Genomic DNA, 57671 nt, shown 5'->3' with positions numbered 1-57671 from the left:
GCGGCGGTCGTCGGGCAGCACTGCCCGAGCGTCAGGAAGTGCTGGCGACCCTGGAGCGCCAGCACCAGCTCGCCGTCGGCCGTGAAGGTCGGCGCCCAGGACAGCGATGCCGGCGAGCGGCTCATCTCACCCGGTGCGACGGCCTGTGACCGCCAGGCGTCCGCGGTGACCGGCCTGGTGGCGCCCGCGACGTAGCCGTAGCTGGACGCGATCAGGCCCTGCACGCCCGACCGCGCGTAGTGGTCGGCGTCGGAGCGGCGATGGACGGGGAACACCCAGACCGGCACGCCGGACCCGACCGCGGCCGCCACCAGCTCGTCGGGCAGGTAGCGGGCGCCCGCCGGTCCGTCGGCCGGGAGCACCAGGCAGTCCTGCGCGGGACGGAGAGCGGCCGCCACCCGCTGCACGGCCTCGACCGTGGTCTCCGACGCCGTGCCGAAGTAGCAGAAGACGGGGTACCCGGCGCGTTGCGCCTGTCCCCACCGCCGGCTGGCGACGTGCGACTTGACCAGCACCGAGTGCTGCAGACCGTACCGCTGCACCATGGCCATCATCGGCTCGTACGCCCGGTCGACCTTGGCCTCGACGGCGAGGACGGCGCGGCCGCCGAAGGCCTGCAGCACCTCCTCGAACCGCGGGATTCGCGGTGCGTTGCGGAGCCAGTAGTCACCGAGCTGGGGTTGCCAGATCCGCGCCGTGGCCAGCACCCTCGACGGCTGGTCGACCAGCCGCCCGGTCGCCGTCGTCGTCCGGTCGTACGTCTGGTCGTGCATGCAGATCAGCACCCCGTCGGAGGTGATCCCGACGCTGATCTCCAGACACGGTGCGCCCCAGTCGACCGCAGCCCGGTAGGCCTCCATGCTGTGCTCGGGCAGCACGTCCCCGGATCCCCGGTGGGCGACGACGTAGCGGGAGCCGCGGCGCCGCACCCACTCCCGGACGTCGGCGGGCGCCGGTGTCGCCCGGGTGCCGGCGTCGGACACGGCCCAAGCCGTCAGGCCGCCGGCTCCGGCCGCGGCCGCCGCGACACCGCCGCCGACCAGCAGGGCGCGGCGGGTGACGCCCCGTCGCCGACCGCTCTCGCCGCTGCCCTCCGCCACGCCGTCGACCGTAGGACGGCACCCATCGCCTTTCGGTGAGCTGGACCCGCGGCGGCTCGGCATCCCGTGCCGGACCGCGCCCGGGCCGGAGGCGGCCGTGGCAGCATCGGTCCCGTGGGCAACCCGACGCAGCCGCCCGGTGGTGTCGACGACGTGCTGCAGCGCATGGACCGCGAGCTGGCCGACCTGGAGGCGACCGGCGACCCGCTACGGCACTTCCTCGCCACCTACCGGCGCACCACCGTCGCCGTGTCCCGGGCTGTGGCGCAGGGCACCTTCGAGGACCCGGACTGGGTGGAACGCTGGGACGTCGTCTTCGCCGACCTCTACCTGTCCGCGCTCGCCGACCACCGGGCTCCCGGCCGTGCCGCACCCCGACCCTGGCGCATTGCCTTCGCCGCTCCGCAGGACACCCCGCCGCTGCGGCAGGTCCTGCTCGGCATCAACGCGCACGTCAACTACGACCTGCCGCGGGCGCTGCTGGCCCTCATCCCCGACGAGGACTTCGACAGCCCGGCGGTGCTCGAGCGTCGGCGCCGCGACCACGAGCGGATCGACGGCGTGCTGGCCGCCCGGGTCGGCGCCGAGGACGCCTCCCTGACCGCGACCAGCGGCGGCAAGAGCGTGCTCGACCGGCTGCTCCAACCGCTGCAGCGGCGCGCGAGCCGGCGGTTCCTCCGGGAGGCGCGCGAGAAGGTGTGGCACAACACGCTCGCGCTGCGACGGGCGCGGCAGGCCGGCCCGGACGCCTACCGGGCTCGGTGCACCGAGCTCGAGGTGCTGTCGGCTGCGCGGGTGCACGACCTGCTGGCGCCCGGCCAGGTCCTGCTCCGGCTGGCGGTCGCCGGCTTCGGGGTGGTGCTGCCGCCGGACTGACTCGGCTCCGGGTGGGCGATCCCGGCGTCGACACGACGGCACACGGAGCGGTGAATGCGGTGGACGCGGTGAACTCCGCCGTTCGCGGAGCCGGGGGCCGAGCCCCGGGCCCACGCGACGGTCAGCTGCAATGGCTCCACCTGCTGACGGCGGACCCCGAGTCGCCGGACCTCCAGATCAGCCCCTGGAAGCGCACGCAGTGCCGGTTGGTGCCCGTCCGGTAGGCACCGCCGGCGTAGCTGTTGTAGACGCCGTGGTCGGCCGAGCGGACGTCGCCGGACGACCAGCGCTTGTTGCCGTCCCGGTCGACCTCCAGCGACGCGATCATCTCCGCCCGGCCCACCGAGCTGCGCGTGATCACGCAGTTCTCGCCGCCGTTGCGGGAGGAGTACCACAGCTCGACCTGGCCGAGCCGGCGCCCGGTCTCGCCGATGATCGCCTTGTGGTCGATCATGCGGCCCGCACAGCCGGAATCCCTGACCTTGCCGACCTTGTCGATGGTGCCGGCGGCGGCGGCCGGAGCGGCCGCGATCATCGTGGCCGCCGCGACGCCTGCGGCGACGACCGACCCGATCCAACGACGTCCCATGGCTGCGCTCCTCCGACCTCGGTGACCGAGTCCACACCGTAACCGCCGGGCGGCCCGGTCCTCGGCCTCGGGCGGCACGGCACCCGGCCGGGTGCCCGGTCCTCGCGCGGACCGGCCGAACCCGGTGCGATTCGACGCAGCGACGAGGTCGGCCGGCGTCAGCGGGCCGCGTCGATGTCCCGGCCCTTCCACCGGAGCACCCCGTAACGGCGCAGCACCACCGACCGCGCCAGCAGGTAGGACAGCAGCCCCACGGACACCGGGTGTGCCCCGGCGTCCGGCAGCACCCTGGCGCCCGTCCGGCGACCGGTCGCCACCCGCCCGGCCACGCCGAACAGGTACCCCGCCAGGCCGGTCCGGGAGCCGAACAGCGCTGCAACCGGCGGCACCACCCACACCAGCAGCAGTCCGAACAGCATGGCCGCCGCGGCCGGCAGCGAGCCGACCGCCGACCACAGCGACTTGCCGTAGCCGTCCCGCACCGACGGCCAGTCCCGGTACATCCGGCAGGCGGCCAGATCCGTGCCGTCCACGATGCCGCCGCGCCCTCCCGCCGACTTCACCGCCCGCACCAGCGCGACGTCGTCCAGGACCGCGGACCGCACGGCCGCGAAGCCGCCGCAGCGGTCCAGGGCGGCGCGCCGGACCACGACGAACTGGCCGCAGGCCGCCGTGAGGGACGGCCGGGCCGACCGCTCCGCGGCGCGCAACGGCAGCGTGGTCAGCCAGGACCACTGCAGCAGGGGCTGCACCAGGCGTTCCGGGACGCTGCCGGCGAGCTGCCGGGGGAACGGGCACACGATGTCCAGGTCCGCGTCGAGCAGCATCCGCACGGCGGCGGCCACCCCGCCCGGAGCCATCCGGACGTCGGCGTCGACGAACACCAGCACCTCGCTGCCGGGGTCGGCGGCCTCCACGAGCTGGGCGCAGGCCCACGGCTTGCCCAGCCAGCCCGGGGGCAGCGGGCGGCCGGCCAGCACCCGGGCACCACCGCGCGTCGCGACATCGGCCGTGCCGTCGTCGGACTCGTCGTCGAGCACCAGCACCTCGTGTCCGGTGCCCAGGGCGGCCAGGCAGTCGCCGATGCCGGCGGCCTCGTTCCGGGCGGGCACCAGCACGGACAGCCGGGGCAGCGGCCCGGGCCCGGCCGACGGACGGCGCAGCAGCCGTCCGTTGACGACGGCGTGCACTGCCCCCGCGGCCGACAGCGCGGAACCCGCCAGCACGGCGCCCCGGAGGACGCCCCCGACGGCGCGACGGACGGCACCGCCCATGGCGACCCGTCCCGGCCGGCTGCCGGTCGGGACGGACGCCGAGCGCCGCTCGGACGACACCGTTGCAACCTCCGAGGGACGGGCCGCGGCGCGCGGCGGGCTGGGGCGGCCGGCCGGGCCGCCGGGACGGAGCGGTGTCAGCCCGCCGGCTGGGCCGCGCGGGCCGGCCGGGTCCGGGACGCGGCCCGGCCGGCGTGCCGGGCGAAACGCGTACGGGCGGCGAGCGGCACCGTCCACAGGTCCTGGCCGGCCAGCTCCCAGCCGGCCAGCAGCCGGTTGGCCGCCTGGAACCCGGTCGTCGCCGCCCGTTCCATCAGCGCCACCGGGTACTCGCAGCGCACCCCGTCACCGGCGAGGACGACCCGCGGATCGGGGGTGCCGACATCCGGCCGGGACAGCCACGGTTCGGTCCCGACCAGTGGACAGTCGGCCTGTACCAGGTACTCCTCGGCGACGGTGCGCGCCTGCGCCAGCTCCGGGCAGACCTCGGCCAGCACCCGCCGCATGGCGGCCCGCACGTCGTCGTGGTCGGCCTCGGCGGGCAGCGCGTAGGCGTGCAGCTCGATCACCGACCCGCCGGTACGCGCCGCCCAGGCCGCCGCCCCGTCCTCGAAACGGTCCACCACGCTGACGTTGTCGACGTAGTCGTAGCCGGCGGTGGCCAGGAACGGCGGGCGGTCGGCGCGCGCCGGCCGGTCGAGCCACAGCCGCCACACCGCGAACGGCGGCGCGGTGCGCAGGGCCCGCAGCTGCTCGCGCCACCCGTCGCCGGCTCGGATCGCCCCCGCCGTCCCGACCAGCCGCTGGGTCGCGACAAGATCGGCGGCCACCACGACGGCGTCGGCCCGCACCGGGCCCGTCGACGTGAGGACCTCGACCGCCGCGTCGGTCGACCGCAGACCGGTGACCACGGTGCCGGTCCGGACCTGCGCGCCCCGGCCGGCCAGGTACCGCCCGAGCGGCGCCCACAGCGCGGTGTCGTAGTCGTCGTCCGGGACGTCGAACAGCAGCCCCTCCGCGGACCCGAGGAAGTAGGTGTGGAACATGCCGATCAGCTCGCCCGCCGAGAAGTCACCCGGGTCGGCGAAGAAGCTGCGGGCGAACACCTCCAGCGCCAGGTGACGCGCCGCGTCGGGGAAGCGCAGGCGGTCCAGGAACTGTGCGGCGCTCTCGCCGTCGTGGTCGGTGAAGGTGCGGGGGAACTCCACGTCGAGCAGCTCGCCGGCCGCCGCCGTGTCGATGCGGGCCAGGTCGCGCAACGTGAAGGTCCGGCTGGAGAGCACGAACGCGGCCAGGTTCAGCGGCGGGGTGCGGGGGATGCGGGCGAACGAGTCCCGGTAGCCGGACCGGGACAGCAGCGGGTAGTCGTCGAGCGGGCGCAGCCGCGCCAGCGCGGGGTCGGTCCGGCGCAGCAGCCCGCGCAGGTTGTAGTACTGGCGGAAGAACGCGTGGAACCCGCGGCTCATGGTGGCCGGACCGTCGGCGTGGTCCACCGGCCAGGCGCGCACCCGGCCGCCGAGCTGGTCGTGGGACTCCAGCAGGGTGACCGCGACGCCCCGCTCGGCCAGCGCCGTGGCGGCGGCCAGTCCGGCGACCCCGCCGCCGACGACCGCGACGTGGTGCCGCCCGTCGTCGCGCAGCCGGCCCGGGGCGGCCGGATGCCGCACCGCCGACGTGTCCCGACCGGGCGTCCACCGGCGGCGACCGCCGGTCACCACTGCGGCCGCCGATGCTCGGCGACCGGCCCGGTCGCGGCGCCGGTCACCGCTCCCGCGACGTGAGCGCCGGTCACCGGGGTGCCGGTCCCCGTCCCGCCGGCGCCGGTCACCGTCCCCGCGACGCCGGCCGGTGGGCCACCGGAGCCGGCGGCGGAGCCGGCCCGCCGCCGGACCCACCGGAGCACGACGGGCACCGCGACGGTCCCCATGGCGACGGCTCCCCACGCCGCCGCGGCGGGCTGCGCCAGGAAGAACAGCAGCGCCGTTGTCCAGGACACCCAGGACCACAGGTACAGCCCGACGCCGAACGCGTCCCGGGCGTCACCCGGCGGCGTCCGGACGGACGGCCCGGTCGCCCGCTGCACGAGCGCCGACAGCACCAGCGTCGCGAGCAGCCAGCCCAGGTAGTTGCTCAGCGGCACCGTCGGCACGCCCGGCAGGTGGGGCGAAGGGTCGTGCCAGGACCAACCGCCCAGGGACACCAGCTGTGGGTCCAGGAACAGGTCGCCGGCCGTCGTCGCCCACGCCCCGAGCAGCACCCGGCCGACCGGGCTGCGGGTCAGCGCCCGGGCCGCGCAGGCCGCCGGCCAGCAGAGCATCGTCCACGCCAGCCCGACGACGAGCGGGACGCCGAGCCACCGCGGACCGAGGGTGTCCGAGTAGGCGTACCCGCCGAACGGCAGTCCGGTGTGCACGCCCAGCACCTCGACGAGGAAGCCGGGCACGGCGGTCACCGCGAGCACCAGCACCGCCCGCCGCCGGCCGCGCGTCACCGCCACGTGCAGCAGGCACAGCAGCGCGAAGCCCACCACGATGGCCACCGTCAGCACCCGCGACCAGCTGCCGTGCGCCAGCGGCCAGGCGATCTGCAGCCCGACGACCACCGCGGTGACGGCGCCGAGGACGAGCACCGGCGTCCGGCGCAACGCCGGCAGCACCGTCGCGACCCGGGGGCCGCCGACGGGTGCGGCCCGTCGCGGCCGGACCGCGGGCGGGAAGGACTCCATGCCTGGGGCTCGTCTCCTCGGTCGGGGAGCGACGACGGGCGCCTCGCTCTCCCTGCGAACGTACCGGCGCGCCCGGCCGGGCCACCCGCATGATGGAGCCCTCCGGACACTCGGAGCGCCGCCATCGGGAGGAGTCCGCATGCCCGTCGACCCGGGCCGACCCGGCACGCCGCCGACGGCCACCCGGCGCGCGGGCCGCCCGTGCCACCGGCCCGGCCGCCGGTGACGCGGCTCCGCCGCCTGGCCGCCGCGCTCGGCGGCATCGTCCGGGAGCTCCGGCGGCTGGCCCGGCGCTCGGACATGATGGTCGTCGCGGCCGCTCTGACCTGCTACTCCGCCTTCGGCCTGGTGCCCCTGCTGGCGATCGGCGTGCAGCTGACCGCCGCGGTGCTGGGCCCGGACCGGATGACGCAGACCGCGGACGGGCTCGCCCGGTTCCTCCCGGGCCCGCTCGGGCTCGACGCGGACGTCGCGGCCTTCGCCCGGCAGGCGGTGGCCGCGCCGTGGTGGACGGTGCTGGTCGCGCTGCTGCCGATCTCCCTGTACGCCGAGGGGATCGTCCGCAGCCTCGAGCGGTTCTCCCGGGCCCGCGAGCGCTGGCCGCGGGCGCTGCGCGGCCGGGCGCTGACGCCGCTGCTGACGGTGGCCGTCGTCCTGATCGTGCTGGTCCTGGCCGGTCCGGTGCGGCCGCTGCTGGACGGCTTCGGCACCGGTACCGGCGCCCGCCTGCTCGGCACGTTCGTGGCCTTCAACCTGCTGTTCGTCGCGGTCTTCGGCATCCTGCTGCTGGTCTACCGGCTGTTCGCCAGCACGCGGCTGCGCGCCGGGCCGCTGGTGTGGGGCGCGTTCGTCGCCGCGTCCTGGATCTCCGGCCAGGCCATCGGCTACACCGTCGCGGTCCGGCTGATCGGCGGCTTCGCGCACGCCTTCGGCGGCTATGCGCCGGCCGCCACCGTCGCCGCGATCAGCTTCCTGGTCTACCTCGAGCACCTGGTCTTCCTGCTGGGCTACCTGCTCGCGCTGGTGCTGCATGAGCGCGGTCGCCGGGACCTGCCGGATCCGGCGGCCGGTCCCGGCAGTCACCCCGCCAGGTCGACGTCCACCACCAGTGGGCGGTGATCCGAGACGCCCAGCGCCGGGGTGGACGTCCCGGTGACGGTCCCCAGATCCTCCGTGCGGCCGCGGAGCAGCACATGGTCCAGCTGCAGGCGCGGCCGCGAGGACGGGAACGTCGGGGCCTGCGCCAGGCTGCGGTAGCCGCTCAGCCGGGACGCCGAGCCCTGCAGGTTCAGGTCGCCGAGCAGGAGCAGCGGGTCGGGCAGGTGCTCCAGCGAGCGGACCAGTCGCACCAGCTGCCACTGCTTCCAGCCCGGCACGAACGGCAGGTGGGTGGCCACCACGGTGGCGGACCGCCGCGGGCCGAGGTCGGCCCGGGCCACCACGGCGACCCGCGGCTCCTCGCGCACCACCACCAGGCCCGGTCCCGGCACCCACAACGGCAGCGCCACCGGTGCCGCCGGGATGCGCACCAGGTGGACGTCGTGCAGCGGTACCCGGCTGAGCAGCGCGCAGCCGTAGGCGGGCCCGTCGCGATGCTGCTCGCCCGCGGCCGTCCAGCGACGCCCCGGGGTCCCGTACAGCGTCGGCGCGAACACCTGCTCGACGGCTCCCATGGCCTCGGCGGCGCACCGCGTCAGGTCCGCCCCACCGGACCTCGGCTGGTCGCGGTCCACCTCCTGCAGCGCGAGGACGTCGGCGTCCAGCTCCCGGATCGCGGCGCGGTACGCCGACAGGTCGGTGGTCCCGTCGGCCGCCCGGGCCGACGCGACGTTGAAGGTGGCGAGGCGCACGACTGCGCAGTATCCCGGGGAGGGCACCGCCACCGCTCGGGACCGCGCACGCCCGAACCCGGACCCGTGGCCGGCGGCAGCGGCCGGGGGAGGCGCCCGGTCCGGCGGGCCGCGGGCACACTACCGGGGTGACCGCCGCCGATCTCCCATCCCGGCCCGCCGCCGGCGCCGCTGCGCCGGGTGACCTGCCCGGGCGCTGGTCGGCGGTGCACCACGGCATCGACCCGGGCCGGGTGCCGCTGCTCGGCCGGTGGCTGCGGGGCATGTGGGTCGGCGGCCGGCTGCTGTCCCGCGCCGGGGTGCCGCCGACGGCGGTGACCGGGGCCGGCGTCGGCCTGGCCGGCGCGGCCGTCGCGCTCGCCGCCCGGCACCCGGTCGCGGCGGGCGCGGCCGTGCTCGGTGCGGCGCTGTGCGACGGGCTGGACGGCGCCACCGCGATCGTCGGCGGCCGGGCGACACGCTCGGGAGCGGTCGCCGACGCGGTCGCCGACCGGCTGTCCGACGGTGCGTTCGCGCTGGTGCTGTGGCGGCGCGGCGCACCGGGCTGGTCGGCGGCGACGGCTGTCGGGGCGGCGTGGGGAGTGGACACGCTGCGCCGGATCCGCCGCGTACCGGCCCGCATCACGGTGGCCGAGCGCCCGACGTTCACCATCTGCGCCCTGCTGGCGTGCGGGTCGGCGCTGGTCAGCCCGAACCGGTGGCCGGCGCGGCTGTGCGCGGCGGTGTGGACCGGGGCCGGCGCCGTCGGCGTGCTGCAGCTGCTGCGGACGCCGCCCGGACCGGCGATCCGCGGCGAGCGAGCGGGCCGGCCGGCACGGTGACCGGCCTGGTCTCGGGCACGGCGGTCGACACCGCGCCAGGCCCCGTGTCGGCCCGTGTCAGGCACCGTGCCAGGCACCGTGTCGCGCACCGTGGCAGGCAGGTGGCGACCGTGGCCGCGCACCGCCCGGCGCCGACTCAGGCCGGCCCGATCTCCGCGGCCACCGCACGGGCGGACAGGGCGACCAGCGGCAGTCCGCCGCCCGGGTGGGTCGACCCGCCGACGAGGAACAACCCCCGGGTCCGCGCCCGGTTGTGGGCGCGCAGCACGGTGGCCAGCGGCCCGTGCTGGACCTGCCCGTAGATGGCGCCGCCGGGCGCCCCGGTCTCCCGCTCGAGGTCCGCGGGGGTGCGGACGGCCCGGGCGACGACGTGCGGCCGCAGGTCCAGCCCGCGGCCGGCGAGCAGGGCGAGGACCTGGTCGGCGTAGCGCTCGGCCAGGCCCGTGCGGGTCCAGTCCACCGTGCCGGGCCCGCCGTCCCGACCGTGGCGAGGTGCGTTCACCAGCAGGTACACGCCGCGGGTGCCGGGCGGCGCGAGCGCGGGGTCCCGGGGCGCGTCCAGGTAGACGACCGGATCCGGGACCGGCCGGCCGGGACCGCGGCGGCGCGGCCCGGTGCGCTCGCCGAAGACCGCGTCGAACTCGTCGCCGTAGGGGTGGCCGCCGAAGAAGACGGTGTGGTGACCGAGCCCCGGGAGCGGGTCGCGTACCGCCAGCAGCACCACGAAGCCGGCCAGCGAGTCCGCCGGCGGGACGCGCCGCCGGGTGCGGTGCAGCTCGCCGTAGAGCGCATGCGCGTCGACGTCCGACACGACGACGTCGGCCGGCAGTCTCGTGCCGTCGTCGCACTCGACGTGGGTCACCCGGCCGTTCCCGGCGATCCGGCGGACCCTGCTGCCCAACCGCAACGTCCCGCCCAGCTCGGTGAAGCGGTCGGCGAGGGCGTCGGCCAGGCGGTGCAGGCCGCCCCCGACGTGCCAGGCGCCGAAGCGGTGCTCCAGGTACGGCACCACCGCCAGCGCCGCGGGGGCGCGGCGCGGGTCGGAACCCTCGTAGGTGGCGTAGCGCTCGAGCATCCAGCGCTGCCGCCGGTCCGGCAGCAGCTGCGCCGCCAGGCCGTGCAGGGTGCGGTGCGGAGCCACTGCCCGCAGGTCCTGCAGCCGGGCCAGCCGGCGGCCCAGGGACAGCACCGAGCGGCCGGACAGCGCCCGGCCGAACACCGGCTCCTCGACGGCCGTCCAGATGTCGCGCCCGCGGTCGACGACCCGCTGCCAGGCGGCACCGGTGCCGGAGCCGAAAGACGCGTCGAATCGTCGCCGCTGCTCGACCTGGTCGCTGACGGTCTCCACCTCCGTGCCGTCGGCGAACCGGTAGTGCGCGATGATGTCCAGCCGGCGCAGGTCGACCGTCTCCGACAGGGGTCGGCCGGTTCCGGCGAAGACGTCCTCGAACACCTGCGGCAGGGTCAGCAGGGTCGGCCCGGTGTCGAAGCGGAACCGGCCGTCCGCGGTGTCCAGGACCTGCCCGCCGAGCTTGCCGCCGACCCGGTCGGCGGCCTCGCACAGCTCGACCCGGTGCCCCTGCGCCGCGAGCCGGACGGCGGCCACCAGTCCGCCGACGCCGGCACCGACGACGACGACCCGGGCCATGCCACGACAGTACGAGCCCTACCCGGCCGGGCACGCCGGGGTCCGTACGGGTGCGTCCGGGTCGGCGGCGCCCGGGCCGGGGCGGCCCGCCCGCCGGTCGCCCCGGTGCCCTGCACGCTGCAGCGGCCGGGACAGGTCCCGCCGCGGCGGCTCGGGTTACCGTCGCCGGGTGCGGCGACCTCGCGCCCTCGTCGGGATGCTGCTGGTCGCGGTCGCGCTGGTCGCCTGCCTCGCGCTGTCCGCGTGGGCGCGGATCCCGACGGCGAGCAGCCCGCTCGCCGAACCCGTGGCCGGTCCGCCCACGGTCGGGTCCTGCCTGGGCCTGCCGGCCGGCACCGTCGACACGGGTGCGGCGGCGTCGGTGTACGGGCCCTGCACGGGTCGACACCTGGGGGAGGTCGTCGCCGTCGTCGCCGCCGAGCCGGCCGGCGCCTCCGCGGCGGGGGCGCACGGCGTGTGCGCCGGCAGGTCGCCGTACCGGTATCTCGGACTCCGTGACGACGGCACGCTGGACGGCTCCTGGCTGCCCAGCCTCGCCGCGGCCTACCGCTCCGTGGTCCCGGACCGCCGGCAGTGGGCCGCGGGCCAGCGCTGGGTCGCCTGCCTGATGGTGCCGGCGCCGACCGCCCCCGGTGCGCCGCCGAGCTACCGGGGCGTCGCGCGGGACGCCTTCGGATCCGGTCGCCTGCCGGCGGTGTACGCCACGTGCACGGACCGGCCGGGGCGGGATCCGTTGCCCTGTACGGCACCTCACCGCACCGAGACGGTCGCCACCGGAGCGGGGCGGGTGGCCACCGCCGGTGCCACGGCCGGCCTGGTCGCGTCCTGCGGCCGGTTCCTGCGCCGGGTGACCGGGATGGCGGACCCGGCCGCGGGCGGGCAGCTCGCGGTGCGCGTCACCGTCGACGGCGGCACCGCCACCTGCGGCATCGTCTCGACCCGGCCGCTGGACTCGACGCTGGTCGGCCTCGGCGGCGGCCCGCTGCCGTGGGCGGGCTGACCGCCGGGGACCTCGAACCGGCCCGACGGGGACCGCGGGGGGCAGCTTGCCGGCCGGTCGGTCGGCGTCCGGCGGTTGGCGGTCGGTCGGCCGGACCGGGCATCCGGTCGGCCGGCCCTTCGGCGTCGCGACATCGCTGCGCACGGCCACCGGCTCGGCGGTCGCCGTCCCGACCGGCGCGCGCGGCGCGCCGGTCGCGGCATCGATCCCATGATCACCCGCCGGGGTGACGGCGGGACGGGACGATCACCCGGCGGGTGGCCCGGCGGCGGGGGACGCGCACGCAGCGCCACTGCGGTCCGGTCGGATCCGTGCCCGGAGCCGGCGATGCGACACCGGCGGGTGACCGCCGGAACACCGGCCGGCCGACCGGTTCTCGGGCCGCGGGGGAACGAGGTGCACCCGCCGCGCGGCGACTGATCCGGTCGGATACCGTTCGCGCGGCTAGCGATGTTTGTCCGGTCTGCGGGCGCGCCGGCTTCCCGGCGCGCCGAGCCCGGCGTGCCGTCCTTCTGCTGTTTCGGGTGAGGAGCCCTGATGCAGAACCTCCAACCGTCCTCCGTCCCGCCGCACCTGCGCGGCGGTTCGCGAGGGCAGCGGCGCGGCGCCGTCCGGCCGGTGGTGGCCGCGGTCGTGACCGCCCTCGTCGCCGCGGTGGCACTGGTCACCGGCGGCGGCACCGCGGCCGCGGCCGCGCCGCGCGGCGGCACACCCATCGGGTCGCTCGACAAGGTCGTGTACGACCTGGCGTCCAACCGCATCTCGGTGTCGGGTTGGGCCGGCGTCCCCGGCGTCGGCTCGGCGGCGCAGCGGGTGCACGTGTTCATCGGCTCGGTCGGGGTGGGCAGCGTCGGGACCGGTGTCCGCAGGCCGGATGTCGCCCGGCACTACCCGTCGATCGGTGCAGCGTCCGGCTTCCGCTGGTCGAACATCGCGCCGCCCGGACGCGGCCGCTACCGGCTGTGCGTCGTCGCCGTCCGCCAGGGCGGTGTCGGGGACAACCGGACCCTCGGCTGCGTGCTGGTCACCGTCGGCATCCCGGGTGCCCTCATCGGCCGCATCGATTCCGCGATCCAGTACCCGGACGGCAGGCTGAGTCTCAAGGGCTGGGTGCTGGACCCGTTCGACGCGGTGTCGCCGACGCCGTTCGTCGTCGTCCCGCCCGGCACCACGTTCCCCCGGGCGAACGAGAAGGCCTACCTGGGCCTGGCCGGCTCGCCGCGGCCGGACGTCGACCGGGCCTACCCGCGCAACGGCACCAACCACGGCTTCGCGATCGTGCTGTCCGCGAAGACGCTGGGCACCAAGGTCGGTGGCACGGTGTGCCTGGGCCGGCTGCAGGGTGCCAACGGCCGGGTGTTCACCGGGCCGGTCTGCCAGACCATCCGGCGCGGCGCCTGACGAGGGGTCGGCGAGCACCCGGCACGGTGGACGTGCCGGGTGCTCGGCGCCGGAGCGCCCGGTCCCGTCGGTGACGGAACCGGGCGCTCCGGTGTCCGGGGAACATCGTCGACGCCGCCCGGCGTTGCGCCCCGGTATGGGTATCTCGGTCTCCGGTCTGGGTCGCTTCGGCGTCTGGCGTAGCTTCGCGAAGGTCACGCCCGGCTTCGCCGCCGAGGTGGAGGAGCTCGGCTACGGCACGCTGTGGCTGGGCAGCACGCCGTCCGCGGTGGAGGAGGTCGAGCCGCTGCTCGCCGCGACCACCGACCTCGTCGTGGCCAGTGGCATCGTCAACGTCTGGGCCGGTCCGCCGGCCGACGTGGCGCGGTCCTTCGCCCGGCTCGAGGAGCGCCACCCGGGGCGGTTCCTGCTCGGCATCGGCATCGGTCACCCGGAGGCGACGGCGCAGTACCGCTCTCCCTACGAGGCGCTGGTGCGGTTCCTGGACGGCCTCGACGCCGGCGGAGTGCCCCGCGAGCGCCGGGTGCTGGCGGCCCTCGGTCCGCGGGTGCTGCGGCTGGCCCGGGACCGGACGCTCGGCGCGCACCCGTACCTGGTGCCGCCGGCGCACACCGCGCTGGCGCGGCGGGAGCTGGGCCAGGGCGTGCTGCTCGCCCCGGAGCAGAAGGTGGTGCTCGGGGACGACGCCGATGCCGCACGCGCCGTCGGCCGGCCGGTGGTCGACCAGCCGTACCTGCACCTGACGAACTACGTCTCCAACCTGCGCCGGCTGGGCTGGACCGATCGGGACATCGCCGACGGCGGATCCGACGCGCTGATCGACGATCTGGTCGCCCGCGGTTCGGTGGACGACATCGCGCGCCGGCTGCACCAGCACCTGGACGCCGGCGCCGACCACGTCGCCATCCAGGCGCTGGCCGCGGACGACGACGCGCTGCCGACCCTGCGGGCGCTGGCCCCGGTTCTCGGGTTGCGGACCGCGCCGACCGCCCGCTGATCGGGGGGCGCCCGCGACGGCGGCCGGGGCTCAGCCGGCCGGGCGCGGCTCAGCCGGCCGGGCGCGGCTCAGCCGGCCGGGTGCGGCGCCGCGCCGCGCCGCGGAGCCGGCCGCCTCCGTCGTCCCGGACGGTCCGGTGCCCGCCGTCCGGGACCGGCGGTCCTGCACCTCCCGCAGCAGCCCGGCGAGGGCGAGCTCGAACAACCGGTCGGCCTCGTGTTCCACACCTGCGTGCGCGACGGCCGCCAGGCCGGGGAACACCGCGGGATTCAGCTCCTGCTGCGCACTCTCGTGCGCCTTCTCGCCGCCGTCCAGTCCCGCGACGGGGGACCGGGCGCCGTCGGCCAGCACGTGGCCGACCACCATGCGGCCGGCGCAGTCGACCGCGTCCGCGGCGTCCTCGGCGGAGGAGCCGCCGTCGAGCAGGACCCGGACCGCCGCCTCCACCACCGCGAACGCCGCGGGCGTCGCCGGCGGCCTGGTCCCGACGAGTGCCGCCACGTCCGGGTGCCGGAGCAGGGCCGCCCGCAGTGCGCGGACGACAGCGGCGAAGTCCTCGGCCCAGTGGCCGGTCCTCGCCGGCAGCTCCACCCCGGCGAACGCCCGCTCGACGAGACCGTCGTAAAGACCTGACTTGTCACCGACGTGCCGGTACACGGCCATCGGGTCGACGTGCAGCTCCGCGCCCAGCCGCCGCATCGTCAGGCCGGCCAGTCCGTCGCGGTCGACGATCGCCAGTGCAGCGTCCAGCACCCGCTCCCGGGACAGCACCGCAGGGCGGCCGGGGCGGCGGCCGGCACCTGCCGGATCGCCGGTCCCCCTGTTGACACCCATGGAGGCGCACTCTACGGTCCTGGTTCATCTACGACGTAGAAAAACAGGGTCGGACGAGAGGTGGCGACGATGGAGTCCTCGACGGTGACGGGCGCCGCGGTGGAGATCGGTCCGGACCTGTACCTGGTGCGCGGACATCACCCCACGTCGATGTGGTCGGACAGCAACGTGCCCAACATCCTCGTCTGGCGGGCGGGCCGCGAGCTCTACCTGCTCGACTCCGGGCTCGGGCCCGCGCAGCGCGGCGCCATCCAGGACGTGTGCGCCACGCTGGCCGGCGGCTGCGACCGGGTGACGCTGCTCAACAGCCACGCGCACCTGGACCACATGGGCAACAACGACGTCCTCGCACAGATACCGATCGCCGAACGGCAGCACTACATCTCGTCCCTGTCCGGTCCGTACCTGGACACCCTCAACTTCTTCCGCAACGCCTACAACGAGGGAGCCGGCTACTTCGACTACCTGGCCGGACTGCGCTGGGACATGGCCGAGCTGCTGCCGCTGCTGGTCCGGTGCGGGCTGAGCCCGGACGCCGACCAGGACCGGCTGCGGGCGGCGGCCGTGGCCCTCGCGGACGCCGGCCTCACTCCGGTGATCAGCCACTTCATGGGGGACCTGCTGATCCGCATGATCAGCGAGACCTACCCCGCCGCGCACCCCGACGTCACCGGCGCGCAGACCTACGAGTCGCTGCCGCAGCAGACCTTCCGCTACGGCGCGGCCGAGTGGACGGGCTGGCGGGTGGGCGACGTCGAGGTGTTCCGGGCGCACGGCCACACGGCGGACGGCGTCCTGTTCTACCTGCCCGAGCGACAGTTCCTGTTCCTGGCGGACGAGACCACGACCATCCCGATCTGGCGCGACACCGATCCGGACGCGGCGGCGCGGAACCTGGCCGGCGTCCTGGCCATGGTGGACGCCGGAGCGGTGCAGGCGGTCGCGGCCGGCCACTTCCCGCTCGAGGTGGTGTCGGGTGCCGACGACATCCGCACGCTGGTGCGGGGCTACCTGGCCCAGAAGGCGGCGTTCGAGTCCGCGGTGGACGCGGCGCTGGTCGCGTTCCCGGACGGGGTGACGATCGACGAGCTCTACGACCACCTGGCCGCGACCGGCGGCGGGGCGGTGACGGCGATGATGGGCATGCAGTTCCCGCGGATGCCGACGTTCTTCAAGCTGACGCTGCTCAACCACTGCCGGCGGCACTGTGTCGAGATCGCCGACGCAGCCGGACGTCCCCGGTTCCGGGCGGCGAGGTGACCGTGCCGACGGTGGATGCCGCCGCGCTCGCCCGGGAGTTCCTGGCGGAGCTGGGTCGGCAGGACTGGGACCGGCTCGACCGGCTGTGCCGCCCGGACTACGTGCACCACGCTCCGCGGGTGGCGCGCGCCTCGCTCGCCGAGTACCGGCAGGTGGCCACCGCGATGTTCTCGGCGTTCCCCGACATGACCGTGCGGGTCGAACAGCTGGTGCCCGCGGGGGAGTGGGTCACCGCCCGGTACGTCGCGACCGGCACCCAGACCGGGCCCTTCCACGGCATCCCGCCCACCGGTCGGACCGTGTCGTTGTCCGTGCTGGCGCTGCTGCGACTGTCCGGCGACCTGTTCGCCGAGGGCTGGTTCGAGTTCGACAGCGGTGAGCTGGTCGAGCGGCTCACGCAGGCGGCGGCCGGCGCCGGCCCCGCCCGCAGCTGAGGGGTCACCCGACAGCGGCGCGGAACGGCCGGAAGAACTCGCGCAACTCCTGCGCGTACAGCTCGGGCTCCTCGTAGGCAGCGAAGTGACCACCGCGCGGCGGCTCGGTCACCCGCACGACGTGCGCCGTCCGTTCCAGCCGCGCCCGCGGCGGACGGACGATGTCCCCCGGGAACAGCGAGAAGCCGGACGGCACCTCGACGCGGCGGGCGAGCTGCTCGGGTGGGAGGGCGGCGTTGGCCCGGTACATGCGCATGGACGAGCCGATCGTGCCGGTGAGCCAATACATCGTGACGAGGGTGAGGATCTCGTCCCTGCGGTAGCTGCGCTCGAGGTCGCCGCCGCAATCGCTCCACGCGCGGAGCTTCTCCACGATCCAGGCCGCCAACCCGGCCGGCGAGTCGGTCAGACCGACGGCCGCCGTCTGCGGCTTGGTGCGGTGCACGGCCGCGTAGGCACCCTCCGCGGCGCCCCAGGCGGCGGCATCCCGCAGCCAGGCCTGCTCCTCGGCGGACAGCTCGGCCGGATCGGCCGTGGGCGCAGGCAGCCCGGCATCGGTGCGGTGGACGGCCACCACCCGGTCCGGGTGGTCGAGTGCCAGGTACCGGCTCACGTGGCTGCCGATGTCCCCGCCGGCCGCGCCGAACCGCCGGTAGCCCAGGACGGACAGCAGCTCGGCCCACAGCCCGGCGACCGCGCGGGAGTCCGGGGCGGCCCCGGTGGGCCGGTCCGAGTAGCCGAACCCCGGCATGTCCGGGACGACGACGTCGAAGGCGTCGGCGGGATCCGCGCCGTGCGCGCCCGGATCGGTCAGCAAGGGCAGCACCTTGACGTACCGCCAGAACGAGTCCGGCCAGCCGTGGCACAGCACCAGCGGCAGCGGCGCCGCGCCGCCCGGCGGCGGGACCGCCCTGGCGTGCACCAGGTGGATGTCCAGGGACCCGACTCGTGCCCGGAACCGGGGCAACCGGAGCAGCTCGGCCTCGCGCGCCGGCCAGTCGAACCCGTCGGCCCAGTAGTCGACCAGCTCGCGCAGGTACGCGACGTCGACACCGAGCGACCAGCCGGCGTCCTCCGGGGCATCCGGCCACCGCGTGGCGCGGAGCCGGGCGCGCAGATCGTCCAGCTCGGCGGCCGTGGCGCGATCCCGGAACGGGCGGACGGTGGCCGTGCCGGCCGGTGCCGGTTCCGGGGACGCCGCCTCCGCCGTGCTCACCGTGCCACCGGATCCGTACCGGCGGCACCCGCGTTCGTGGCGCCGGTGGCCGGTCGGTCGCCCAGAGGCTCGTAGCAGTCGAACGTCTCGTGCTCGACGACCTGGCCGTCGTGCACGGTGAGCAGTGCAGCGACGTGGGCCACCAGCTGCTGCCCGTTGCGGTACGGGCCGGCGTCGACGCCGACGGTACCGCGCCACGTCGCGCGCACGGCGGCGCGGTTCCCGGAGGTGAGCACCTCGTGGACGTCGAAGACCTGATCGCGGAGCAGCGCCTTGCCGGCCCGGAAGCCGTGGACCGTCCGCTCCAGGTCGCGGACGGCGCCGGCCGGTGTGACGGCGTTCGGATGCTCGGTCACCCGGAGGCGACCGTGCAGCAGCGGGCGCAGGTCCTCCTCCGTGGAGCGCAGGTCGGAGACCGTGGCGTAGTAGCGGCGGACGACCGTCTCGATGTCGGCGCCGGAGGTCGTGGTTGTCATGGCGCGGACCATACACAACAATGGTTGTGTGTTGGAAGAGCAACCGGAGATCGGTGTCGCGGCAGCGCTGTCCCTGCTCGGCGCCGTCGTCGACGAGGCGGTGCTGGACGCGCTGGACGGGACCGGCCTGCGCCGCGCCCACGGGTACCTGGTGCAGCGCCTGCTGCTCGGGCCGGCGACGGCCACCGACATGGCCGACGACCTCGGGGTGAGCCAGCAGTGGGTGTCCAAGGCCCTGAAGGAACTGGTGGCACTCGGCCACGTCGAGGTGCTGGCCGCCGGCGCCGACCGGCGGCGCCGTCCCGCCGCGCTGACCGCGTCGGGCCGGGAGGCTGTCCGGACCGCCCGGGCGACCCGGGCGAGCATCGACGCGCGCCTGCGCGCCGCGGTCGGTCCCGATCGCTTCGATGCCACCCGCGCCGTGCTGCTCGCCGCGCTCGACGCCCTCGGGGCCGGCGAGCGGGTCCGCCGGCGCTCGGTGCGCCCACCCGCGACCGGATGACGCAGCGATGCCGCGAGGACGGGTCAGTCGTGGGCTCGGTCGTCGTCCGGGCGCCCCGGGCGCAGTACCCGGGCGACGTCCTCGACCGGGAGCCAGGTGTAGTCCTGCCCGAAGGTCCGGTCGCCGCAGCTGACCAGGACGGCCCGGTCCGTCCAGCGGGCCGCCGTGCAGGGTCGCCACTCCTCCGAGCCGTCGAGCAGCACGAAGCGGGCGATGACCGGGACGGACCGGCCGGCCGGGCGCACCGATCCCTTGGGAGTGGGCACCGCGTTCATGTAGTCGTCCAGCACGCCGGACAGTGTATCGAACAAGTGTTCGAACGGCCGTCGCGAGATCGTGGTGTGTCGGGTCCGCGGTCGCCCTGCACGCCTGCGGTGCAGCGGGGGAGCGGTCGGCCGGACGCGGACCGTCCGGGCGCAGCGCGACGCGGTTCCGGGGCGGCGCCCGGCTGCTAGGTCGACGTGGCCGCCCGGTACGCGGCGGCAAGCCGCTCCCGGACGCCGGGCGACCGCGGCGCGGTGCCGGCGCCCAGGTGGGCGTGGCGGAGCTCGTCCATGAACTCGGCCCACAGTGCCGGGCCGCCCTGCTCGAGCAGCTCGGCGCGGACCCGCAGGGCCGGGCTGGTCGGCCGGTGGCGCAGCCCCCAGCTGCCGAGCTGCGCAAGCACGGGCACCAACTGGATGGCCGGCTCGGTGAGGTTGTACCGGGCCCGCCGGCCGCGCCCGGCTTCCTCGCGGGTGAGCAGTCCCGACCGGACGAGCCCCTGCAACCGGTCGGCCAGGATGTTCGACGCGATGCCCTCGAGCGACTGCGCGAGCAGCTCCCGGAAGTACCGGCGGTCACCGAACACGATGTCCCGCAGGACGATCAGGGTCCACCGGTCGCCGAAGGCCTCGACCGCGGCGTTGATCGGGCAGCCCGACCGCGGCTCCTCGGATGATCCTCGCATAGTGGTTGCAAAATACCACCGGTTACCGCTAGCGTCCCCGCCACCGGTCGGCTCCACGCGAGAGGTGATCCCATGCTCATCCAGGTCGCGGACGGCGTGCTGGTCCACCGGAGCGCCTTCTGCCAGAGCAATGCCGTCGTCCTGCACGGCGCGGACGGCGACCTGGTCGTCGACCCGGGGATCACCGCCGGCGAGCTGGCGTGCCTTGCGGACGACCTCGACCGCGCGGGTCGGACGGTGGTGGCCGGCTTCGCGACGCATCCGCACTGGGACCACCTGCTGTGGGACGCCCGGCTCGGCGAGGTGCCCCGCTACTGCACCGCCGGCTGTGCCGCCACGGTCCGCGACCGGCTGTCGGACCCTGGCGCCCCGGCGCGCGTGGCGACGATGCTGCCACCGGAGTTCGCCGACCAGATCCCGCTGGACCTGCTCGGCCGGGTGACCGGACTGCCGCGCGAAGCCTCGCGGATCCCCTGGAACGGTCCGGACGTGCGCATCCTCGAGCACCACGCGCACGCCCTAGGCCATGCGGCGCTGTGGATCCCGGATCGCGGTGTGCTGATCGCCGGCGACATGCTCTCCGACGTCCTGCTGCCCATCCTCGACCTCAACCGTCCGGCGGACCCCGTCGAGGAGTACCTCGCCGCGCTGGCACTGTTCGAGTCGCTGGCGGGGGACGTCGACGTCCTGGTGCCGGGCCACGGGTCCGTCGGGTCCGGAGGCTCGGTGCAGGCCCGCGTCGACCTCGACCGGGCCTACCTGCGGGCGCTCCCCGACGGCGGCGGGGACGACCCGCGGATCTCGTCGGCGTTCGGCGCCGGCTTCCTGCCCGCGCTGCACGAGGGCCAGGCGGAGCGACTGGCCGCGCGCCGGGTCCAGGAGGCGGCGCCCGCGCACTGATCGGCACCGGGACCCGGGGCAGCCGAGACCGTCACCGATCGCAGGAGGTGGACCAGTGGGCCGATTGATCTACTCGGCGCTCGCGTCGCTCGACGGCTACGTCGAGGACGCCGGCGGCGGGTTCGACTGGGCGGCGCCGGACGGCGAGGTGCACGGCTTCGTCAACGATCTGGAGCGGCCGATCGGCACCTACCTGTACGGCCGGCGGCTCTACGACACGATGAGGTTCTGGGAGACCGCGAACGCCGATCCGGCGGGCGCGGACCCGGAGCAGGACTATGCCCGCATCTGGCAGGCCGCGGACAAGGTGGTCTACTCCCGCTCGCTGGCCGCTCCGGCGACCCGGCGGACCCGCGTCGAGCGACGTTTCGACCCGGACGCCGTGCGGCGGCTGCTGCAGACCTCCGCCGGCGACGTCTCGATCGGGGGAGCCGAGCTGGCCGGCCAGGCGCTGGCCGCCGGACTGGTCGACGAGTGCCACGTGTTCCTGTCCCCGGTCGCGGTGGGCGGCGGGAAGCCGGTCTTCCCGCTCGGTGTCCGCGTCGACCTGGACCTGCTGGACCAGCGCCGTTTCCGCGGCGGCACCGTGTACCTGCGGTATGCGGTCCGGCGACCGGACGGCGCCGCGTCCAGCTGACCCGGTGGCCGCTCGAGGTCCGGCGGACGGACCACGACGCCCCGAGATCCACGGCGAGCCCGGCATCGCCGCGGTCGGTGGTGCGACACCCGCGGCGGCCCAGGAGCGGTCGCCGATCGGATCCTGTGCGGGACGCCGGTGGCCGGTCAGGCCGGGTCGGGTCCCGTGCCGGCGGGGTCCACCTCGTCCCCGCGACCCGGTCGGCGGTGGCGTCCGGTCCGGTGGGGGACCGGACACCTCCGGTCGGCGGCCAGGTCGGACACCGCGACCCGCCGGCGGCCGCAGGAGCGCACCGAGCGGTGCCGGTAGACCTTCATCCGGCACGGCAGGCACGCGGGATCGGCGGACACGCCCCGCAGGAGCCCCGGGCGCCACGGGTGATACGTCCCCTCGTCGCGCGCCCGGCCGCTCGCGGCGGCAGCCCGGGTCGCCGGCACCGGATCGGCACGGACCGGCACCGGCGACGGCAAGGGTCAGATCAGACCGAGGGAGCGGATCGCCGCCTGCTCGTCGGCCAGCTCGGCGACGGAGGCGTCGATCCGCCGGCGCGAGAAGTCGTCGATCTCCAGGCCCTGGACGACCTGGAAGCTGCCGCCGGAACTGGTCACCGGGAACCCGGCCACCAGCCCTTCCGGGATGCCGTAGGAGCCGTCGGACACGATGCCCGCGCTGACCCAGTCCCCGTCCCGGGTGCCGAGCACCCAGTCGTGCACGTGGTCGATGGCGGCGTTCGCCGCGGACGCGGCCGACGAGGCGCCGCGGGCGTCGATGATCGCCGCACCGCGCTTGGCCACGGTCGGGATGAAGGTGGACTCCAGCCACTCCTGGTCGACCCGGTCCCGCACCGGCGTGCCGGCCACCCGGGCGTTGCTGACGTCGGGGTACTGGGTGGCGGAGTGGTTGCCCCACACCGTCATCCGGGTGATGTCCGCGACGGGCGCGTCCAGCCGCCTGGCGACCTGCGTCAGCGCCCGGTTGTGGTCCAACCGCATCATCGCGGTCCAGCGGTCGGCCGGGACGTCGGGTGCGTGCGTGCGGGCGATCAGGGCGTTGGTGTTGGCGGGATTGCCGACCACCAGGATCCTGACGTCGTCCGCGGCGCCCGCGTTGATCGCCTCGCCCTGCGGCTTGAAGATGCCGCCGTTGGCCTCCAGCAGGTCGCCGCGCTCCATGCCGGCGGTCCGCGGGCGGGCCCCGACGAGCAGCGCCACCGACGTCCCGTCGAACGCCGACCGGGCGTCGTCGGTGATGTCGATCCCCGCCAGCAGCGGGAACGCGCAGTCGTCCAGTTCCATGGCGGTGCCCTCGGCGGCCTTGAGCGCCGGAGTGATCTCCAGCAGGCTCAGCCGGACCGGGGTGTCCGGCCCGAGCATCGCGCCCGACGCGATCCGGAACAGCAGCGCGTAACCGATCTGGCCGGCAGCGCCGGTCACCGTCACCTTCACCGGCGATGGGCCCATGGTGTGGCTCTCCTCCTCGAGCAGTGCCCGCGGCGGTCACCGCGGGGCACGGGTCAGCATGTCAGGACGGGCGGGCGCCGGCCCGACGGACCGGTGTCGCGACCGTCACGGGTCAGGACGTGCGGATGGCCGCCAGCCCGGCCGGCAGCTGGGACGCCGCGGCGCGGTCCAGCAGCACCAGCGTGCGGGACGTGCCCACGGCGCCGGCCGCGGGCACCGCGACCTCGCCGGCACCGGCCACGGTCAGCGCGACCGCGCCTGCCTTGCCCTCGCCCGTGGTCATCAGCCACACCTCGGCGGCCGTGCGGATGGTCGGCAGGGTGAGCGAGATCCGGGTCGGCGGCGGCTTCGGGCAGTTCCGCACCGCCACCACCGGCCGTTCGTCGTGGACGGCCGGCGACTCCGGGAACACGGACGCCACGTGACCCTCCGGTCCCATGCCGAGCATCACGACGTCGAACGCCCGGACACCGGCCAGCTGCACGGCGTACGCCTCGGCCGCGGCGTCGACGTCGTCCCCGAACTTGCCGTCCGACGCTGCCATGGCGTGCACCCGGGCAGGATCCAGCGGCAGGTGGTTCAGCAGCGCCTCCCTGGCCTGCTTTTCGTTCCGCTCGTCGTCGTCCGCGGGCACGAAACGCTCGTCTCCCCACCACAGCTCGACGCGGCGCCAGTCGACGGCGTCGCGGGCGGGGGAGTCGAGGAGCTGCGCCAGCACGCCGATGCCGGTCCCGCCGCCGGTCAGCACGACGGACGGCACCCGGCCGGACGCCTGGGCGTCGACCAGCTTGGTGACCAGCCGGGCGGCCGTCGCCGCGGCCAGCACCTCCGGCGTGGAATGGACGACGACCTCGCGCGTGCTCACCCGGTTGCTCCCTTCCGTCGCCGGCGGCGTGCCGGCGCCCTGTCCGTGGTCTTGCCGGTGGCGGCGGACTCGGCCACAGTGCCCGCAGCGCCCGCGGTTCCGGCCGCGTCGTCGCCGGAGGCGCCGGTGGTCGTGGTCGGTGCGTCGTCCGTCGCGTCGTCCCCGGGGCGGTTCTCGGCGGCCACCGCGTCGGCGACCTCGGTCGTTCCGGACGCCAGCACCGACGGCTGCCCGGGACGGCGCTCCCCTCCGGTGCCGTCGCCGGCCTCCGGTGCCTCGGCGTCCGGCGCGGCATCGGACGACGACGGTGCCGGCGAACCGGGGTGGTCCAGCGGGCGGCGCCGCCGGCCGTCCACCGGCGTACCGGCCGCGCTCGGCTCGTCCGGGGGCCCGGCAGGATCGGGACCGGTCGGCACCGGGACCGCGTCGGCGACGTCCGCGATGTCGCCGGAGGTGGCGGCCGCCCGGCCGCGGCCACCCCTGGCCGGAGACGTCCGGTCGGCGCTGCGGCGCCGGGCCTTGGGTGCTTCCTCGGCCGGTGCGGGTGCGGGTGCGCTGCGGCGCCGAGCCTTGGGTGCCTTCTCGGCCGGTGCCGTGGCGCTGCGGCGCCTGGCCTTGGGTGCCTCCTCGGCCGGTGCCGTGGTGCTACGGCGCTTGGTCTTGGGTGCTTCCTCGGCCGGTGCCGTGGCGCTGCGGCGTCGGGCCTTGGGCGCCTCCGCGGCCGGGGCGGGTTCGGCGGCGGTGCGGCGACCGCGCCGCGCCGCGGTGGGGGCGGCCTCGGCGTCGGTGGCCGACCCGGTGGCGGAGCGCCGGCCGGCCCCGCGCCCGGCGATGCCCGGCCGGGTGGACGCCCGGCCCGACGTCGCGCGGGCCGCGCGGGTGGGACCGCTGGCAGCGGCGCGCTCGGCACTGGCGACGAGCCCGAGCCCGGTGGCGAGCACGTCGGCGTAGACCTCGTCCGCGTCCAGCCGGCGCAGCTCCTCCGCGATGCAGTCGCGCAGGTTCCGGCGTGGCAGCGACAACTGCCGCCCGGGCTGGTTGGACACGGTGAGTGTCGCGGTGTCGCCCTCGGGCCGGACCAGGCTGATGCTGCCGGACCGCCGTTCCAGCAGCACCGAGCGGAGCCCGGTACCGGCCCGGTCGACCTTCTGCCGGCGCACCGGGCAACGCAGCCGCAGCGCGAGCCACCCGGCCAGCAGGTCGGCCGACACCGAGTCCGACGCGCCGGACACCGTGACGCCGGTGACCTTCTCGTGCGGCGGCTGGTCCAGCGCCGCTGCGAGCAGGCCGCGCCAGGTGGTCAGCCGGGTCCAGGACAGGTCGGTGTCGCCGGGCCGGTAGCCCGAGATGCGGTTCGCCAGCGCCGTCGTGGGCCGGCGCACCGCCGCGGCATCGGTGATCCGGCGCTGCGCCAGCGCGCCCACCGGGTCCTCGGCGGGCACCTCCGGTGCCGCACCCGGCCACCAGGCCACCACCGGCGCGTCCGGCAGCAGCAGGGGCACGACCACGGCGGCGCCGTGCTGGGCCAGCGGCCCGTACAGCCGCAGCACCACCACCTCGCTGGCACCGGCGTCACCGCCGACCCGGATCTGCGCGTCCATCCGCGCGGTGCCGCGACCGGACCCGCGGGCCAGCACGATGACCCGGCACGGGTGCTCGAAGGACGCCCCGTTGGCGGCCGCGATCGGGTCCTCGCCGGAGTCCTCGTCGGTGACGATGACCAGCGTGAGCACCCGGCCCTGGGTGTTGGCGCCGCCGCGCTCGCGCAGGTCCACCATGGCCTTGTTGATCGCCGACGAGTTCGTCGACGGCAGGTCGATGATCACTGGCGGCCCTCTCTCGGACGGGGTCCCTGCGCTGTCCGTGCCCGGTCCGACGGCGCCGCGGGCCGGACCGGCCCGGCGGTCACGGCCGCCGCCAGGTGCGGCCGTCGCGGGCCATCATGGCGTCGGCCGAGGCCGGGCCCCAGGTCCCGGACACGTACTGGTCGACCCCGCCGCGCTGGCGGGCCCAGTGCGCCTCCACCGGGTCGAGGATCCGCCACGACAGCTCGACCTCCTCGTCCTGCGGGAACAGCGACGGCTCGCCGAGCAGCACGTCCAGGATCAGCCGCTCGTAGGCCTCCGGCGAGGCCTCGGTGAACGACTGGCCGTACGAGAAGTCCATGTTGACGTCGCGGACCTCCATCGCCGGCCCCGGGACCTTCGAGCCGAAGCGGATGGTCACGCCCTCGTCCGGCTGCACCCGGATGACCAGGGCGTTGGACCCCAGCTCCTCGGTGTCGGTGTACGAGAACGGCAGGTGCGGTGCGCGCTTGAAGACCACGGCGATCTCGGTGACCCGCTTGCCCAGCCGCTTGCCGGTCCGCAGGTAGAACGGCACGCCGGCCCACCGCCGGGTGTCGACGAGCAGCTTGACGGCGGCGTAGGTCTCGGTCGTCGAGGACCGGGAGATGCCCTCCTCCTGCAGGTACCCGATGACCTTCTGACCGCCCTGCCAGCCGCCCGCGTACTGGCCGCGCGCGGTGCTGGCGGACAGGTCGGCCGGGAGCCGCACGGCCGACAGCACCTTGACCTTCTCGGTCCGCAACTGGGCCGGCGAGAACGAGACCGGCTCCTCCATGGCGGTCAGCGCCAGCAGCTGGAGCAGGTGGTTCTGGATGACGTCGCGCGCCGCGCCGATCCCGTCGTAGTACCCGGCGCGGCCGCCGATGCCGATGTCCTCGGCCATCGTGATCTGCACGTGGTCGACGTAGTTGGCGTTCCAGATCGGCTCGTACAGCTGGTTGGCGAAGCGCAGCGCCAAGAGGTTCTGCACCGTCTCCTTGCCCAGGTAGTGGTCGATGCGGAACACCGACTCGCTGGGGAAGACGTCGTTGACGATGCCGTTCAGCTCCTGCGCCGACGCCAGGTCGTGGCCGAAGGGCTTCTCGATGACGACCCGGCGCCACTCGTCGCCGTGCGGGTCGGCCAGGCCGGACCGGCGCAGCTGCTGCAGCACGACCGGGAAGGCGCCCGGCGGGATCGAGAAGTAGAAGGCGTGGTTGCCGCCGGTGCCGCGGACCCGATCGAGGTCGGCCAGCGTCGCGGCCAGCGTGTCGAACGCGTCGTCGTCGCCGAAACTGCCCTGCACGAACCGGAAGCCCTCGGCGAGGTGCCGCCAGACCTCCTCGGAGAACGGGGTCCTGGCGTACTCGCGGACCGCGTCGTGGACGACCTTGCTGAAGTCCTCGTTGGCCCAGTCCCGCCGGGCGAACCCGACCAGGGCGAAGCCCGGCGGCAGCAGGCCGCGGTTGGCCAGGTCGTAGATGGCCGGCATGAGCTTCTTGCGGGACAGGTCGCCGGTCACGCCGAAGATCACGATGCCGGACGGGCCGGCGATCCGGGGGAGGCGCTTGTCCCTCGGGTCACGCAGCGGGTTCACGTAGTCGGTCGGCATGGCGGAGGTCCTCCCGGCGGGGTGGGACGGGCCGGCGCCCGGGACTGGCCCGGGCGCCGGCTGTCGGCTCTACGTCGGCGCTGGGTCGGCGCTGTGTCGGGCCCCTGCTCAGCCCTTGCGGGCGGATTCCAGGGACGCGGCCACGGTGTCGAGCAGCTCGGCCCAGGACTTCTCGAACTTGTCGACGCCCTCGGTCTCCAGGACCTCGAAGACGTCGTCCATGTCGATGCCCAGCGCCTGCAGGGACGAGAAGACCGCCGAGGCGGCCCCGTAGGTGCCCTCGATCGTGTTGCCGCGGATGACGCCGTGGTCCGCCACCGCGTCGATGGTCTTCTCCGGCGCGGTGTTCACCGTGTTCGGGGCGACCAGCTCGACGACGTACCGGGTGTCGTCGTAGGCCTTGTCCTTCACACCGGTGGACGCCCACAGCGGGCGCTGCGCGTTGGCGCCGGCGGCGGCCAGCGCGCTCCACCGCTCGCCCGAGTACTGCTGCTCGAACAGCCGGTACGCCAGCCGCGCGTTGGCGATCGCGGCCTCGCCGCGGATCGCTGCGGCCTCCGGGCTGCCGATGGCATCCAGCCGCTTGTCGATCTCGGTGTCCACTCGGGACACGAAGAAGGACGCCACGGAGTGGATCTTCGACAGGTCGTGCCCGTTGGCCTGCGCCTGCTCCAGGCCGGCCAGATGGGCGTCGATGACCGCCGCGTACCGGTCCAGCGAGAAGATCAGCGTCACGTTGACGCTGATGCCCTCGGCCAGCACCGCGGTGATCGCCGGGAGGCCCTCGACGGTCGCCGGGATCTTGATCAGCACGTTGGGCCGGTCGACGATCTTGGCGAGCTCCTGCGCCTGCGCGATGGTGCCGTCGGTGTCGTGCGCCAGGCGGGGGTCGACCTCGATCGACACCCGGCCGTCGACCCCGTTCGTCTGCTGGTACAGCGGCAGGAACAGGTCGCAGGCGTCCCGCACGTCGTCCGTGGTCGCTGCCCGGACGACGTCGTCCACGTCGGCGCCGCGGGCCGCGAGCTCGGACACCTGCTGCTGGTACGAGGCACCGTCCGCCAGCGCCGCCTGGAAGATCGACGGGTTGGTGGTGACGCCGACCACGTGCTTGGTCCGGATGATCTCGGCCAGGTTGCCGCTGTGCAGCCGCTGGCGGGACAGGTCGTCCAGCCACAGCGAGACACCGGCGGCGGCCAGGTCGGCCAACGGGTCGGTGTCGGTGGAGGAGCCGTTCGTCGGGTCGGCGACGGACTCTTCGGGGGCTTCGTCGGTCATGGTGTGCCTTTCTTCGCGGTGTCGGTCACTTCTCCTGCAGGTCGATACCTGCATCCTCCAGCGACGTGGTGCCGTGCGACAGGGTGTCCGGCGCGTTGACCGCCGAGAGCGACTCCCGGGCAGCGGTGACGACCGCGTCGGTGGTGAGACCGAACTTGCTGTACAAGGTCTGGTAGTCCGCCGAGGCGCCGTAGTGCTCGATCGAGACGGGCCGGCCCTGGCTGCCGATCCACCGCCACCACGGCTGGGAGATCGCCGCCTCCACCGACACCCGGGCGGTCACCGACTTGGGCAGCACGCTCTCGATGTACCCCTGGTCCTGCGCCTCGAACCAGTCCAGGCACGGCACGGACACCACGCGCGTGCCGATGCCCTCCTGCTGCAGCACTTCGCGGGCCTCGACGGCCATCTGCACCTCGGACCCGGTGGCCAGGATGATCACCTGCAGGTCGCCGTCGGCCTCGCGCAGCACGTAGGCTCCCCGCTTGACGCCCTCGGCGGAGGTGCCCTCGAGGACCGGGACCGCCTGCCGGGTGAGCGCCAGACCGACCGGGCCGGTGTTCCAGACGCTCTGCTTCTCGAGCACGGCCTTCCAGACGTAGGCGGTCTCGTTGGCGTCCGCCGGGCGGGCCATCGCCAGGCCGGGGATGGCCCGCAGCGCGGCCATGTGCTCGATCGGCTGGTGCGTGGGTCCGTCCTCGCCGAGGCCGATCGAGTCGTGCGTCCACACGTACACGACGGGCGCGCCCATCACCGCACCGAGTCGCACCGCCCCGCGCATGTAGTCGGAGAAGGTCAGGAAGGTCCCCCCGTAGGGCCGGGTCGGGCCGTGCAGCGCGATGCCGTTGAGGATCGCGCCCATGGCGTGCTCGCGGATGCCGAAGTGCAGCGTCCGGCCGTAGGGGTTGGTGTTCCATTCCTCGGTCGCGGCGGCGACCGGGCCGAAGGAGTCGGCGCCCTTGATCGTGGTCAGGTTCGACTCCGCGAGGTCGGCCGACCCACCCCACAGCTCGGGGAGCACCGGACCGATGGCCGACAGCACAGCGCCGGAGGCCGCGCGGGTGGCGATGCCCTTGGGATCCGGGTCCCAATGGGGCAGCGAGCTCTCCCAGCCCTCGGGCAGGTCGCGGGCGGTGAGCCGGTCGAACAGCGCCTTGTGGTCGGGGTTCGCCTGCGCCCACGCGTCGAACCGCGGCTGCCACTCGGCCTTGGCCTGCTCGCCGCGGTCCAGTGCCTGCCGGGTGTGCTTGATCACCGTGTCGTCGACCTCGAAGTCCTTCTCCGGGTCGAACCCGAGGATCTTCTTGGTCGCGGCGACCTCGTCGGCGCCGAGCGCAGCCCCGTGGGACTTGCCGGTGTTCATCTTGGTCGGCGCCGGGAAGCCGATGATCGTGTGCAGCTGGATGAAGGACGGCCTGTCCGTCACCGCCTTGGCCTGCTCGATGGCCTCGAGGATGCCGGTGACGTTCTCGCCGCCCTCGACCTCCTGCACGTGCCAGCCGTAGGCCCGGTAGCGGGCCGCCACGTCCTCGGACAGGGCGACGTTCGTGTCGTCCTCGATCGAGATCTGGTTGTGGTCGTAGAACACGACGAGGTTGCCGAGCTGCTGCCGGCCGGCGATCGAGGACGCCTCGGAGGTGATGCCCTCCTCGATGTCGCCGTCGGAGGCGATGCAGTAGATGAAGTGGTCGAACGGACTCTCACCGGGCGCGGCGTCGGGATCGAACAGGCCGCGCTCGCGGCGGGCGGCCATGGCCATGCCCACCGCCGAGGACAGGCCCTGCCCCAGCGGCCCGGTGGTGATCTCGACGCCCTTGGTGTGGTGGACCTCGGGGTGCCCCGGCGTCAGCGATCCCCACTTGCGCAGCTGCATCAGGTCCTCCAGCTCCAGGCCGAACCCGGCCAGGTACAGCTGGATGTACAGCGTCAGGCTGGAGTGCCCGGCAGAGAGCACGAAGCGGTCGCGGCCCGTCCATTCCGGGTCGGCCGGGTCGTGCACCATGACGCGCTGGAACAGCGTGTAGGCCAGCGGCGCCAGGCTCATCGCCGTGCCGGGGTGGCCGTTCCCGGCCCGCTGGACGGCGTCGGCGGCCAGCACGCGGACGGTGTCGACGGCCCGCTTGTCCAGATCCGACCAGTCGTCCGGGACGTGGGCCTGCGTCAGCTCGGTGATCTCTTCGGTGGTGGTCACGGGTGGGACAGCCTTCCTGCGACGGGCGGCGGGGCCGCGGATGCGGACGGAACAGACGCGCTCGGGCGGTCCGATGAGCCTATTCCCCGTCCGAGCGGCCCTGCCCGGCACCCGCCCGGCGTCTTCGCGGGGTCCGCGGCGGCGACGGTTCGTGCGGGTCGGCCGCACCCGTCCTCGACGACCGTCGGCGCCACCCGCGCCGTGCAGGGACAGGCCCGCGGTGACCGGCGCCACGCGGGGTGGGTCCGAGCGGCCACCCGGGCCCGCCGCATAGGATCGCTGGGTCGGCCGGGTCCGGCGGAGGGCTCGCGGTGCCGGGCATGGGCGACAAGCAGGGAGGCGACGGTGACACCTGCGGTGCCGCCCGTGCCGCCCGTGCCGGCACACGGCGCTCGGACCGTGGCCGACGCGGACCCCGTCGGGGCGGAGGACCGGGCGGTCGCCCCGCGGCGCCCCGACCGGAACACCTCGCCGCTGCGGGCCACCGTGTCCGCGTACCTCGCCCTCACCAAGCCACGCATCATCGAGCTGCTCCTCATCACCACCGTGCCGGCGCTGTTCGCGGCACAGCGCGCGGTGCCGCCGCTGTGGACGGTGCTGGCGACGCTGGTCGGCGGTGCGCTGGCGGCCGGCAGCGCCAACGCCCTCAACTGCGTGGTGGACGCGGACATCGACGCCGTCATGCGCCGGACCCGGACCCGCCCGCTGGCGCGCCACGCGGTGCCGACCCGGAGCGCCCTCGTCTTCGGCGTGGTGCTCGGCCTGCTGTCGGCACTGTTCCTCTGGGCGACCACGACGTGGCAGGCGGCCGTGCTGGCCGTCGTGGCGATCCTGTTCTACGTCTTCGTCTACTCGCTGTGGCTCAAGCGCCGCACCCGGCAGAACATCGTCTGGGGCGGGCTGGCGGGGTGCATGCCGGTCGTCATCGGCTGGTCCGCGGTCACCGGCGACATCGGCTGGCCGGCCTGGGCGTTCTTCGGCGTCATCTTCTTCTGGACCCCGCCGCACACCTGGGCGCTGGCCATGCGTTACCGCGAGGACTACGCGGCGGCCGGCGTGCCGATGCTGCCCGTGGTGGCGACCGAGCGGGTCGTCGTGCGGCAGATCGTCCTCTACTCCTGGGCGATGGTGGCCTGCTCGCTGGTGCTCGTCCCGGCCTCGTCCTGGCTGTACGCGGCGGTCGCGGCGCCGGCCGGGCTGGCGTTCCTGGCCTGCGCGCACGTGCTGCACGTCCGGGTGCTCCGCGGGCGCCCGGCGCAGCCGATGACCCTGTTCCACCTGTCCAACCTCTACCTGACCGTGGTGTCGGTGGCCTGGGCGGTCGACGCCGCCATCGGGCTGCCGGTCATCGGGCTGCGCGGATGAGCGACGTCCCGGAGCCCGACCGGGCGTTCGGGGCGCCCGACCGGGACCCGCGGGCGCGGGCCAAGGTCGTCGCCAAGGCCGTCGCGGCCGTCCGCCGGCTGCTCGGTGACGCGGGCGCCGGCCGCGCGGTGCTGGAACCGGTGGGCCGCACCGGTGTGCGCCTGGTCGTCGTTGCCGCGGACGGGCGCTGGGGTGATGCCGTGCTGCCGGACGAGGCGACCGGCCGCGAGGTCTGCGCCGAACTGGGCATCGAGCCGGGGGAGTGGGACCGCGACCTGTCGTCGGCCCTGGTCACGACCCCGGCCGACCGCCGCAGGATGGCCGGCTCCCGCCGCTGAGCACCGCCGGGTCGTACGCAGGGTGACGACCGGCGGGCAGGGCCTGGTCAGCCGGGTGACAGGGCGGTAGCGTCGGCGCACCGATCCGGGCGGCGCAGCCCGAGTGCGCGGTCCCGGGCTCCTCCGTACATCCGGAGTCGCCGATGTCCCACCGCCGTCTCGCCGCGTCCTTCGCGGCGCTGGCGACCGCGCTCGCCGCCACCGCCGGACCAGCCACGCAGGTGGCCGCTTCGCCACCCCGGCCGGGGTCCGCCGCGACGCCGGTGACCGCCGCCACGGTGGCGACCGTGCCGCGGCTGGACCATGTCGTGGTGGTCGTCATGGAGAACCACTCGGCCTCGGCCGTGATCGGCAACCCGGATGCGCCGTACATCAACCACCTGGCGGCGACCGGTGCCTCCATGACGCAGTCGTACGCGCTCACGCACCCGAGCCAGCCCAACTACATCGCCCTGTTCTCCGGCGACACCCAGGGAATCGTGGACGACTCCTGCCCGCACACCTTCACCGCGCCGGACCTGGGCAGCGCGCTGATCGCCGCGGGAGGGACGTTCACCGGCTACTCGGAGGACCTGCCGTCCGTCGGCTACACGGGCTGCGCCAGCGGCAACTACGCACGCAAGCACAGCCCGTGGGTGAACTTCCCCGCGGTCCCGGCGTCCGCCAACCAGCCGATGACGGCCTTCCCGTCCGACCCGTCGCAGCTGCCGAGACTGGCGTTCGTCATCCCCAACCTGCAGAACGACATGCACGACGGCACCGTCGCGCAGGCCGATACCTGGGTCCGGGACAAGCTCGACGGCTACGTGCAGTGGGCCGCCACCCACGACAGCGTGCTGGTGCTGACCTTCGACGAGGACGACAACAAGGCCGGCAACCGGATCGCGACGGTCCTGCACGGCGCCGGCATCGTCCCGGGGGACTACGCCGAACGGATCGACCACTACTCGGTGCTGCGCACCATCGAGGACGCGGTCGGCGTCGCGCCGCTCGGTCGCAGCGCTGCGACCGCACCCATCCTCGACATCTGGGCACCGGACCCGCAGGCGCCGACCGCGGCGTTCACCGCCTCGTGCGCCGACCTCACCTGCGCGGTGGACGGCTCGGCGTCCGCCGCCGCGCCGGGCGCCACGGTCACCGGCTACCGCTGGGACTGGGGGGACGGCACGCCGGAAGGCCAAGGTGAGCAACCGAGCCACGACTACCGGCTCGGCGACTGGACGGTGACCCTGATCGTCACCGACGACCAGGGTCGGTCGGCGGCCACCACCCGTCGGGTCTCGCCGCGCCCACCCGGGCAGGCCTCGCTGTTCGTCTCGGACGACTTCTCCCGCACGGTGTCCGGAGGCCTGGGTACGGCGGCCCTCGGTGGCAGCTGGGCGACCGGCGCCGGGTCGGCGTACTCGGTGTCCGGCGGCACGGCGCGGATCACCACGGCGAAGGTCGGGCAGACGCTCACGGCCGGGCTGCCCGCGGTCACCCGCACGGACACCGACCTGCGGATGACGCTCGGCGAGGACCGGCTGGCTTCGGGCGGCGGTCTGTACCTCGCCGTGGTGGGACGCCACGTCGCCACCAACGTCGAGTACCAGGGCAAGCTGCGGATACGCGCGGACGGCTCCGTGGTGATCGGCATCCAGGCGCTCGCGGGAACCGCCACGGCGACCGCCGTCCGCGCCGACGCCGTGCTGCCCGGCATCACGGTGACGGCCGGCGCGCGCCTGGCCACCCGGATGCAGGTCGTGGGCACCGACCCCACGACACTGCGCTGGAAGGTCTGGCCGGCCACGGCGGCCGAGCCGGCCGCCTGGTCCCAGACCGCGACGGACGCGACCCCTGCCCTGCAGGCCGCCGGCAGCGTCGGCCTGTCGTCGTACCTGTCGTCGTCGGGCACGGTCGCACCCGTGGTGACCCTGGTGTCCGCGGTCTCGGCGCAGTCGACGACCGCCGCTCCGCCGCCCAACCAGCCGCCGGTGGCCGGCTTCACGGCTTCGTGCACCGGACTGGCGTGCGCGGTCGACGGGTCCGCCTCGACCGACCCGGACGGTTCCGTCTCCGGCTGGTCGTGGGACTGGGGAGACGGCACCGCCGCCGGCAGCGGCCGCACCGCGACCCACACCTACGCCGCCGCCGGCAGCTATCCGGTCAGGCTGACCGTCACCGACGGGACCGGTGCCACCGGAACGGCCACCCGCGCGGTCACCGTGGCCGCCCCGGACAGCCGGTTCGTGGTGGACACCTTCGCCCGCACGGTCAGCGGTGGCTGGGGAACCGCGGATCGCGGCGGCGCCTGGACGGTCACCGGCGGGGCCACGCGGTTCTCGGTCGGCGGTGGGGTGGGTTCGATGGTGCTGGCCTCGCCCGGTCTGACCGTCGGCGCGACCCTGGCCGGGGTCCGGTCCACGGACACCGACCTGCGGCTCGCCCTGGCCACGGACCGGCTGGCCAGCAACAACGGGACCTACCTGACGGTGGTCGGCCGCCGGGTGGCCGGCAACACCGAGTACCAGGCCACCGTCCGGATCGCCGGCAGCGGTGCTGTGGTCGCCGGGTTGGCCCTGCTGAACGGCTCGTCGACCGCCGTGGCGCTGCGGCCCGGCGCCACCGTGCCGGGGCTGACGGCCACCGCCGGGACCCCGCTGCGGGTGCGTCTGCAGGTGACCGGCACCTCGCCCACCACGGTACGGCTCAAGGTGTGGTCCTCCACCGCCGCCGAACCGACGGCGTGGACGGCGACCGCGACGGACTCCACCGCCGCTCTCCAGGCACCCGGATCCGTGGCGCTGACCGCCTACCTGTCCAGCGGCTCGACCAACGCCCCGGTGACGGTGCGGGTCGGCGACCTGTGGGCGGCGCCCGCCACCGGCTGAGGCGCCGCCGGCCCGGTCGGGCGTTGCGCCGCGGACCGGGTGGCTGCTGCGCCGCGAACCCGGTCGGCCTTCCCGCTCCCCGCACGAGACCGTGCGCACGGGTCAGCCCGCGCGCCCCCGGAGCCAGGCGATGTCCGCGGCGTGCTCCGCCGGGCCGCCCGGGGTCTCGACCAGGACCGGGGCTCCGGCCGAGCGGACGACGTCGGCGATCCCGTCCGGGTCCGCGTGCCCCTCGCCGAGGTTGGCGTGCCGGTCCGCTCCGGACCCGAAGGCGTCCCGGCTGTCGTTGGCGTGCACGAGGTCGACGCGCCCGGTCACGGCGCGGATCCGGTCGACCAGGCCGAGCAGTTCCTCGCCGGCGGCGTGCGCGTGGCAGGTGTCCAGGCAGAAGCCCACGGTGTCCCCGCCGTCGGCGGCCAGCACCGCCTCCCAGAGCCGGGCGAGCTGGTCGACCTGGCGGGCCATGGCCTTGGTGCCGCCGGCGGTGTTCTCGACGAGCAGCGGCACGGGCATGTCGAGCTGCTCGACGCACTTGCGCCAGTTGTCGTAGCCCTTGGCCGGGTCGTCACCGGCGAGGACGTGGCCGCCGTGCGCGATCACGCCGGCGGCGCCGATCTCGCCCGCCGCGGTCATGGTCTGCTGCAGCAGCTTGCGGCTGGGGATCCGGATGCGGTTGTTGCCCGTCGCGACGTTGATCACGTACGGGGCGTGCACGTACAGCCGGATCCCGGCTTCCTCGGCAGCAGCCCGCAACGCCTGCGGCCCGCCGGCGTAGACCACCTCCGGCCCCTTCCATCCCTGCGGGTCGCCGAGGAAGAACTGCACCAGGTCGGCATCGCGGGCGGCGGCCTCGGCGACGGGGTCGACCTGGTCGACGTGGGCTCCGATGGACAGCTCCGGCATGGCGACCAACCTACGGCCGGGCACCGACAGCGGGAGTCGCGGCCGCCGGGCCGCCTCGACAGCGCACAGGAAGGGTTGGCACAGTGGTCGGGACCGACCGGATCCCGGCCGGGAACGGGTCCGGTGCCCTCGGGTGCCGGACCGCCGTGCCCGGGCAGGTCGCCGTCCCGCCCGCCGCCGACCGCCAGGAGACCCTTGCTGTGACGACCACGGCCAGCCCGGCCGCCGTGCGACCGCCGGCGCGGGCCGGCCGTCGGGACTGGTCGCGGGCGTCCCGGCTGCTGGTCGCCGTGCCCGACGCGGTGGTGTGCGCGCTGCTGTGCGTCGCTGTGGTGGTCGCCCTCGCGCTGCTGCTGGGCGTCTTCCTGCCCGCGGTGGTGCTCCCGGCCGGCGTGGTCGCCGCGGTGTTGGGGGTGCGGCTGCGGCCCGCACTGCCGGCACCGGGCGCCGCGGACGGGAGGGTCGTGCTGGGCGCCGGGGTGGCCCTGCTCGTGGCGGTCGCCTGGTTCCTGGTGCAGGTCGGCCACACCGGCCAGGCCATCGGCGTCGGCCGGGACCCGAGCCAGTACACGCTGCTGGGCCTGTACCTGGTCGACCACCGGTCACCGGATGTCGGGTTGCCGCAGGCCGCCGTCGACCTGGCCCGGGCGGTGCCCGGTCTGCGGACCAACTTCATCACCGACGAGGTGACCGCCGCCAACCACATCCAGGGCACCAGCCTGCTGTCCGGGATGCTGGCGGTGCTGGGCTGGCTCTTCGGGACCGGCGGGGTCTGGGCCGCCAACGTCGTGCTGGGCGCTCTCGGTCTGCTGGCGGTGTACGCGATGGGTCGGCGCATCGTCGGCCCGCTGTGGGCGCTGCTGCCCGTGGTGGCGCTGGCGGTCGCCATGCCGCTCGCCGAGTTCTCCCGGACGCCGTACACGGAGACCCTGGCGCTGGTCTTCGCGGCCGGCGCGGTGCTCGGCATCTGGGTGGCGGCCGAGCGGGGCGCGCTGCGACCGGCGGCCCTGGGCGGCGCCTGCGCCGGCGCGGTGATGCTGTCCCGGATCGACGGCGGGATCGTCATGATCGGCGGGATCGTCGGACTGACGCTGCTCGCGGTGGTCACCCCGGACCCGGAGCTGCGCGCGCGGCGCCGCCGGGCGTTGGCGGTGTTCGTCCTGGCGGCCGCACCCGTCGGCCTGCTCGGTTGGCTGGACCTGCGGGTGCACAGTCCGAAGTACCTGTCGGACCTGTCCGACCTGCTGTACCCGGTGCTCGCCGCCACGGCCGCGCTGGCCGTCGTGGGGTGGCTGGCGTCCGGACCGGTCGCGGGACGCCTGCTGACCCGGGCTGTCCGCGACGTCCGGAGACGCCGCCGGGGTTGGGCGGTCGCCGCCGGTGTGCTGGCGTCCGCAGCCGCGTTGTTCCTGCTGTCCCGGCCCTGGTGGATGGTCAACCACAAGCAGGTCGACCCCGACTACTGGCCGGCCGTGGAGTGGCGGCAGCGAGCGGAGGGCCTGCCGGTCGACGGCACGCAGAGCTTCGACGAGATGACCGTCAGCTGGCTGGCGTGGTACTTCGGATGGCCGCTGCTGCTGGTCGGGCTCGCCGGCGCCGTCACCGCGACGGTGGACGGTGTCCGGCGTGACACCCGACTGCTCGCCGTCGCCGCGGTGCCGGCGGTGGCGGCGGCCTTCTACCTGAACGCCGTCTCGATCACCCCCGACCAGGTCTGGGCGTTCCGGCGGCTGCTGCCGGTCATCGTGCCCGGCCTGCTCCTCGGCGCCGCGTACGGCCTGCGCCGTGCCGCCGGCCTGCTGGCGCGGCGCCGGGCACCGGCGTGGTCCGGGATCGCGGTGCTGCTCGGGGCGGTCCTGGCGGTGCTGCCGGTCCTGACCTGGGGACCGATGTTCGGGGCCAGGGAGGGCCAGGGCACCTACGACCTGGCGCTGCGGATGTGCTCGCTGGCCGGCGACGGGCTGCTCGTGCAGGTCGGCAACTACCCGCCCACCGGGACCATGCTGCCGGCCGTGCAGGAACTATGTCCCGGGACGGCGGCGGTGCAGACGTTCTCGACGTCGCCGGTGACGCTGCAGCAGATCGCCGACCACTGGGACGGGGACGGGCCGGTCACCGTGGTCACGTTCCAGCCCGGGGTGCTGTTCCCGACCGGGGTCGGCGGGGCGGCGCCGTGGACTACGCTCACCGTGCCGCAGTGGGAGAGCGTCATCTCGCACCGCCCGCGGCGGGTCGACCAGGTGGTGCTGCAGGTCTGGGCCGGCCGGCTGGACAGCTCCGGCACCGTGCAGGCCCTGCCGGCCTTTCCCGCCCTGTCCTGACCCGGCGCGCGGGCCGGACGTCACGGTCCCGGCGACACCGTCATCGCGCGCGACATCGTCCCGACGGCGACGTCCCTGCCGCCGTGCGGGTCAGCGGGCCGCGGCCTCCGCGACGGGGCCGGTGACCGCGGGAGTCGCAGCACCGTCCCGGGTGCGGGTGGCGAACAGCACGGCGGCGGCGGTGGCGACCAGCACCACGGCGCCCAGGACGTGCGTGACGACGAGCACCTCGGGCACACCGGTGGCGAACTGGACCAGGCCGATCAGACCCTGCGCGAGCGTGACGCCGACCAGCACCCAGCTCCGGACGAGCAGCCGCCGGGGGGCACGCACGGCCAGGAAGGCCACCGTGGTGGCGACCAGCAGCCCGAAGTAGGCGAACATCAGGTCGGCGTGCACCTGGGCGACGTCGCGGACCGGCACGTCCAGCCGGGGCGTCCGGTCGTCGCCGGCGTGCGGTCCGGCGGCGGTGACCAGCGTGCCGGCCACGCACAGCAGCGCCAGCACGCCGACCGTCGCCATCGTCAGCAGCCGCAGCGGGCGGGGGACCACCGGCACCGCCGGGCCGTCCGGCTCGCCGAGCCGCACCACGACGGCGATGGCGAAGAAGAGCAGGACCAGCGAGACCAGCATGTGCGGGGCGACGGTCCACCAGGTCAGCTCGGTGCGGACGACGATGCCGCCCCACACGGCCTGGAAGAGCACGCCGACCGGGGCCGCGGCCGCCAGCCACACCACCGAGCGCCGGCGCGGCCGGGCCAGCACGGCCAGCACGAAGGTGCCGAGCGAGGCGATCAGGACGACGCCGGTCAGGGTGCGGTTGCCGAACTCGATGGCCTGGTGCACGGCGGCCAGGCCGGACCGGGAGACCGGGACCAGCGAGCCGGGCTGGCACTCCGGCCACGTCTCGCACCCCAGGCCGGACCCGGTCACCCGCACCGTCGCGCCGGTGACGGCGATCAACCCGTTCGAGATCGCCGCGGCCCAGGCGAAGATCCGCAGCAGCAGCGGGGAGCGCAGCAGCCGTCCCGGCGCGGAGCCGGTGCGGGCCGGTGTCGCCGTCCGGGCGGCTGCGGTGCGCCTGCGGACGTCCTGGGGTACCCCGGTCATTGCCATCGGAACCACCGTACGACGCCGGCCCACCCCAGGACCGTCCACGAGAGCAGCACCACGACCGGCAGCGCGCCGGGGGCGTGGCCGTCCTGCAGCACCGCCCGCAGCCCCTGCGACAGCGCGCCGGCCGGGGTGAGTTCTCCCACGGTGCGCAGCCACGCCGGCGCCGCGGTCAACGGTTGGACGACGCCGCCCACCGCGACGAGCAGCAGCCACACCAGGTTCGCCAACGCCAGCACCGCTTCGGCGCGCAGCACGCCGCCCAGCAGCAGCGCCAGCCCGACGAACGCGGCGACGCCGAGGGCGAGCAGCAGCACCGCCCACAGCAGGTCGCCGTGCGGCCGCCAGCCGAGCGCCGACGCCACCGCGACGAGGACCACGACCTGGCCGACGACGACCGCGGAGGTGGCGGCGACCTTGCCGGACAGCAGCAGACCGCGGCCCATCCCGGCAGCGGACAGCCGCTTCAGCACGCCGTAGCGGCGGTCGAACCCGGTGGTGATCGCCTGTGAGGTGAAGCCGGCCGACAGCACGGCCAGGGTGAGCACGCCTGGAACCACGGCCGACACCCGCGGGTCGGGCAGCGACACGATCCGGGTCAGGCTCAGCAGGAGCAGGGCGGCGACCGGGATGACCACGGCCAGCAGCAGCTGCTCGCCGTTGCGGGACGTGATGCGCAGTTCCAGCCCGGCCGCCGCCGCCAGCATCCGGCCGCGGCCGGCGGGAGCGGGGTCGGGACGGAACGTGCCGGCCGGGAAGGCGGGAGCGCGGTGCGCGGGTCGGTCGGTCATCGCAGTTGCCGTCCGGTCAGGTCGAGGTAGACCTCCTCGAGGGAGCGGCCGCCGGCGTCCAGCCCCGACGGCATCACGCCCGCCCGCGCACAGAAGCTGGCCACCGTGGCCGCGGTCGCCGGGTCCACCGGCCCCTCCACCAGGTACCGGCCGGGCGCCGGCTCGGTGGCCCGGAAGCCCAGCGGCAGGGCGGACAGCAGCGGGTGCAGGTCCAACCCGGCCGGCGCGCGGAAGCGGAGCTGTCCGGAGGCGCCGGCGGTCAGTTCCGCCGGGCTGCCCTGGGCCACCACCCGACCCTCGTCCACGATCACCACCTGGTCCGCCGTCTCCGCCTCGTCCAGCAGGTGCGTGGTCAGCAGGACGGCCACGCCGTCGGTCCGCGCAGCCGAGAGCAGTTCCCGGACGATCCCGCGGGCCTGCGGATCCATGCCGGCGGTGGGCTCGTCGAGGAAGAGCAGCTCCGGGCGTCCGACGAGGGCGGTGGCCAGCGACAGGCGCTGCGCCTGGCCGCCGGACAGCCGGCGGATCGGGGTGCGTTCGACCTCGCGCAGGCCGAGCACGTCGAGCAACCACTCGGGGTCGTGCGGGCGCGCGGAGCAGCGGGCCAGCAGCCGCAGCATCTCGCCGGTACGGGCGGCCGGTTGGGCTCCACCGGCCTGCAGCATGACGCCGATCCTGGGCCGCAGCCGGCCGGCCTCCCGCCAGGGATCCATCCCCAGCACGCGCACCGACCCGCCGTCGGCGGGTGCGAAGCCCTCGCAGCACTCGATGGTCGAGGTCTTGCCGGCGCCGTTCGGGCCGATCAGCACGGTCGTCGAGCCCCGGGGGACGCTGAACGACAACCCGTCGACCGCGAGCACGGAGCCGTAGCGGCGGCGCAGCTCGACGACCTCGATGGCGTCCGCCCGGCCGGCTCCGGCTGCCGGGACGCCGGTCACCGGGTACCCGCGAGGGACGGCCGCGGTGCAGCGGGTCGGGGCCGCCCGGGGACGGGCGGGTGGAGGTTCACGATCACCGAGGATAGGCACGGCTCAGGGACCGCCGTCGCGACCGCCCCGGCCGCCGGCGCCACCCCCGGTCCCGGGATCGACCGGCTCCTGCGGTGGTGCCGGTCCGTCCGGCCCCGCCACGCCCAGCGGCGCGGCGCGTCCTACGGGGACCGTCGCCGCAGACCCGGCCGGCAACCCTGCCGGCGTCGAGGCCGGCGGGTGTCCCGGCCGGTCCGGCCAGCGGGATCGCCACGGCGGCGGGGCCGGCCCGGGGCCGACCTCCGGGACGTCCCGCCGGGGCAGACCGCGGCGCGCCAGCGCGACCAGCGCAACGCCGACGACCACGGCCGCGACGGCCACCGCCTGCACGATGGTGAACACCGGGATGGTGGCGCCGTTCGGCATGATGATCACCGCGAAGACCGCGCTGAGCCAGACGGCGGCCCGCCGCAGCGGGGAGTGCCCGGTGGCCGCCGCGAGCGGCAGCACCGTCCACAGCAGGTACCACGGCTGGATCACCGGCCCGAGCAGGACGAACGCACCCAGGGCGACGCCCAGGCCCTGGATCGGCGACATCGGCACCCGGAACGGACGCGAACCGCCGACCAGCCCGGCGGTGCGGTCGCCGGGACGCCAGCAGCGCCAGAGCACCGCGAGGGCCAGCAGCGCACCGACGCCGGTGCCGATGGGCTGCAGGACCGAGATGGCCGCCTGACTGTGGTCCCCGAGCCCGAGCAGCAACCCGAGCTGGCCGGTGGCGATGGCCAGCGTCGTGGAGACCGACAGGAACGACTGCACCGACCCCGGTGCCGTCAGCCCGGCCACCCAGCCGAACCCCATCCCGGCGACGGCGGTCAGCACGCCGAAGGTCAGCACGGCGACCGCGCCGACGAGGGCGGCGCACCGCCACAGGTCCCGCCACCGACCGCCGGCGCGCCGGGCCAGCGCGACGACCAGGAAGGCCAGGCCCATGGCGGCCGTGGCCTTGACCGCGACACCGGTGGCGATCAACGCGCTGCCGGCCACCACGCGCCACGTCTCCACCGCCACGCCGGCCACGCGGCCCGTGCCGCCTGTGCCGCCTGTGCCGCCTGTGCCGCCTGTGCCGCCGGTGAGGACCGGACCGGAACGGGACCGGGTGGCGCCGGGGGCTCCGAGGGCGACCACCAGCCCGGCGAGCATCGTGCCCAGCATCAGCGCCTCGTTGTGCCCGCCGGCCACCAGGTGGAACAGCAGCAAGGGATTCAGCGCGCCGAGCCAGAGCGCCGCGACCGGGTCGACGCCGCACAGCCGGGCCAGCCGCGGCAGCGCCCAGACGATCAGCGCGACGCCGAGCAGCTCGACGAGGCGCTGGACGAGCACGCCGAGCACGACGTGGTCGCCGGTGATCGTCACCACCGCGCGGGCCATCAGCAGGAAGGCCGGGCCGTACGGGCTGGAGGTGTGCTGCCAGCGGGCGTCGACCTGGTGGGCGAGGGCGTTGCCGTCGCCGAGCGCGTCGTAGGGGCCTTGGTCGTACGGGTTGTCGCCGCGGACCATCATCGCGCCGACCGCCAGGTACGAGTAGACGTCGCGGGAGAACACCGGCGGCGTCACCAGCAGCGGCAGCGACCACATCACCAGGGTGTGGGTGAGCTGGGTCCGACTCAGCCGCCGGGTGCGGCCGGGACGCGCGAGCCGGCCGACGAGGAACCAGCACAGCACGAGCAGCCCGATGCCGCTGTACGAGCAGGCCAGCGCCGCCGGGCCGACGCGGGACAGCAGGCCGAGGACGCGGACGCCGTCGACCGGGTTCGGGATCGGCGTGGCCGCGCCGTAGGAGCTGGTCGTCGCGACCATCAGCAGGAGCGCGCCGACGGTGCCCCAGCGCCGCAGCCGGGCCAGCTGCCGCCGCTCGACGACGTCGAGCGGCAAGGCCGTCGGCGGCGCCGACACCTCGGGCGGCCGCGGCGGCACCCGCGGCTCCGGCCGGGCAGCCGGGAGGGCACCGGCAGCCGGCGAGGGAGCCGGCGATCCGGCGGCGGTCCCCGCCCGGCCGAGGTCGCTCCGGGCAGGCCGGGCCCCGGATCGGGCCCCGGCCTCGCTGGTCATGGCGCGAAGCATAGGAGTGGCCACCGACACCGTCCCGGGTCCCGCGGCCGGCGGCGAGACCAGGCTCACGCGGTCCCGGCAGGCCGGATCCGGCGCGCTCTTTGATCTCCGTCCGGAAAAAGGACACACTGGTGTTGTGAAAACCGCCGCGCCGCCGTCGCCCCGTGCCGGCGACCGGACGCACCCGGCGGTCGCCGAGTCGCCCGCCATCCGCACGGCGGCCACGACCGACACCTGCGCCGGCCCGGCCGCGGAGGACCGCCGCCGCACCCGCGACGCGGCGGAGCGCCGCACCAGGGACGCGGTGGTCAACGAACTGCTCGCCGGCGGCCCGCTCACGGCCGTCGACCTGGCCCGGCGACTGGAGCTGACGACCGCCGGCGTGCGCCGGCACCTGGACCAGCTCGAGGCGGACGGGGCCGTGCGCAGCCGGGCGGCCCACCACGCGGGTCCCCGCGGTCGCGGCCGTCCCGCCCGGGCGTACGTGCTCACCGAGGCGGGCCGCGCGCGGTTGCCGCACCGCTACGACGACCTGGCCGTGCAGGCCCTGGACTTCCTCGCCGAGCAGGGCGGGCAGCAGGCGGTCGAGCACTTCGCCCGGCGCCGGGCCGAAGCGCTGGTGGAGCCAGTCCGGGCCGAGCTGGCCGCGGCCGGTGCCGACGTGTCGGAGCGGGTGCGTATCGTCGCCCGCGCACTGACCGGGCAGGGCTACGCCGCCAGCAGCCAGCAGATCGGCGTCGGGCAGCAGCTCTGCCAGCACCACTGCCCGGTCGCGCACGTGGCCGCCCGGTTCCCGCAGTTCTGCGAGCAGGAATCGGCGGTGCTCGCCGCGGCGTTGGGCACCTACGCCCAGCGGCTCGCGACGATCGCCCGCGGCGACTCGTTCTGCACCACGTTCGTGCCGCTGTCCGGCCGGACCGGTCCGGCTCCGGGCGACGCGGGTCCGGCCGCCGGGCCGCCCGTACCGCCGCCGGCCACCGGCTCGCCACCGGCCACCGGCCCGGCGCCCACCGACCCCGCGCCGACCGACCTCCAGCCCGCCCGCACCGACCGATCGACCGCCGTCCCCGGAAGGATCGCTCCATGACCACTGCCCCCGAGGCCACCCGTCCGGTGCAGCCGCTGTCCCAGGACGAGGCGATCGACAGCCTGGGCCGCTACCGCTTCGGCTGGGCGGATCCGGACGCCGCCGGCAGCGTCGCCCGCCGCGGCCTGGACGAGGACGTCGTCCGCGACATCTCCGCCAAGAAGAACGAGCCCGAGTGGATGCTGCGCCGCCGGCTCAAGGCGCTGCAGCTGTTCGAGCGGCAGCCCATGCCCACCTGGGGCGGTGACCTGACCGGCATCGACTTCGACACGATCAAGTACTTCGTGCGGTCGACCGAGAAGCAGGCCGCCAGCTGGGACGATCTGCCCGAGGACATCAAGAACACCTACGACCGGCTCGGCATCCCGGAGGCGGAGAAGCAGCGGCTGGTGGCCGGTGTCGCCGCCCAGTACGAGTCCGAGGTGGTCTACCACCAGATCCAGCAGGAGCTGGAGGACCAGGGCGTGGTCTTCCTGGACACCGATTCCGGTCTGCGCGAGTACCCGGAGCTGTTCGAGGAGTACTTCGGGTCCGTCATCCCGTCCGGGGACAACAAGTTCTCCGCGCTGAACACCGCGGTCTGGTCGGGTGGCTCGTTCGTCTACGTGCCCAAGGGCGTGCACGTCGACATCCCGCTGCAGGCCTACTTCCGGATCAACACCGAGAACATGGGCCAGTTCGAGCGGACGTTGATCATCGTCGACGAGGACGCCTACGTGCACTACGTCGAGGGCTGCACCGCGCCGATCTACAAGTCGGACTCGCTGCACTCGGCGGTCGTCGAGATCATCGTCCGCAAGGGCGGCCGGTGCCGGTACACCACCATCCAGAACTGGTCGAACAACGTCTACAACCTGGTCACCAAGCGCGCCAAGGCCGAGGCCGGCGCGACCATGGAGTGGGTCGACGGCAACATCGGCTCCAAGGTGACCATGAAGTACCCGTCGGTGTGGATGACCGGCGAGCACGCCAAGGGCGAGGTGCTGTCCATCGCCTTCGCCGGCGAGGGCCAGCACCAGGACACCGGCGCGAAGATGCTGCACCTGGCGCCGCACACCAGCTCGACGATCGTGTCGAAGTCGGTCTCCCGGGGCGGCGGGCGCACGTCCTACCGCGGGCTCGTCCGGGTCAATCCCGGCTCGCACCACAGCCGGTCCACCGTCAAGTGCGATGCCCTGCTGGTGGACACCGTCTCCCGGTCGGACACCTACCCCTACGTCGACGTCCGCGAGGACGACGTCTCCATGGGGCACGAGGCGACCGTCTCGAAGGTGTCCGAGGAGCAGCTGTTCTACCTGATGAGCCGTGGGCTGACCGAGGACGAGGCGATGGCCATGATCGTCCGCGGCTTCGTCGAGCCCATCGCCCGGGAGCTGCCGATGGAGTACGCCCTCGAGCTCAACCGGCTGATCGAACTGCAGATGGAAGGAGCGGTGGGCTGACCGTGGCCGCACCGACAGACACCGCCGAGCAGACCTCGCTGGACGCCGGGTCCACCGTGGTCGCGCCCGCCGGCGCCCCCGAGGCCCACTCGCACGTCGGTGGGCGCACCGTGCGCCCGACCGCGGGCTCGCACCTGCACCCGACCGTGTCCGCCGACCCGGAGGCGCACCGCGTCCCCACCGGGCGCGAAGAGGTCTGGCGCTTCACGCCGCTGCGCCGGCTGCGCGACCTGCACGCCGACGCGCCCTTCGGCGACGGATCCGTGGACGTCGACTGGCAGCAGCCGGACGGTGTCCGCGTCGCGCAGGTGCGGGGCGAGGAGGCTGTCGCGCTGCGTGGCGCCTCCGGCTTCGTGCCCACCGATCGCACGTCCGCCCGGGTGCTGGCCGAGACCGGCTCCGCCGTGCTGGTGGACGTGCCGGCCGGCGCGGTGGTCACCGAGCCAGTGGTGGTGACGGTCGCCGGCCGGGACACCGCCACCGCCGAGGCCGGACACGTCGTGGTCCGGGTCGGCGCGCAGGCCCACGTGGACGTCGTGCTCGTGCACGAGGGCTCCGCCACGCTCGCCCAGGTCGTGGAGCTGCAGGCCGGGGACGCCAGCACCGTCTCGCTCACCAGCCTGCAGGAGTGGGCCGGCGACGCGGTGCACCTGTCGCGCCACCACCTGTCGGTCGGCCGCGACGCCACGGTCAAGCACGCTGCGCTGACCTTCGGCGGGGACCTGGTGCGCGTCGTCGCCACCGTCGACTACGCCGGTCCCGGCGGGTCCGCGGAGCTGCTCGGGCTCTACTTCGCCGACGCCGGCCAGCACCTCGAGCACCGGGTGACGGTCGACCACGACGCCACGCACTGCCGGTCCAGGGCGCTGTACAAGGGCGCGCTGCAGGGCGAGGGCGCGCACACCGTGTGGGTCGGCGACGTGCTGATCCGCGCGTCGGCCGAGGGCACCGACACCTACGAGATGAACCGCAACCTGGTGCTGACCGACGGCGCGCGTGCCGACTCGGTGCCCAACCTGGAGATCGAGACCGGCGAGATCGTCGGTGCCGGACACGCCAGCTCCACGGGACGTTTCGACGACGAGCAGTTGTTCTACCTGCAGTCGCGCGGCATCCCCGAGGACGTCGCCCGGCGGCTGGTGGTCCGCGGCTTCTTCGCAGAGGTCGTCCAGCGCATCGGACTCCCGCTGGTGGCCGACCGGGCCACCGAGATCATCGAGCGCGAGCTCGCGCTCACCGGGTCCTGACGGACCCGCCCCGCACCTCCCGCCCGGCACCACGCCGACCCTTCGCGAGCACTGGAGCACAGCACACATGTCAACCCTGGAGATCAAGGACCTGCACGTCTCGGTGATCACCGACGACGCGCCGATCGAGATCCTGCGTGGCGTCGACCTGACCGTCACGTCCGGGCAGACGCACGCCATCATGGGGCCGAACGGGTCGGGCAAGTCGACGCTGGCGTACTCGCTGGCCGGCCACCCCAAGTACCAGGTCACCTCGGGCAGCGTCACCCTCGACGGCCAGGACGTGCTCGCCATGACCGTGGACGAGCGGGCGCGCGCCGGGCTCTTCCTGGCCATGCAGTACCCCGTCGAGGTGCCCGGGGTGTCCATGTCGAACTTCCTGCGCAGCGCGGCCACCGCCGTGCGCGGGCAGGCCCCCGCCATTCGGACCTGGGTGAAGGAGGTCCGCGGCGCGATGGCGGACCTGGGCATCGAATCCGAGTTCGCGGAGCGGTCGGTCAACGAGGGCTTCTCCGGCGGCGAGAAGAAGCGGCACGAGATCCTGCAGCTGTCCCTGCTCCGGCCCAAGTTCGCGGTGCTGGACGAGACCGACTCGGGTCTGGACGTGGACGCGCTGCGGGTGGTGTCCGAGGGCGTCAACCGGTACCGCGAGACGGGCGACGTCGGCGTCGTCCTGATCACCCACTACACGCGGATCCTGCGCTACATCAAGCCGGACGTCGTGCACGTGTTCGCCGGCGGCCGCGTCGTCGAGTCCGGCGGCCCGGAGCTGGCCGAGGAGCTGGAGACCAACGGCTACGTCCGGTTCACCGGGCAGCCGGGCGGGGTGACGGTGGGGGGACAGCGGTGACCGATCCGCAGACCGAGCAGCTGGTCCGCCACGACCCCACGGACGTCGACCTGGCCCGCGGGGACGACGTCGGGTACGCCGGCCCCGAGGACCAGCCGGAGCACGGTGCCGTCGAGGTGCTGGGGTTGGACGTCGCGGCGATCCGCGCGGACTTCCCGATCCTGTCCCGCACGGTGCGCGACGGGCGGCCGCTGGTCTACCTGGACTCCGGCGCCACGTCCCAGCGCCCGGTGCCGGTGATCGACGCCGAGCAGGAGTACGTCACCGGCCACCACGCCGCCGTGCACCGCGGCGCGCACCAGCTGGCCGAGGAAGCCACCGACTTCTACGAGGGTGCCCGCGCCCGGGTGGCCGAGTTCATCGGCGCGGGCCGTCCCGAGGAGGTGGTGTTCACCAAGAACGCCACCGAGGCGCTGAACCTGGTCGCGTACTCGCTCGGCAACGCCTCGGTACAGGGCGGTCGCGGCGTGCACGGGAGCCGGTTCGCCGTCGGCCCGGGCGACGAGATCCTGGTGACCGAGATGGAGCACCACGCCAACCTGGTGCCGTGGCAGGAGCTGTGCCGCCGCACCGGTGCGACGCTGCGGTGGTTCGGCGTCACCGACGACTTCCGGCTGGATCTGTCCGGGATCCACGAGCTGGTCACCCCGCGGACCAAGGTCGTCGCCTTCACGCACCAGTCGAACGTGCTGGGCACCATCAACCCGGTGCCGCTGCTGGTCGAGGCCGCGCACCGGGTGGGCGCGCTGACCGTGCTCGACGCCTGCCAGTCCGTGCCGCACGCCGCGGTCGACGTCGTCGCCCTGGGTGTGGACTTCCTGGCGTTCTCCGGGCACAAGATGCTCGGGCCGTCCGGCGTCGGCGTGCTGTACGGGCGCCACGAGCTGCTCGAACAGATGCCGCCCTTCCTCACCGGCGGTTCCATGATCGAACAGGTCTTCATGGACCACTCCACCTACGCCGCTCCGCCGGCCCGGTTCGAGGCCGGCGTCCCGATGACCTCGCAGGCCGTCGGTCTCGGCGCGGCCGTGGACTACCTGGAGACGGTCGGCATGAAGGCCGTCGCGGACCACGAGGCCGAGCTGACCGGCCTGGCCCTGCAAGGTCTGTCGTCGTTGCGCGGGGTCCGGATCATCGGGCCGGCGGACACCACGGACCGCGGCGGCGCCGTGTCGTTCGTGGTCGACGGCGTGCACGCCCACGACGTCGGGCAGATCCTGGACGACGAGGGCGTCGCCGTGCGGGTCGGGCACCACTGCGCCTGGCCGCTGCACCGCCGGTTCGGCATCGCCGCGACCGTGCGGGCGTCGTTCGCGCTCTACAACACACCGGCCGAGGTGGACGCGCTCGTCGCGGCCGTCGCACAGGCCCAGCGCTTCTTCGAGGTGGCCTGAGATGCAGATGGAGCAGCTCTACCAGGAGATCATCCTGGACCACTACCGGGCGCCGCACCACCACGGCCTGCGCGACCGGTTCCAGACCGAGGTGCACCACGTCAACCCGACGTGCGGCGACGAGGTGACGCTGCGGGTCCAGCTGTCCCCGGGCGCGGACGGCGTCCCGGTCGTCGACGACGTCTCCTACGACTCGCTCGGCTGCTCGATCTCGCAGGCGTCGACGTCGGTGATGACCGACCTGGCCATCGGAGTGCCGCTGCCGGACGCCCTGGCCACGCTCGAGGAGTTCACCCGGATGGTCACCAGCCGCGGCACCGTGGAGGGTGACGAGGACGTCCTCGGCGACGGGGTCGCCTTCGCCGGCGTCGCCCGGTATCCCGCCAGGGTCAAGTGCGCGCTGCTGGGCTGGATGGCGTTCAAGGACGCCGCCAGCCAGGCCGTGGACCGCACGCCCGACCTCGCCGCCCGCGGCTGAGTGCACCGACCCACCCGGCGCACCCGCCCCGCGACCCCTCAGGAGGAGCAGTGACCGACACCACCTCGGCCCCGGTCGACGTCCGGGCGACCGCCGCAGCACCCGCCCAGGGCGGCGGCGACGGCGCCGACCGGGCCGGCCGGACCGCCGGCGATCTGGACCAGGCCGGCGCGGCGCCCGCCGCTGAAGCCCCGCCGGCCGCCGGCGTCGACCCCGCCACGATGGACGACATCGAGGAGGCGCTGCGGGACGTCGTCGACCCCGAGCTCGGCGTCAACGTCGTCGACCTCGGCCTGGTCTACGACCTGCAGCTGGACCCCCAGCGCAAGCTGACCATCGACATGACGCTGACCAGCGCCGCGTGCCCGCTCACCGACATGATCGAGGACCAGATCGGCGCCGCCCTGCTGGGCCAGCAGCCACCGCTGGTCGACGACTTCGCGATCAACTGGGTCTGGCTGCCGCCGTGGGGTCCGGAGCGGATCACCGACGACGGCCGCGAGCAGCTGCGGGCGCTGGGCTTCAACATCTGACGCGGCCGGCGCGGGCCGGTCGAGCCGGCACCGCCGGCCGTGGAACCCTGTCCGGTGTGAAAGCACTCGTCTACCGAGCCCTCGGCGTCGCCGAACTGACCGACCTGCCCGTCCCGACGCCCGGTCCCGGTGAGGTGCTGCTGCGGGTCGACGCCGCCGGCATCTGCCGCACCGACCTGGAGATCCTGGCGGGCAACTATTCCGCGATCTTCCCCGTCGTCCCGGGGCACGAGTTCGCCGGAACCGTCGTCGATCTCGGTGCCGGCGTCGACCCCTCGTGGCGCAACCGGCAGGTCGCGGTCGACCCCTTGATCACCTGCGGGCACTGCCGGTGGTGTCGTGCCGGCCGGCCGAACCTGTGCGCCGACTTCCAGGCCTACGGCTCCGAGCGGGACGGCGGGCTGGCCGAGTACGTCGCCGTCCGGACCGAGAACCTGGTCAATGCAGAGGATCTCGCGCCGGAGGTGGCCGCGCTGGCGGAGCCGCTGGCCTGTGCCGAGAACGGCGCGGCCCGGGCCGGCGTCGGACCGGCCGACGACGTGCTGATCGCCGGGGCCGGCCCCATCGGCCTCCTGATGCTCACCGCCTTCGGTGTCCGCGGGGCCCGGGTGACCGTCGCGGAGCCGCAGGCGCAGCGCCGGGAACGGGCGCACCGCTTCGGCGCCGCCGAGTCGTTCGCCTCCGTCCCGGAGGCGGTCGCCGCGCGCGACGGCGCAGGGTTCGACCTGGTCGCCGACGTCAGCGGACGACCGGACGTCGTGCAGCAGTGCCTGGGCGCCATCCGCAAGGGCGGCCGGCTGCTGCTGTTCGGCGTCTGCCCGCCCGGATCCGCGGTGCAGCTCGACCCCCACGACGTGTACGCGCGCGAGCTGACCGTGCTCGGGTCGTTCTCCGTGAACGGCACGCTGCCCGCCGCGGTGGCCTCGCTGCGGGACACCACCGCGCCGGTCGCCGAGCTGATCACCCACCGGCTCCCGCTGGACGCCCTGCCCGGCGCCTTCGACCTCGTCGGTGCACCGGACTCGTTGAAGGTCCAGCTCGCGCCGCACTGAGCCGGGGCGGGTCGCGCGGCCTGCGGAGGATCGCGGCCGCCGGTGGCAGACCGGCGGCCGGACGTGACTGGAGGTTCCGGGGCGCGGCGCCGCCCGTTCGACCTCGCTGCTCCGCTCACCCCCCGATCCCGCGGGCCGGCAGGGCGGAGGCGCCGTCCGGGCCCCGCGCCCCCGCCGTCCCGGGCACGGCGGTCCGGCCACCCGGTCGGGGTCTGACGCAGGCTCCGCCGGATTGGTACGGTTCGCCCGTCTTGCGGGAGGGGATCGATGCCACACCGAGCGTCCGTCGCGGCCGGTCCCGGGTCGGGCCGGCGGGCATCGTGGCCCGTTGCCGCCGTCGCGGCGGTCGCGGTGGCCGTCGCGGCGATCACGGCCACCGTGGCGGTCGTCCACCCGGCGAGCCAGGTCGGCGGCACCCCCGTCGTGCTGGCCGGCCCGCCGGTGGTACCCGCCAGTGGTCCTCCGGCGACCGACTCGTTGGGCCCCACCGCGGCGCCGCCCGGCCCGTCGACGAGCACGGCGGTGCCGGTCACGGCCGGGACCGCGGCCACCCGACCGGCGGCCGCAACGCCACCGGCCCGGACGTCGACCCGCACGGTCACCGTCACCGAGCGGCCCGGAGCGTCGGCCGGGCCGACCGGCGCACCGTCGACCCGCCGCCCGTCCACCCGCCCGGCCGCCCCGCCGAGCACTACCGCGCCGCAGTCGACGGCGCCGGGCACGACCCGGACCCGGTCGACCCTCGGGCTCAGCGGAGACGCCGCGGTCTACCGGGACGCCGACACGGCCGTGACGGCGGTCGAGGCCTACTGGGACGACGTCTTCACCGGCTGGGACGTGACCTGGATCGGCCCCACCGTGTGGCAGGGGGACGGCTTCTACGACTCCGCCTCGGCGGTGCCCGGTCCGTCCTGCCACGGCCGTCCGGCACCGGAGATGAACGCCTCGTTCTGCGGCGACGGCGTCCCGGGCGACGGCGTGGTGTCCTGGGACCTGCAACTGCTGCGGGCCGGTCACCGGGCGTTCGGCGACCCGTTCGTCTACCTCGTCGTCGCGCACGAGTGGGGTCACGCCGCGCAGGAGCGCTTCGTCGCCGACGGCGAGGCGCCGGCCGTCCTCGCGCAGCAGGAGCTGCAGGCCGACTGCCTCGCGGGCGCCACGCTGGCTCGGGCCGCCGACGACGGGCGGCTCACCCTGCGGGCCGGGGACACCGAGCGGCTCCTCGGGTCGCTGAACGCCATGGGGGACTCGCACAGCGGGGCCGGGACCGGCGACCACGGGTCGTCCGCCCAGCGCGAGGCCTGGTTCGGCAAGGGCTTCGACGGCGACATCGAGTCCTGCCTCGGTCACCGCTGAGCTCCGCCGGCGGCCGTGCGGGGCGGGGCCGGGCGCCACCGGTTCTGCTGGACGACGGTGTGCCGGACCCGGCCGGTAGGTTGCCCGGGTGGACCCCCGGCTCGCGCGACGTGGCACAGCCTCCCGGACGGAGGGGGGACCGCAGGGCCTGGCCGCGGCCGAGTTCCGCACCGACCTGGAACGGATCCGCTTCTCGCCGTACTTCTCCCGGCTGGCCGCCGTCACCCAGGTGATCTCCCAGGGCGCCGCCGGCCAGGTGGTGCACAACCGGCTGACACACAGCATCAAGGTCACGGCCGTGGCCCGGGCGATCGCCGTGCGGCTGGCGTCGGGGCCCGACGGAGCGCTGCTGGAGCGGCTCGGCGGCTGCGACCCGGTGGTCGTGCAGGCCGCGGCGAGCGCCCACGACCTCGGTCACCCGCCGTTCGGCCACCTCGGGGAGCGGGTGCTGGACCGCATCGCCCGCAACCGCTTCGGACTCGCCGACGGGTTCGAGGGCAACGCCCAGTCGTTCCGGATCCTGACCGCGCTGGACGTGCACGACCTGCACGGGGACGGCCTGGACCTCACGGCGGCGACCCGGTGCGCCGTGCTGAAGTACCCGTGGGCGCGGTACGGGGTCCCGGACCCGCACCCCTCGGCGGCCGACCCGGCGCCGCGCGGCGCCGGCCCGGGCCCGGAGGCCCACGGATCCGGCAAGTTCTCGGCGTACTCGGTCGACGTGGGGGAGATGCTCGCCGCGCGGTCCGCGTACCCGCGGATCGCGCCGTGGCAGCAGACCGTGGAGTGCTCCGTCATGGACATCGCCGACGACATCGCCTACTCCCTGCACGATCTCGACGATTTCCACCGCGCCGGCGTGCTGCAGCACGCCAGCGTCGCAGCGGAGTTCCGCACCTGGACCAGGGAGCGGTCCGCCCTCGCGGCGCTGCCGTCGGCCGAGCTGCGGGCCGACGACCGCCGCCCCGGCCGGTCGCTCGAGCTGCTGCGCCGCCGGCTGCACGCCAAGGACGGCTGGATCGTCGACGACGACGCCTTCGCCACCGCGGTGGGCCGGGTGGCCACCGACCTCGTCGACGGGCTGCTGGCGGTGCCGTTCGATTCGTCGCGGGCGGCGGAGCGGGCGGTCGGGCGGTTCACCGCCACCTGGATCGCCCACTTCGAGGACTCGGTGACCGTGCTCGCGGATCCGCCGGTGCGGGCCGCGCACGTCGTGCTCGGCCGGCAGGCCTGGCACGAGGTGGCCGTGCTCAAGTTCGTCCACCAGCGCTTCGTCCTGGACCGGCCGGACCTGGCGATGTTCCAGCGGGGCCAGGCGCAGGTGCTGTCGTCGCTGGTCGGTGATCTGGACTCCTGGCTGTCCGACCCGATGGACGCTCCGCGGGCCCCGCGGCGGCTGCTGGACCTGGTCGAGTTGGCCGCGGACGGCTACCGGACGCTGGCCCGCGACCGGCCCGAGCTGCTGGTGCACCCGACGGGCGAGACCGGCGCCACCGCCGACGACCTGGCGCGCTGGGCCAGGGGTCGCGGGATCCTGGACTACGTCGCGTCGCTCACCGACGACCGGGCGGTGGACGCGTCGGCGACGCTGGCCGGCCACGCCGCGCGGCTGTGGGACGCCGGGTCGGCACTGTGACGCGGCAGCGTCGAATGGGCACTGTGACGCGACAGCGGCGGGCCGCATGACGCGTCCCCGCCCGGCCGCGGGCGGCGGGGTCGCGGTCCTGGTCCCGGCCGACCGGTTGGTCGGCTGGGTGAACCGCTTCGCCGGCCGCAACGACGGGCTGGCCGGCCTGTCCGCCACCGCCGACGCCGTCCTGCTCACCGCGGTGGACGGCACCACGGCGACCCTGGCCGTGCCGTTCCCGCCGATGTCCACGCACGGGCGCGAGCCCGTCGAGGCCTTGCTGCACCACCTGGCGGACCTCGGCGTGCTGGGGATCCTGCTGGTCCGGGCGGGCGCCCACTCCGTGGGGCTGGCCAGGGCGGGTGTCGTGGTGTCGTCCTCCACCGAGCGTAGCTATGTGCAGGGGCGTACCGCGGCGGGGGGCTGGTCGCAGCAGCGCTACCAGCGCCGGCGCGGCAACCAGTTGACCGCGGCGTTGGACGACACGGTCGCCGTGGCGGCCCGGCTGCTGGTGCCCCGGGCCGGCGAGCTGGCCGGGCTGGTCGCCGGTGGCGACGCGTCCGCGGTCGACCGGGTGCTGGCGGACCCGCGGCTGGCGCGGCTGCGTGCGCTGCCGCGCCGGTTCTTCGGCGACGTGCCCGAACCGCGGCGGGCGGTGCTCGACGAGGTGGCCGGCCGGGCGCTGCAGGTGCTGGCGACCGTGCGGCCGCCGGGCGCCCGACCGCTGCCCGAGGGCGGTTAGCCGACCCCTGCGCCGGTCCGGTCGCGGGCGAGCAGGCCCCGCACACCGAGCGCGCCGACCGCCGTCCCGATGGCCACGGCCGACACGATCAGCACCGCGTGCACCCACAAAAAGGCGGTGGGCGCCGATCCGCCCACGGCGCCGTGCCAGGCCCGGCCGTCCTGCCAGATCGCCACGGCGAACCGCGGCCAGATCGCCCAGTTGAACAGGCCGGCGAGGACCAGGAAGACCGACCATCCGCGCGTGAGCCGCATGCCGCCAGTATCCCGACGGCCCAGGGCGGGCAGGACGGGACGGGACCCCGGGACGTGTGACGGATCCGTCAGGGACCGGGTCCAGCGGAACAGGGCGCCGCGAGGCCGGGTTGCAGCCGGTGTCCGTGACGGGTCGGGGTCCGCGAGGCCCGGCGACCCGGGTCCGACGAGCGAAGAGAGTCCTGTCATGACGACGACCACCACGCCGGCCGAGGCGTCCGGCACCTTCCGGATCGGCGGATCGCTGCCGGTCCGACGGCTGGGCTTCGGCAGCATGCAGCTGACCGGACCCGGTGTCTGGGGCGACCCGAAGGACCCCGACGAGGCGGTGCGCGTGCTGCGCCGCGCCGTCGACCTCGGGGTCACCCTCATCGACACGGCCGACTCCTACGGGCCGTACGTCGCCGAGGAGCTGATCCGCGCTGCGCTGCACCCGTACCCGGACGACCTGGTCATCGCGACCAAGGCGGGCCTGACCCGGCCCGGCCCGGGCGACTGGCGTCCGGTCGGGCGCCCGGAGTACCTGCGCCAGGAGGCCGAGATGAGCCTGCGCCGGCTCGGCCTGGAGCGCATCGACCTGTTCCAGCTGCACCGCATCGACCCGCAGGTGCCGCTCGAGGACCAGGTCGGCGAGCTCGCCGCGCTGCAGCGGGAGGGCAAGATCGCGCACATCGGGCTGTCCGAGGTGTCCGTCGACGAGCTGCGCGCGGCCCAGCAGCATGCCACCATCGCCACCGTCCAGAACCTGTACAACCTGACCGACCGCAAGTCCGAGGACCTGCTCGAGGTCAGCGCGCAGGAGGGCATCGGCTTCATCCCGTGGTTCCCGCTGGCCACCGGCAAGCTGGCCAAGCCGGGCGGGCCGCTGGAGCAGCTGGCGCAGCGGCACGGCGCGTCGGCGTCGCAGCTGGCGCTGGCTTGGCTGCTGCACCGGTCGCCGGTCATGCTGCCGATCCCCGGGACGTCGTCGGTGGCGCACCTGGAGGACAACGCGGCCGCGGCGGCACTGGAGCTGTCCGACGACGAGTTCGCCGAGCTGTCCGAGCTGTCCTGACCGGGGCCGGTCAGTCCGCCGGCAGGTGGCTGACCAGCCCGACGAGGTTGCCCTCGCTGTCCCGGACGAAGGCGTGCCATTCGGTCAGGCCGGCCGGGCCGAGGGTGTCGTCGCGGTGCGTGAAGATCACGTGCGGCTCCGATTCGACGGCGACACCCTCGGCCCGCAGTTCGGTCACCCTGGTCCGGACGTCGGGGACGGTGAGGTACAGCAACGCCGGGGGCGCGAGCCGGTCCAGCAGCAGCCGGGTACCACCCACCACGAAGAAGAGCAGTCCCGGCGGGTCGAACCGCGCCGCGGCCGGCGTCCCGAGCAGCGCCTCGTAGAACCGCTCCGCGCGGTCCAGGTCCTCGGCGTGCTGGGCGACCTGCAGCAGTTCCACGGTGGCCCCTTCCGGGCGAGGTCACGCCGGTGATGCGGGGCCGGCGGGCGTCGCCCCAGTAGACTCGGCACACGTGATCACCGCAACCGGCCTGGAGCTGCGGGCCGGGACCAGGATCCTGCTCGCCGACACGACGCTGCGCCTGCAGCACGGCGACCGTATCGGCCTTGTCGGGCGCAACGGCGCCGGCAAGACCACCACGCTCCGGGTGCTGGCCGGCGAGGGCCAGCCGTACGGCGGCACGGTCACCCGCAGCGGGCCGCTCGGCTACCTGCCGCAGGACCCCCGCGAGGGCGACCTGGACATCACGGCCAAGGACCGGGTGCTGTCGGCCCGTGGGCTGGACACCCTGGTGGCGGAGCTGGAGAAGATCCACATCCAGATGGCGGAGCTGACCGGCGCCGCCCGGGACGCCGCCGTCGAACGCTACGGCCGCATCGAGGAGCGGTTCGCGGACCTGGGCGGCTACGCGGCCGAGTCCGAGGCCGCGCGGATCTGCTCGAACCTGGGCCTGCCCGACCGCGTCCTGGTGCAGCCCATGCGCACGCTCTCCGGCGGCCAGCGCCGCCGCGTCGAGCTGGCGCGCATCCTGTTCGGCGCGCAGGCCGACACCGGCGGCGGTCAGGCGACGCAGCTGCTGCTCGACGAGCCTACCAACCACCTGGACGCGG

General features: G+C 75.0%; 53 protein-coding genes (2 of these 53 running past the window's edge). 28 read left to right on the top strand and 25 right to left on the bottom strand.

Translation table 11 applies throughout. The features are described from left to right. Window positions 1-1100, bottom strand: the 5' portion of a protein-coding gene (locus IEY37_RS06225; RefSeq protein ID WP_188940618.1) for a glycerophosphodiester phosphodiesterase. It extends 418 nt beyond the left edge of the window; 1100 of the gene's 1518 nt are visible here — the first part of the coding sequence; it begins with the start codon at window positions 1098-1100; the stop codon falls past the left edge of the window. A 114-nt stretch (window positions 1101-1214) separates the two neighbouring features. On the opposite strand from IEY37_RS06225, the gene IEY37_RS06220 reads away from it, so the two are divergent. After that, window positions 1215-1976 (top strand): DUF5995 family protein, encoded by a 762-nt coding sequence (locus IEY37_RS06220; RefSeq protein WP_229673987.1) that lies wholly within the window; start codon window positions 1215-1217, stop codon window positions 1974-1976. A 121-nt stretch (window positions 1977-2097) separates the two neighbouring features. Here IEY37_RS06220 and IEY37_RS06215 read toward each other — a convergent pair whose 3' ends face one another. The 4 genes from IEY37_RS06215 to IEY37_RS06200 form a co-directional block, all read right to left on the bottom strand. Further along, entirely contained in the window at window positions 2098-2565 is a 468-nt protein-coding gene (locus tag IEY37_RS06215) for a hypothetical protein (protein ID WP_188940617.1), read from the bottom strand. 158 nt (window positions 2566-2723) lie between these two features. Then, the gene (locus IEY37_RS06210) at window positions 2724-3899 is read right to left on the bottom strand and encodes a glycosyltransferase family 2 protein (RefSeq protein ID WP_229673985.1); all 1176 of its coding nucleotides are present in this window, start codon (window positions 3897-3899) and stop codon (window positions 2724-2726) included. A gap of 77 nt (window positions 3900-3976) precedes the next feature. After that, window positions 3977-5506 carry an FAD-dependent oxidoreductase gene (locus IEY37_RS06205; protein WP_229673983.1) on the bottom strand — a complete coding sequence of 510 codons (1530 nt, stop codon included), beginning with the start codon at window positions 5504-5506 and terminating at the stop codon, window positions 3977-3979. Between the two features lie 44 nt (window positions 5507-5550). Beyond that, the gene (locus tag IEY37_RS06200; RefSeq protein ID WP_188940615.1) at window positions 5551-6564 is read right to left on the bottom strand and encodes a carotenoid biosynthesis protein; all 1014 of its coding nucleotides are present in this window, start codon (window positions 6562-6564) and stop codon (window positions 5551-5553) included. Window positions 6565-6786: 222 nt separating this feature from the next. On the opposite strand from IEY37_RS06200, the gene IEY37_RS06195 reads away from it, so the two are divergent. Next, entirely contained in the window at window positions 6787-7683 is an 897-nt protein-coding gene (locus tag IEY37_RS06195; RefSeq protein ID WP_188940614.1) for a YhjD/YihY/BrkB family envelope integrity protein, read from the top strand. On the opposite strand, the gene IEY37_RS06190 is transcribed toward IEY37_RS06195, so the two are convergent. Beyond that, complete coding sequence (locus IEY37_RS06190) at window positions 7644-8414, bottom strand: endonuclease/exonuclease/phosphatase family protein (RefSeq protein ID WP_188940613.1); 771 nt, start codon at window positions 8412-8414, stop codon at window positions 7644-7646. The two genes, IEY37_RS06195 and IEY37_RS06190, sit on opposite strands and share 40 nt — an antisense overlap. A 128-nt stretch (window positions 8415-8542) precedes the next feature. On the opposite strand from IEY37_RS06190, the gene IEY37_RS06185 reads away from it, so the two are divergent. After that, window positions 8543-9235 (top strand): CDP-alcohol phosphatidyltransferase family protein, encoded by a 693-nt coding sequence (locus tag IEY37_RS06185; RefSeq protein ID WP_188940612.1) that lies wholly within the window; start codon window positions 8543-8545, stop codon window positions 9233-9235. 136 nt (window positions 9236-9371) lie between these two features. Here IEY37_RS06185 and IEY37_RS06180 read toward each other — a convergent pair whose 3' ends face one another. Continuing rightward, complete coding sequence (locus IEY37_RS06180; RefSeq protein WP_188940611.1) at window positions 9372-10883, bottom strand: phytoene desaturase family protein; 1512 nt, start codon at window positions 10881-10883, stop codon at window positions 9372-9374. 169 nt (window positions 10884-11052) lie between these two features. Here IEY37_RS06180 and IEY37_RS06175 point away from each other — a divergent pair, with 169 nt between their 5' ends. The 3 genes from IEY37_RS06175 (at window position 11053) to IEY37_RS06165 (ending at window position 14281) form a co-directional block, all read left to right on the top strand. Continuing rightward, window positions 11053-11883, top strand: a complete 831-nt coding sequence (locus IEY37_RS06175; RefSeq protein ID WP_188940610.1) for a septum formation family protein — start codon at window positions 11053-11055, stop codon at window positions 11881-11883. Window positions 11884-12420: 537 nt separating this feature from the next. Further along, complete coding sequence (locus IEY37_RS06170) at window positions 12421-13284, top strand: hypothetical protein (RefSeq protein ID WP_188940609.1); 864 nt, start codon at window positions 12421-12423, stop codon at window positions 13282-13284. Between the two features lie 136 nt (window positions 13285-13420). Then, window positions 13421-14281, top strand: a complete 861-nt coding sequence (locus tag IEY37_RS06165) for an LLM class F420-dependent oxidoreductase (RefSeq protein ID WP_188940608.1) — start codon at window positions 13421-13423, stop codon at window positions 14279-14281. Between the two features lie 30 nt (window positions 14282-14311). Here the strand turns inward: IEY37_RS06165 and IEY37_RS06160 are convergent, their stop codons facing one another. Then, window positions 14312-15115: a TetR/AcrR family transcriptional regulator gene (locus tag IEY37_RS06160; RefSeq protein WP_188940607.1), complete on the bottom strand. Its 804-nt coding sequence runs from the start codon at window positions 15113-15115 to the stop codon at window positions 14312-14314. Between the two features lie 69 nt (window positions 15116-15184). Here IEY37_RS06160 and IEY37_RS06155 point away from each other — a divergent pair, with 69 nt between their 5' ends. Continuing rightward, a complete protein-coding gene (locus IEY37_RS06155) occupies window positions 15185-16375 on the top strand; it encodes an MBL fold metallo-hydrolase (protein ID WP_188940606.1) in 1191 nt (396 codons plus the stop codon). An 11-nt stretch (window positions 16376-16386) separates the two neighbouring features. After that, a complete protein-coding gene (locus tag IEY37_RS06150) occupies window positions 16387-16809 on the top strand; it encodes an ester cyclase (RefSeq protein ID WP_188940605.1) in 423 nt (140 codons plus the stop codon). Window positions 16810-16813: 4 nt separating this feature from the next. Here IEY37_RS06150 and IEY37_RS06145 read toward each other — a convergent pair whose 3' ends face one another. Continuing rightward, window positions 16814-18025, bottom strand: a complete 1212-nt coding sequence (locus tag IEY37_RS06145) for an epoxide hydrolase family protein (RefSeq protein WP_188940604.1) — start codon at window positions 18023-18025, stop codon at window positions 16814-16816. Beyond that, complete coding sequence (locus IEY37_RS06140) at window positions 18022-18501, bottom strand: nuclear transport factor 2 family protein (protein WP_188940603.1); 480 nt, start codon at window positions 18499-18501, stop codon at window positions 18022-18024. The genes IEY37_RS06145 and IEY37_RS06140 overlap by 4 nt, the downstream gene beginning before the upstream one ends. 28 nt (window positions 18502-18529) lie before the next feature. Between IEY37_RS06140 and IEY37_RS06135 the strand changes: the two genes are divergently transcribed. Beyond that, window positions 18530-19003, top strand: coding sequence for a MarR family winged helix-turn-helix transcriptional regulator (locus IEY37_RS06135; protein ID WP_188940602.1), 474 nt, complete (start codon window positions 18530-18532; stop codon window positions 19001-19003). Between the two features lie 23 nt (window positions 19004-19026). On the opposite strand, the gene IEY37_RS06130 is transcribed toward IEY37_RS06135, so the two are convergent. Then, entirely contained in the window at window positions 19027-19293 is a 267-nt protein-coding gene (locus IEY37_RS06130) for a hypothetical protein (protein ID WP_188940601.1), read from the bottom strand. 161 nt (window positions 19294-19454) lie between these two features. Next, window positions 19455-19952, bottom strand: a complete 498-nt coding sequence (locus IEY37_RS06125; RefSeq protein WP_188940600.1) for a winged helix-turn-helix transcriptional regulator — start codon at window positions 19950-19952, stop codon at window positions 19455-19457. Window positions 19953-20024: 72 nt separating this feature from the next. On the opposite strand from IEY37_RS06125, the gene IEY37_RS06120 reads away from it, so the two are divergent. Continuing rightward, window positions 20025-20852, top strand: coding sequence for an MBL fold metallo-hydrolase (locus tag IEY37_RS06120; protein WP_188940599.1), 828 nt, complete (start codon window positions 20025-20027; stop codon window positions 20850-20852). A 55-nt stretch (window positions 20853-20907) separates the two neighbouring features. Next, window positions 20908-21489 (top strand): dihydrofolate reductase family protein, encoded by a 582-nt coding sequence (locus IEY37_RS06115; protein WP_188940598.1) that lies wholly within the window; start codon window positions 20908-20910, stop codon window positions 21487-21489. Window positions 21490-21962: 473 nt separating this feature from the next. On the opposite strand, the gene IEY37_RS06110 is transcribed toward IEY37_RS06115, so the two are convergent. From IEY37_RS06110 to tkt, 6 genes are all read right to left on the bottom strand, one after another. Further along, a complete protein-coding gene (locus tag IEY37_RS06110) occupies window positions 21963-22949 on the bottom strand; it encodes a malate dehydrogenase (RefSeq protein WP_188940597.1) in 987 nt (328 codons plus the stop codon). A gap of 112 nt (window positions 22950-23061) precedes the next feature. Next, window positions 23062-23814, bottom strand: a complete 753-nt coding sequence (gene pgl / locus IEY37_RS06105) for a 6-phosphogluconolactonase (protein ID WP_188940596.1) — start codon at window positions 23812-23814, stop codon at window positions 23062-23064. Next, a complete protein-coding gene (opcA, locus tag IEY37_RS06100) occupies window positions 23811-25640 on the bottom strand; it encodes a glucose-6-phosphate dehydrogenase assembly protein OpcA (RefSeq protein WP_188940595.1) in 1830 nt (609 codons plus the stop codon). The genes pgl and opcA overlap by 4 nt, the downstream gene beginning before the upstream one ends. A 79-nt stretch (window positions 25641-25719) precedes the next feature. After that, on the bottom strand, window positions 25720-27252 hold the full coding sequence (gene zwf, locus IEY37_RS06095) for a glucose-6-phosphate dehydrogenase (RefSeq protein WP_188940594.1): 1533 nt from the start codon (window positions 27250-27252) through the stop codon (window positions 25720-25722). A gap of 108 nt (window positions 27253-27360) precedes the next feature. Further along, the gene (tal, locus tag IEY37_RS06090; protein WP_188940593.1) at window positions 27361-28530 is read right to left on the bottom strand and encodes a transaldolase; all 1170 of its coding nucleotides are present in this window, start codon (window positions 28528-28530) and stop codon (window positions 27361-27363) included. A 25-nt stretch (window positions 28531-28555) separates the two neighbouring features. Next, window positions 28556-30721: a transketolase gene (gene tkt, locus IEY37_RS06085; protein ID WP_188940592.1), complete on the bottom strand. Its 2166-nt coding sequence runs from the start codon at window positions 30719-30721 to the stop codon at window positions 28556-28558. Between the two features lie 399 nt (window positions 30722-31120). Here tkt and IEY37_RS06080 point away from each other — a divergent pair, with 399 nt between their 5' ends. The 3 genes from IEY37_RS06080 to IEY37_RS06070 all read left to right on the top strand — a co-directional run bounded on the left by IEY37_RS06080 (window position 31121) and on the right by IEY37_RS06070 (window position 35294). Further along, window positions 31121-32086, top strand: coding sequence for a heme o synthase (locus tag IEY37_RS06080; protein ID WP_188940591.1), 966 nt, complete (start codon window positions 31121-31123; stop codon window positions 32084-32086). Further along, window positions 32083-32424 (top strand): hypothetical protein, encoded by a 342-nt coding sequence (locus IEY37_RS06075; RefSeq protein WP_188940590.1) that lies wholly within the window; start codon window positions 32083-32085, stop codon window positions 32422-32424. The genes IEY37_RS06080 and IEY37_RS06075 overlap by 4 nt, the downstream gene beginning before the upstream one ends. 143 nt (window positions 32425-32567) lie before the next feature. Then, window positions 32568-35294: an alkaline phosphatase family protein gene (locus IEY37_RS06070; protein ID WP_188940589.1), complete on the top strand. Its 2727-nt coding sequence runs from the start codon at window positions 32568-32570 to the stop codon at window positions 35292-35294. A 102-nt stretch (window positions 35295-35396) separates the two neighbouring features. Here IEY37_RS06070 and IEY37_RS06065 read toward each other — a convergent pair whose 3' ends face one another. After that, window positions 35397-36197: a deoxyribonuclease IV gene (locus IEY37_RS06065; RefSeq protein ID WP_188940588.1), complete on the bottom strand. Its 801-nt coding sequence runs from the start codon at window positions 36195-36197 to the stop codon at window positions 35397-35399. Between the two features lie 200 nt (window positions 36198-36397). Here IEY37_RS06065 and IEY37_RS06060 point away from each other — a divergent pair, with 200 nt between their 5' ends. Then, window positions 36398-38518, top strand: a complete 2121-nt coding sequence (locus tag IEY37_RS06060; RefSeq protein WP_229673981.1) for a glycosyltransferase family protein — start codon at window positions 36398-36400, stop codon at window positions 38516-38518. A 90-nt stretch (window positions 38519-38608) separates the two neighbouring features. Here the strand turns inward: IEY37_RS06060 and IEY37_RS06055 are convergent, their stop codons facing one another. The 4 genes from IEY37_RS06055 to mptB all read right to left on the bottom strand — a co-directional run bounded on the left by IEY37_RS06055 (window position 38609) and on the right by mptB (window position 43367). Next, the gene (locus IEY37_RS06055; RefSeq protein ID WP_229673979.1) at window positions 38609-39634 is read right to left on the bottom strand and encodes a COX15/CtaA family protein; all 1026 of its coding nucleotides are present in this window, start codon (window positions 39632-39634) and stop codon (window positions 38609-38611) included. Beyond that, window positions 39625-40422, bottom strand: coding sequence for an ABC transporter permease (locus IEY37_RS06050; RefSeq protein ID WP_188940586.1), 798 nt, complete (start codon window positions 40420-40422; stop codon window positions 39625-39627). The genes IEY37_RS06055 and IEY37_RS06050 overlap by 10 nt, the downstream gene beginning before the upstream one ends. Further along, the gene (locus IEY37_RS06045) at window positions 40419-41360 is read right to left on the bottom strand and encodes an ABC transporter ATP-binding protein (RefSeq protein ID WP_229673977.1); all 942 of its coding nucleotides are present in this window, start codon (window positions 41358-41360) and stop codon (window positions 40419-40421) included. Before IEY37_RS06045 ends, IEY37_RS06050 begins: the two co-directional genes overlap by 4 nt. 93 nt (window positions 41361-41453) lie before the next feature. Then, window positions 41454-43367 carry a polyprenol phosphomannose-dependent alpha 1,6 mannosyltransferase MptB gene (gene mptB, locus IEY37_RS06040; RefSeq protein ID WP_188940585.1) on the bottom strand — a complete coding sequence of 638 codons (1914 nt, stop codon included), beginning with the start codon at window positions 43365-43367 and terminating at the stop codon, window positions 41454-41456. Window positions 43368-43638: 271 nt separating this feature from the next. Here mptB and IEY37_RS06035 point away from each other — a divergent pair, with 271 nt between their 5' ends. The 11 genes from IEY37_RS06035 to IEY37_RS05985 all read left to right on the top strand — a co-directional run bounded on the left by IEY37_RS06035 (window position 43639) and on the right by IEY37_RS05985 (window position 55310). Continuing rightward, window positions 43639-44589, top strand: coding sequence for a helix-turn-helix transcriptional regulator (locus IEY37_RS06035; RefSeq protein WP_229673976.1), 951 nt, complete (start codon window positions 43639-43641; stop codon window positions 44587-44589). Then, the gene (gene sufB, locus IEY37_RS06030) at window positions 44586-46031 is read left to right on the top strand and encodes a Fe-S cluster assembly protein SufB (RefSeq protein WP_188940583.1); all 1446 of its coding nucleotides are present in this window, start codon (window positions 44586-44588) and stop codon (window positions 46029-46031) included. Before IEY37_RS06035 ends, sufB begins: the two co-directional genes overlap by 4 nt. 2 nt (window positions 46032-46033) lie before the next feature. Next, entirely contained in the window at window positions 46034-47278 is a 1245-nt protein-coding gene (gene sufD, locus IEY37_RS22490; protein ID WP_268237976.1) for a Fe-S cluster assembly protein SufD, read from the top strand. A gap of 67 nt (window positions 47279-47345) precedes the next feature. Further along, window positions 47346-48128 (top strand): Fe-S cluster assembly ATPase SufC, encoded by a 783-nt coding sequence (gene sufC / locus IEY37_RS06020; RefSeq protein ID WP_188940582.1) that lies wholly within the window; start codon window positions 47346-47348, stop codon window positions 48126-48128. 116 nt (window positions 48129-48244) lie between these two features. Continuing rightward, the gene (locus tag IEY37_RS06015) at window positions 48245-49522 is read left to right on the top strand and encodes a cysteine desulfurase (protein WP_188940859.1); all 1278 of its coding nucleotides are present in this window, start codon (window positions 48245-48247) and stop codon (window positions 49520-49522) included. Between the two features lies 1 nt (window position 49523). Further along, window positions 49524-50000 carry a Fe-S cluster assembly sulfur transfer protein SufU gene (sufU, locus tag IEY37_RS06010; protein WP_188940581.1) on the top strand — a complete coding sequence of 159 codons (477 nt, stop codon included), beginning with the start codon at window positions 49524-49526 and terminating at the stop codon, window positions 49998-50000. Between the two features lie 155 nt (window positions 50001-50155). Continuing rightward, window positions 50156-50533: a metal-sulfur cluster assembly factor gene (locus IEY37_RS06005; RefSeq protein WP_373298268.1), complete on the top strand. Its 378-nt coding sequence runs from the start codon at window positions 50156-50158 to the stop codon at window positions 50531-50533. 56 nt (window positions 50534-50589) lie between these two features. Then, window positions 50590-51585 (top strand): alcohol dehydrogenase catalytic domain-containing protein, encoded by a 996-nt coding sequence (locus tag IEY37_RS06000; RefSeq protein ID WP_188940580.1) that lies wholly within the window; start codon window positions 50590-50592, stop codon window positions 51583-51585. Window positions 51586-51852: 267 nt separating this feature from the next. Beyond that, the gene (locus IEY37_RS05995; protein WP_188940579.1) at window positions 51853-52941 is read left to right on the top strand and encodes a neutral zinc metallopeptidase; all 1089 of its coding nucleotides are present in this window, start codon (window positions 51853-51855) and stop codon (window positions 52939-52941) included. An 88-nt stretch (window positions 52942-53029) separates the two neighbouring features. Then, window positions 53030-54577 carry a deoxyguanosinetriphosphate triphosphohydrolase family protein gene (locus tag IEY37_RS05990; protein WP_188940578.1) on the top strand — a complete coding sequence of 516 codons (1548 nt, stop codon included), beginning with the start codon at window positions 53030-53032 and terminating at the stop codon, window positions 54575-54577. Between the two features lie 46 nt (window positions 54578-54623). Beyond that, the gene (locus IEY37_RS05985; protein ID WP_188940577.1) at window positions 54624-55310 is read left to right on the top strand and encodes an acVLRF1 family peptidyl-tRNA hydrolase; all 687 of its coding nucleotides are present in this window, start codon (window positions 54624-54626) and stop codon (window positions 55308-55310) included. Here IEY37_RS05985 and IEY37_RS05980 read toward each other — a convergent pair. Beyond that, on the bottom strand, window positions 55307-55564 hold the full coding sequence (locus IEY37_RS05980) for an SCO4848 family membrane protein (RefSeq protein ID WP_188940576.1): 258 nt from the start codon (window positions 55562-55564) through the stop codon (window positions 55307-55309). The two genes, IEY37_RS05985 and IEY37_RS05980, sit on opposite strands and share 4 nt — an antisense overlap. A 187-nt stretch (window positions 55565-55751) precedes the next feature. Here IEY37_RS05980 and IEY37_RS05975 point away from each other — a divergent pair, with 187 nt between their 5' ends. Beyond that, on the top strand, window positions 55752-56618 hold the full coding sequence (locus IEY37_RS05975) for an aldo/keto reductase (protein WP_188940575.1): 867 nt from the start codon (window positions 55752-55754) through the stop codon (window positions 56616-56618). Between the two features lie 10 nt (window positions 56619-56628). On the opposite strand, the gene IEY37_RS05970 is transcribed toward IEY37_RS05975, so the two are convergent. Continuing rightward, complete coding sequence (locus IEY37_RS05970; protein ID WP_188940574.1) at window positions 56629-57000, bottom strand: VOC family protein; 372 nt, start codon at window positions 56998-57000, stop codon at window positions 56629-56631. 73 nt (window positions 57001-57073) lie between these two features. On the opposite strand from IEY37_RS05970, the gene IEY37_RS05965 reads away from it, so the two are divergent. Further along, window positions 57074-57671 carry the start of an ABC-F family ATP-binding cassette domain-containing protein gene (locus IEY37_RS05965; protein ID WP_188940573.1) on the top strand. Its footprint extends 1025 nt past the window's final position, so the window shows 598 of its 1623 coding nt (coding positions 1-598); its start codon is at window positions 57074-57076; its stop codon lies off the right edge, out of view.

This window comes from Nakamurella endophytica, assembly GCF_014646215.1.
Taxonomy (GTDB): domain Bacteria; phylum Actinomycetota; class Actinomycetes; order Mycobacteriales; family Nakamurellaceae; genus Nakamurella; species Nakamurella endophytica.
This window is presented reverse-complemented; position numbering and strand designations above follow the sequence as displayed.

Coding starts and splice junctions, on each gene's coding strand:
- IEY37_RS06215 (WP_188940617.1), bottom strand. CDS start 2,565: ATGGGACGTCGTTGGATCGGGTCGGTCGTCGCCGCAGGCGTCGCGGCG.
- IEY37_RS06200 (WP_188940615.1), bottom strand. CDS start 6,564: ATGGAGTCCTTCCCGCCCGCGGTCCGGCCGCGACGGGCCGCACCCGTC.
- IEY37_RS06180 (WP_188940611.1), bottom strand. CDS start 10,883: ATGGCCCGGGTCGTCGTCGTCGGTGCCGGCGTCGGCGGACTGGTGGCC.
- IEY37_RS06170 (WP_188940609.1), top strand. CDS start 12,421: ATGCAGAACCTCCAACCGTCCTCCGTCCCGCCGCACCTGCGCGGCGGT.
- IEY37_RS06165 (WP_188940608.1), top strand. CDS start 13,421: ATGGGTATCTCGGTCTCCGGTCTGGGTCGCTTCGGCGTCTGGCGTAGC.
- IEY37_RS06160 (WP_188940607.1), bottom strand. CDS start 15,115: ATGGGTGTCAACAGGGGGACCGGCGATCCGGCAGGTGCCGGCCGCCGC.
- IEY37_RS06155 (WP_188940606.1), top strand. CDS start 15,185: ATGGAGTCCTCGACGGTGACGGGCGCCGCGGTGGAGATCGGTCCGGAC.
- IEY37_RS06140 (WP_188940603.1), bottom strand. CDS start 18,501: ATGACAACCACGACCTCCGGCGCCGACATCGAGACGGTCGTCCGCCGC.
- IEY37_RS06125 (WP_188940600.1), bottom strand. CDS start 19,952: ATGCGAGGATCATCCGAGGAGCCGCGGTCGGGCTGCCCGATCAACGCC.
- IEY37_RS06120 (WP_188940599.1), top strand. CDS start 20,025: ATGCTCATCCAGGTCGCGGACGGCGTGCTGGTCCACCGGAGCGCCTTC.
- IEY37_RS06110 (WP_188940597.1), bottom strand. CDS start 22,949: ATGGGCCCATCGCCGGTGAAGGTGACGGTGACCGGCGCTGCCGGCCAG.
- zwf (WP_188940594.1), bottom strand. CDS start 27,252: ATGCCGACCGACTACGTGAACCCGCTGCGTGACCCGAGGGACAAGCGC.
- tal (WP_188940593.1), bottom strand. CDS start 28,530: ATGACCGACGAAGCCCCCGAAGAGTCCGTCGCCGACCCGACGAACGGC.
- IEY37_RS06075 (WP_188940590.1), top strand. CDS start 32,083: ATGAGCGACGTCCCGGAGCCCGACCGGGCGTTCGGGGCGCCCGACCGG.
- IEY37_RS06070 (WP_188940589.1), top strand. CDS start 32,568: ATGTCCCACCGCCGTCTCGCCGCGTCCTTCGCGGCGCTGGCGACCGCG.
- IEY37_RS06065 (WP_188940588.1), bottom strand. CDS start 36,197: ATGCCGGAGCTGTCCATCGGAGCCCACGTCGACCAGGTCGACCCCGTC.
- IEY37_RS06055 (WP_229673979.1), bottom strand. CDS start 39,634: ATGGCAATGACCGGGGTACCCCAGGACGTCCGCAGGCGCACCGCAGCC.
- IEY37_RS06050 (WP_188940586.1), bottom strand. CDS start 40,422: ATGACCGACCGACCCGCGCACCGCGCTCCCGCCTTCCCGGCCGGCACG.
- sufB (WP_188940583.1), top strand. CDS start 44,586: ATGACCACTGCCCCCGAGGCCACCCGTCCGGTGCAGCCGCTGTCCCAG.
- sufC (WP_188940582.1), top strand. CDS start 47,346: ATGTCAACCCTGGAGATCAAGGACCTGCACGTCTCGGTGATCACCGAC.
- sufU (WP_188940581.1), top strand. CDS start 49,524: ATGCAGATGGAGCAGCTCTACCAGGAGATCATCCTGGACCACTACCGG.
- IEY37_RS05995 (WP_188940579.1), top strand. CDS start 51,853: ATGCCACACCGAGCGTCCGTCGCGGCCGGTCCCGGGTCGGGCCGGCGG.
- IEY37_RS05985 (WP_188940577.1), top strand. CDS start 54,624: ATGACGCGTCCCCGCCCGGCCGCGGGCGGCGGGGTCGCGGTCCTGGTC.
- IEY37_RS05980 (WP_188940576.1), bottom strand. CDS start 55,564: ATGCGGCTCACGCGCGGATGGTCGGTCTTCCTGGTCCTCGCCGGCCTG.
- IEY37_RS05975 (WP_188940575.1), top strand. CDS start 55,752: ATGACGACGACCACCACGCCGGCCGAGGCGTCCGGCACCTTCCGGATC.